General features: G+C 70.9%; 39 protein-coding genes and 4 pseudogenes (1 of these 43 only partly in view). 18 read left to right on the plus strand and 25 right to left on the minus strand.

The features are described from left to right. The 3 genes from FHS34_RS08875 to FHS34_RS08885 form a co-directional block, all read right to left on the minus strand. Positions 1–18,314, minus strand: the 5' portion of a protein-coding gene (locus FHS34_RS08875) for a non-ribosomal peptide synthase/polyketide synthase (RefSeq protein WP_184963048.1). Its footprint begins 5,740 nt before the window's first position; the window shows 18,314 of its 24,054 coding nt (coding positions 1–18,314); its start codon is at positions 18,312–18,314; its stop codon lies off the left edge, out of view. A gap of 102 nt (positions 18,315–18,416) precedes the next feature. Continuing rightward, positions 18,417–20,714, minus strand: a complete 2,298-nt coding sequence (locus FHS34_RS08880) for an ABC transporter ATP-binding protein/permease (RefSeq protein WP_221508751.1) — start codon at positions 20,712–20,714, stop codon at positions 18,417–18,419. Positions 20,715–20,929: 215 nt separating this feature from the next. Continuing rightward, complete coding sequence (locus tag FHS34_RS08885; RefSeq protein ID WP_184963050.1) at positions 20,930–21,241, minus strand: DUF5132 domain-containing protein; 312 nt, start codon at positions 21,239–21,241, stop codon at positions 20,930–20,932. A gap of 458 nt (positions 21,242–21,699) precedes the next feature. Here FHS34_RS08885 and FHS34_RS08890 point away from each other — a divergent pair, with 458 nt between their 5' ends. Further along, a complete protein-coding gene (locus FHS34_RS08890) occupies positions 21,700–23,040 on the plus strand; it encodes a type I glutamate--ammonia ligase (RefSeq protein ID WP_184963052.1) in 1,341 nt (446 codons plus the stop codon). 367 nt (positions 23,041–23,407) lie between these two features. On the opposite strand, the gene FHS34_RS08895 is transcribed toward FHS34_RS08890, so the two are convergent. From FHS34_RS08895 to FHS34_RS08905, 3 genes are all read right to left on the minus strand, one after another. Next, positions 23,408–23,965: a GNAT family N-acetyltransferase gene (locus FHS34_RS08895; RefSeq protein WP_184963054.1), complete on the minus strand. Its 558-nt coding sequence runs from the start codon at positions 23,963–23,965 to the stop codon at positions 23,408–23,410. Then, positions 23,962–25,194 (minus strand): type III PLP-dependent enzyme, encoded by a 1,233-nt coding sequence (locus tag FHS34_RS08900; protein ID WP_184964201.1) that lies wholly within the window; start codon positions 25,192–25,194, stop codon positions 23,962–23,964. The genes FHS34_RS08895 and FHS34_RS08900 overlap by 4 nt, the downstream gene beginning before the upstream one ends. A gap of 380 nt (positions 25,195–25,574) precedes the next feature. Next, positions 25,575–25,784, minus strand: a complete 210-nt coding sequence (locus tag FHS34_RS08905) for a hypothetical protein (protein ID WP_184963057.1) — start codon at positions 25,782–25,784, stop codon at positions 25,575–25,577. Positions 25,785–26,413: 629 nt separating this feature from the next. Between FHS34_RS08905 and FHS34_RS08910 the strand changes: the two genes are divergently transcribed. The 5 genes from FHS34_RS08910 (at position 26,414) to FHS34_RS08930 (ending at position 30,107) form a co-directional block, all read left to right on the plus strand. Beyond that, on the plus strand, positions 26,414–26,617 hold the full coding sequence (locus FHS34_RS08910) for a hypothetical protein (protein ID WP_184963058.1): 204 nt from the start codon (positions 26,414–26,416) through the stop codon (positions 26,615–26,617). Further along, positions 26,614–27,795, plus strand: a complete 1,182-nt coding sequence (locus FHS34_RS08915; protein ID WP_184963060.1) for an acyl-CoA dehydrogenase family protein — start codon at positions 26,614–26,616, stop codon at positions 27,793–27,795. Before FHS34_RS08910 ends, FHS34_RS08915 begins: the two co-directional genes overlap by 4 nt. Positions 27,796–28,723: 928 nt before the next feature. Beyond that, complete coding sequence (locus tag FHS34_RS08920) at positions 28,724–29,398, plus strand: ANTAR domain-containing protein (RefSeq protein ID WP_225817296.1); 675 nt, start codon at positions 28,724–28,726, stop codon at positions 29,396–29,398. Next, entirely contained in the window at positions 29,350–29,625 is a 276-nt protein-coding gene (locus FHS34_RS08925) for a hypothetical protein (protein ID WP_184963062.1), read from the plus strand. The genes FHS34_RS08920 and FHS34_RS08925 overlap by 49 nt, the downstream gene beginning before the upstream one ends. A 152-nt stretch (positions 29,626–29,777) precedes the next feature. Next, on the plus strand, positions 29,778–30,107 hold the full coding sequence (locus FHS34_RS08930; RefSeq protein WP_184963064.1) for a hypothetical protein: 330 nt from the start codon (positions 29,778–29,780) through the stop codon (positions 30,105–30,107). On the opposite strand, the pseudogene FHS34_RS08935 reads toward FHS34_RS08930, so the two are convergent. From FHS34_RS08935 to FHS34_RS43745, 9 genes and pseudogenes are all read right to left on the minus strand, one after another. Then, positions 30,088–30,402, minus strand: a pseudogene (locus FHS34_RS08935) (transposase); the annotation flags it as partial. The gene FHS34_RS08930 and the pseudogene FHS34_RS08935 overlap by 20 nt on opposite strands. Next, a pseudogene (locus FHS34_RS08940) lies at positions 30,366–30,759 on the minus strand (transposase); the annotation flags it as partial. The pseudogenes FHS34_RS08940 and FHS34_RS08935, both read right to left, overlap by 37 nt. Before the next feature lie 301 nt (positions 30,760–31,060). After that, the gene (locus FHS34_RS08945; RefSeq protein WP_313148960.1) at positions 31,061–32,671 is read right to left on the minus strand and encodes a Na+/H+ antiporter; all 1,611 of its coding nucleotides are present in this window, start codon (positions 32,669–32,671) and stop codon (positions 31,061–31,063) included. 68 nt (positions 32,672–32,739) lie between these two features. Further along, positions 32,740–33,606: an NAD-dependent epimerase/dehydratase family protein gene (locus FHS34_RS08950; RefSeq protein WP_184963068.1), complete on the minus strand. Its 867-nt coding sequence runs from the start codon at positions 33,604–33,606 to the stop codon at positions 32,740–32,742. A gap of 119 nt (positions 33,607–33,725) precedes the next feature. Continuing rightward, positions 33,726–34,586, minus strand: coding sequence for a LysR family transcriptional regulator (locus FHS34_RS08955; protein ID WP_184963070.1), 861 nt, complete (start codon positions 34,584–34,586; stop codon positions 33,726–33,728). A gap of 285 nt (positions 34,587–34,871) precedes the next feature. After that, entirely contained in the window at positions 34,872–34,994 is a 123-nt protein-coding gene (locus FHS34_RS43360) for a hypothetical protein (protein ID WP_263978347.1), read from the minus strand. A 70-nt stretch (positions 34,995–35,064) separates the two neighbouring features. After that, positions 35,065–35,923, minus strand: a pseudogene (locus FHS34_RS08960) (IS5 family transposase). Positions 35,924–36,523: 600 nt separating this feature from the next. Next, entirely contained in the window at positions 36,524–38,644 is a 2,121-nt protein-coding gene (locus tag FHS34_RS08965; protein ID WP_184963072.1) for an NACHT domain-containing protein, read from the minus strand. A 393-nt stretch (positions 38,645–39,037) separates the two neighbouring features. Then, entirely contained in the window at positions 39,038–39,283 is a 246-nt protein-coding gene (locus tag FHS34_RS43745) for a hypothetical protein (protein ID WP_184963074.1), read from the minus strand. A 124-nt stretch (positions 39,284–39,407) separates the two neighbouring features. Between FHS34_RS43745 and FHS34_RS08975 the strand changes: the two genes are divergently transcribed. Next, positions 39,408–39,707, plus strand: coding sequence for a DUF6207 family protein (locus FHS34_RS08975; RefSeq protein ID WP_225817396.1), 300 nt, complete (start codon positions 39,408–39,410; stop codon positions 39,705–39,707). Positions 39,708–40,541: 834 nt separating this feature from the next. Here the strand turns inward: FHS34_RS08975 and FHS34_RS08980 are convergent. Further along, positions 40,542–40,907, minus strand: a complete 366-nt coding sequence (locus tag FHS34_RS08980) for a hypothetical protein (RefSeq protein WP_225817297.1) — start codon at positions 40,905–40,907, stop codon at positions 40,542–40,544. Between the two features lie 632 nt (positions 40,908–41,539). Between FHS34_RS08980 and FHS34_RS42370 the strand changes: the two are divergent. From FHS34_RS42370 to FHS34_RS08990, 3 genes and pseudogenes are all read left to right on the plus strand, one after another. Continuing rightward, positions 41,540–41,797: pseudogene (locus FHS34_RS42370) on the plus strand (hypothetical protein); the annotation flags it as partial. Between the two features lie 457 nt (positions 41,798–42,254). Next, positions 42,255–42,719: a hypothetical protein gene (locus tag FHS34_RS08985; protein WP_221508753.1), complete on the plus strand. Its 465-nt coding sequence runs from the start codon at positions 42,255–42,257 to the stop codon at positions 42,717–42,719. A 924-nt stretch (positions 42,720–43,643) separates the two neighbouring features. Next, positions 43,644–43,871 carry a hypothetical protein gene (locus tag FHS34_RS08990; protein ID WP_184964351.1) on the plus strand — a complete coding sequence of 76 codons (228 nt, stop codon included), beginning with the start codon at positions 43,644–43,646 and terminating at the stop codon, positions 43,869–43,871. A 59-nt stretch (positions 43,872–43,930) separates the two neighbouring features. Here the strand turns inward: FHS34_RS08990 and FHS34_RS08995 are convergent, their stop codons facing one another. Together FHS34_RS08995 and FHS34_RS09000 are read right to left on the minus strand one after the other, a co-directional pair. Beyond that, complete coding sequence (locus FHS34_RS08995) at positions 43,931–44,530, minus strand: hypothetical protein (RefSeq protein ID WP_184963075.1); 600 nt, start codon at positions 44,528–44,530, stop codon at positions 43,931–43,933. A 609-nt stretch (positions 44,531–45,139) separates the two neighbouring features. Next, positions 45,140–46,138 (minus strand): ArsR/SmtB family transcription factor, encoded by a 999-nt coding sequence (locus tag FHS34_RS09000; protein WP_225817298.1) that lies wholly within the window; start codon positions 46,136–46,138, stop codon positions 45,140–45,142. Between the two features lie 67 nt (positions 46,139–46,205). On the opposite strand from FHS34_RS09000, the gene FHS34_RS09005 reads away from it, so the two are divergent. Both FHS34_RS09005 and FHS34_RS09010 read left to right on the plus strand, forming a co-directional pair. Next, the gene (locus FHS34_RS09005) at positions 46,206–47,114 is read left to right on the plus strand and encodes an aldo/keto reductase (RefSeq protein WP_184963077.1); all 909 of its coding nucleotides are present in this window, start codon (positions 46,206–46,208) and stop codon (positions 47,112–47,114) included. 52 nt (positions 47,115–47,166) lie between these two features. Further along, complete coding sequence (locus FHS34_RS09010; RefSeq protein WP_225817299.1) at positions 47,167–47,955, plus strand: IS630 family transposase; 789 nt, start codon at positions 47,167–47,169, stop codon at positions 47,953–47,955. Positions 47,956–48,118: 163 nt separating this feature from the next. Here FHS34_RS09010 and FHS34_RS09015 read toward each other — a convergent pair whose 3' ends face one another. The 5 genes from FHS34_RS09015 to FHS34_RS09035 form a co-directional block, all read right to left on the minus strand. Beyond that, positions 48,119–48,487, minus strand: coding sequence for a hypothetical protein (locus tag FHS34_RS09015; RefSeq protein WP_184964354.1), 369 nt, complete (start codon positions 48,485–48,487; stop codon positions 48,119–48,121). A 672-nt stretch (positions 48,488–49,159) separates the two neighbouring features. Then, positions 49,160–49,990 carry an MBL fold metallo-hydrolase gene (locus tag FHS34_RS09020; RefSeq protein ID WP_184963079.1) on the minus strand — a complete coding sequence of 277 codons (831 nt, stop codon included), beginning with the start codon at positions 49,988–49,990 and terminating at the stop codon, positions 49,160–49,162. Continuing rightward, positions 49,983–50,855, minus strand: coding sequence for an NAD-dependent epimerase/dehydratase family protein (locus FHS34_RS09025; RefSeq protein ID WP_184963081.1), 873 nt, complete (start codon positions 50,853–50,855; stop codon positions 49,983–49,985). Before FHS34_RS09025 ends, FHS34_RS09020 begins: the two co-directional genes overlap by 8 nt. Before the next feature lie 44 nt (positions 50,856–50,899). Then, positions 50,900–51,295, minus strand: a complete 396-nt coding sequence (locus FHS34_RS09030; RefSeq protein ID WP_184963083.1) for a nuclear transport factor 2 family protein — start codon at positions 51,293–51,295, stop codon at positions 50,900–50,902. A 34-nt stretch (positions 51,296–51,329) separates the two neighbouring features. After that, positions 51,330–52,229, minus strand: a complete 900-nt coding sequence (locus FHS34_RS09035; protein ID WP_184963085.1) for an SDR family NAD(P)-dependent oxidoreductase — start codon at positions 52,227–52,229, stop codon at positions 51,330–51,332. Between the two features lie 290 nt (positions 52,230–52,519). Between FHS34_RS09035 and FHS34_RS09040 the strand changes: the two genes are divergently transcribed. The 5 genes from FHS34_RS09040 to FHS34_RS09055 all read left to right on the plus strand — a co-directional run bounded on the left by FHS34_RS09040 (position 52,520) and on the right by FHS34_RS09055 (position 56,253). After that, positions 52,520–53,410: a LysR family transcriptional regulator gene (locus tag FHS34_RS09040; protein ID WP_184963087.1), complete on the plus strand. Its 891-nt coding sequence runs from the start codon at positions 52,520–52,522 to the stop codon at positions 53,408–53,410. A gap of 82 nt (positions 53,411–53,492) precedes the next feature. Then, positions 53,493–54,359, plus strand: a complete 867-nt coding sequence (locus tag FHS34_RS43370; RefSeq protein ID WP_225817301.1) for an SOS response-associated peptidase family protein — start codon at positions 53,493–53,495, stop codon at positions 54,357–54,359. 43 nt (positions 54,360–54,402) lie between these two features. After that, a complete protein-coding gene (locus FHS34_RS43375; RefSeq protein WP_221508869.1) occupies positions 54,403–54,534 on the plus strand; it encodes an ANTAR domain-containing protein in 132 nt (43 codons plus the stop codon). Between the two features lie 516 nt (positions 54,535–55,050). Further along, positions 55,051–55,515 carry a hypothetical protein gene (locus tag FHS34_RS09050; RefSeq protein WP_184963090.1) on the plus strand — a complete coding sequence of 155 codons (465 nt, stop codon included), beginning with the start codon at positions 55,051–55,053 and terminating at the stop codon, positions 55,513–55,515. Positions 55,516–55,905: 390 nt separating this feature from the next. Then, a complete protein-coding gene (locus tag FHS34_RS09055; protein ID WP_184963092.1) occupies positions 55,906–56,253 on the plus strand; it encodes an ANTAR domain-containing protein in 348 nt (115 codons plus the stop codon). On the opposite strand, the gene FHS34_RS09060 is transcribed toward FHS34_RS09055, so the two are convergent. Further along, positions 56,218–56,751, minus strand: a complete 534-nt coding sequence (locus FHS34_RS09060; RefSeq protein ID WP_225817302.1) for an ATP-binding protein — start codon at positions 56,749–56,751, stop codon at positions 56,218–56,220. The genes FHS34_RS09055 and FHS34_RS09060 overlap by 36 nt on opposite strands. On the opposite strand from FHS34_RS09060, the gene FHS34_RS42390 reads away from it, so the two are divergent. Continuing rightward, positions 56,713–57,066, plus strand: a complete 354-nt coding sequence (locus FHS34_RS42390) for a helicase associated domain-containing protein (protein ID WP_376773080.1) — start codon at positions 56,713–56,715, stop codon at positions 57,064–57,066. The two genes, FHS34_RS09060 and FHS34_RS42390, sit on opposite strands and share 39 nt — an antisense overlap. A 44-nt stretch (positions 57,067–57,110) precedes the next feature. Here FHS34_RS42390 and FHS34_RS09070 read toward each other — a convergent pair whose 3' ends face one another. Next, the gene (locus FHS34_RS09070; RefSeq protein ID WP_184963096.1) at positions 57,111–57,575 is read right to left on the minus strand and encodes a hypothetical protein; all 465 of its coding nucleotides are present in this window, start codon (positions 57,573–57,575) and stop codon (positions 57,111–57,113) included. Positions 57,576–57,671 lie beyond the last annotated feature (96 nt).

Raw genomic sequence — 57,671 nt, forward strand, 5'->3', positions numbered from 1 at the left:
CGCCCTCCCCCATCCTCGGGCCGGGGGTGCCCCCGGCCCAGCCAGCGCACCAGGTCTCCGGTGCGGTACATGCGCTCACCGGTCCCGAACGGGCAGGCGACGAACCGTCCGGCCGTCAGGCCCGGCCGGTTCAGGTAGCCGCGCGCCAGTCCCGCGCCCGCGACGTACAGCTCCCCCGCCACGCCCGTCGGCACCGGCCGCAGCCGCTCGTCCAGCACGTACACCCGGGCGCCCACGATCGGACGGCCGATCGGCGGCACGCCCGCTCCCGGGGTCAGCGGGTCGCTCATGGTCGCGCACACCGTGGTCTCGGTCGGGCCGTACGCGTTGACCATGCGGCGCCCGGACGCCCAGCGGTCCACCAGCTCCGGCGGGCACGCCTCACCCGCCACCACCAGGGTCGACACCTGTACGGAGCCGTCCGGCACGGCGGCGAGGACGGACGGGGGCACGGTCACGTGGGTGACCGCGAGGTCGCGGTCGGTCAGCGCGGCGACCGGGTCCGCCGTCGGGGGCAGCACCAGGGCCGCGCCGCGCAGCAGGGCGGTGAAGATCTCCGACACCGAGGCGTCGAAGCTGGGCGAGGCGAACTGGAGGACCCGGCTGTCGGGTTCGATCGCGAACCGCTCGATCTGTGCGGCGACCAGGCTCGCGACGCCGCCGTGGCCGACCACGACGCCCTTGGGGCGGCCGGTCGAGCCCGAGGTGTAGATCACGTAGGCCGGATGCCGGACGTCGAGCGTGACCACGGGGTCGGTCTCCGACCACGCGGACACCTCGGTCACCAGCGCCGGGTCGTCGACCATCAGTGCCGGCCGGGCGTCCGCCAGCATGTACGCGATCCTCGCCTGCGGGTAGGCCGGATCCACGGGCAGGTACGCGGCCCCGGCCTTCAGCACGCCCAGGACGGCCACCACGGACTCCACCGAGCGCGGCAGGGCCACGGCCACGGTCTGCTCCGGGCCGATGCCCCGTGCGATCAGTGCATGCGCGAACCGGTTCGCGCGGGCATTCAGCTGTCGGTACGTCACCTCGGCATCGCCACACACCAGCGCGACCGCATCCGGGGTCACCGCCACCTGCGCCGCGAAAGCCTGCGGTACCGGGACGGCCTCCACCTCGCGGGCGGTCGCGTCGCCCCGCTCCAGCAAACGGTGCCGCTCGTCGGCGTCGAGGAGGTCGATCACTCCGATCGACCGGTCCGGGTCGGCGGTGACCGCCTCCAGGAGGCGCGTCCAGCGCCTAGTGAGCGCCGCGACCGTCGAGCGGTCGAACAGGTCGGTGGCGTACTCCACCGCGCCGACGATCCCCGCCGGGCTGCCGTCCGGGCCGAACTGTTCGACGAGGCTCACACCGAGGTCGAACTTGGCGGTCCCGGTGGCCACCGCGTAGGTGGTGACGTCAAGGCCGGGCAGGGAGAACCGGCCCATCGGGGCGTTCTGCACGGCCAGGATGGTCTGGAACAGGGGGTGGTGCGACAGCGAGCGGGACGGGTTCAGCACCTCCACCAGGTGCTCGAACGGCACGTCCTGGTGCGCGTACGCCGACAGCGCGGTCTCCCGTACCCGCTCCAGCAACTCGGCGAAGCTCGGGTCGCCGCTCGTGTCGGTGCGCAGCACCAGCGTGTTCACGAAGAACCCGACCAGTTCGTCCAGCGCCTCGTCGGTACGCCCCGCGATCGGACTCCCGATCGCGATGTCCGTGCCCGCACCCAGCCGCGTGTACAGCGCGGCGAGCGCGCCCTGGAGCACCATGAACAGGCTCGCGCCCGACTTCCGGGCCAACTCCGCCAGCGCAGCGTGCAGTTCAGGGCTCAGCTCCAGGCCGAGATGGTCCCCGCGCCAGCCGGCGACGGCCGGCCTCGGCCGGTCGGTGGGCAGCTGGAGCAGCTCCGGCAGGTCGGACAGCTGACGCTTCCAGTAGTCGAGTTGTTCGGCGAACCGGCTCCGGCGGTCGGCGGCGTCGCCGAGCAGGTCGCGCTGCCACAGTGTGTAGTCCGCGTACTGCACCGGCAGGGCCGGCCAGTGCGGCGCGCGCCCCTCGCACCGGGCGGCGTACGCCTCGGCCAGGTCGCGTGCCAGCGGGCCGGTGGACCAGCCGTCGCCGGCGATGTGGTGCATCACCAGCAGCAGTACGTGCTCGTCCGGTGCGAGGGCGAACAGCTCCGCCCGCAGTGGCGCTTCGGCCTCCAGGTCGAAGGGCCGTCGGGCGAACTCGGCGAGCCGCTCGGACAGTTCGGCCTCCGACACCTCGGTCAGCCGCGCCCGGGGCCGGGCCTCGGCCGGGTCCAGGACGAGCTGGCAGGGTACGCCGTCGACCTCCGGGAAGACCGTCCGCAGGCTCTCGTGCCGGGCCACCACGTCGGCCAGCGCCTCGTCCAGCGCCGCCCGGTCGAGCGTCCCGGTCAGCTGGAGTGCCAGCGGGATGTGGTATGTCGCGGCGGCGCCGTCCATGCGGTGCAGGAACCAGAGGCGGCGCTGGGCGAAGGACAGCGGCACCGCCTCCGGCCGCTCGCGCGTGGTCAGCGCCGGGCGAGCGCGGCCTGCCTCGGCCAGCGCCTCGGCCAGCCCCGCCACGGTGGGCGCCTGGAAGAGCGCGCGCAGCGCCACCTCCACTCCGAGCACCGACCGCACCCGTGCGACCAGCCGGGTGGCGAGCAGGGAGTGCCCGCCCAGGTCGAAGAAGTCGTCGTCGAGCCCGACCCGCGGCACGCCCAGCACCTCGGCGAACAGCTCGCACAGGATCTGCTCCTGCGGGGTGCGCGGCGCCCGGCCCGTGGCTGTGGCCACCGGCTCGGGCGCGGGCAACGCCGCCCGGTCCAGCTTCCCGTTCGGCGTCAGCGGCAGCGCGTCCAGCAGCACGAACGCCGACGGCACCAGATAGTCGGGCAGACGGTCGCGCAGATAGGCCGTCAGCTCCGCCGGATCCACGACCGTGCCGGGACGCACCGCCACGTAGCCGACGAGCCGGTCGTGCCGGGCGAGGACGGCGGCCTGGGCGACCGCGGGGTGCTCGGTCAGGGACGCCTCGATCTCGCCGGGTTCGACGCGGAAGCCGCGCATCTTCACCTGGTCGTCGGCGCGGCCGATGTACTCCAGCTCTCCCCCAGCCTCCGGGGTGCGTCGGCGGACCAGGTCACCGGTGCGGTACATCCGCGCGCCCGCCGGGCCGAACGGGCAGGCGACGAACCGCCCGGCCGTCAGAGCGGGCCGGTTCAGGTACCCGCGCGCCAGGCCGGGGCCGGCGATGTACAACTCCCCCGCCACCTCCGGCGGCACGATGCGCAGCCGCTCGTCGAGGACGTACGCCCGGAAGCCCGCGACCGTTCGGCCGATCGGCGGTACACCGCGCCCCGGGGACAGCGGATCGCTCATGGTCGCGCACACCGTCGTCTCCGTCGGACCGTACGCGTTGATCATCCGTCGGCCCGGCGCCCACCGGACCACCAGCTCCGGTGGGCAGGCCTCGCCCGCGACCACCAGGGTGGTGGCCGTGAGGTCGGCGCTCTCCAGCGCGGTCAGGGCCGAGGGCGGAAGCGTCACGTGGGTGACGTCGAGCCGGCGGTCCGTCAGTGCCTCCAGCGGGGCCTCGGACGGGGCCAGGACGAGGGCGGCTCCGGTGATGACGGCACTGCACAGGTCCCAGAAGGACGCGTCGAAGCTTGGCGAGGCGAACTGGAGGACCCGGCTGCCCGGCGCCACACCGAGCCTCTCGACCTGTGCCGCCACCAGGCCCGACACGCCGGTGTGGCTCACCACGACGCCCTTGGGCCGGCCCGTCGAACCCGAGGTGTAGATGACGTATGCCGGGTGCCGGACGTCGAGCGCGGTCTGCGGGTCGGTGTCCGGCCAGTTCCCTTCGGTCACTGTCGCCGGGTCGTCGATCACCACCATGGGCCGGGCGTCGTCCAGCATGAACGCGATCCGTGCCGCCGGGTAAGCCGGATCCACCGGCAGGTACGCGGCCCCGGCCTTCAGCACACCCAGGACCGCCACCACCGACTCCACCGACCGCGGCAACGCCACCGCAACTACCTGCTCCGGACCCACACCCCGAGCCATCAGCGCGTGCGCGAACCGGTTCGCCCGGGCGTTCAGCTGCCGATACGTCAACTCGGCATCGCCACACACCAGCGCAACCGCGTCCGGCGTCGCCGTCACCTGCGCCGCGAACAGCTCCGTCAGGCTCGCCCCGGCCGCCTCGCCCTCGGCGGTGGGCAGCAGCTCGCAGCGCTCCTCGGCGGACAGCAGGTCGATCCCGCCGACCGGCCGGCCGGGCGCGGCGGCGACCGCGGCCAGCAGCCTGGTCCATCGGGCGACCAGGGCCTCGACCGTCGAGCGGTCGAACAGGTCGGTGCTGTACTCGACCGCGCCGCTGAGCCCGGCCGGCGCGCCGTCGGGCCCGTGCTCCTCCGCGAACCCGAAGGTCAGGTCGAGCCGCGCCGTCCCGGTGAGCACGGTCACCGCGGAGACCCGGAGACCCGGCAGCTCGAAGTCGCCGCCCGGTGCGTTCTGCACGACCAGCCCGGTCTGGAACAACGGGTGGTGGGACAGCGCGCGGGACGGGTTCAGCACCTCCACCAGGTGCTCGAACGGCACGTCCTGGTGCGCGTACGCCGACAGCGCCGTCTCCCGCACCCGCCCGAGCAACTCGGTGAACGTCGGGTCGCCGCTCGTGTCGGTGCGCAGCACGAGCGTGTTGATGAAGAACCCGACCAGTTCGTCCAGCGCCTCGTCGGTACGCCCCGCGATCGGACTCCCGATCGCGATGTCCGTGCCCGCACCCAGCCGCGTGTACAGCGCGGCGAGCGCGGCCTGGAGCACCATGAACAGGGTCGCACCCGACCTCCGGGCCAACTCCACCAGCGCCGCGTGCAGTTCGGCGTCGATCCGGAGTTGGAGCAGGTCGCCGCCGTACGACATGGTGGCCGGGCGCGGCCGGTCGGCCGGCAGCCGCAGCTGCTCGGGCAGCCCGGCCAGTGCCTGGGTCCAGTAGGTGACCTGGCGGGCGAACGCGCTGTCCGCGTCGTGCTCGTCGCCGAGGATCTCGTGCTGCCACAGGGTGTAGTCGCCGTACGTCACCGGCAGCGGCGGCCATGCCGGTGCCCCGCCGCCCTGACGGGCGGTGTAGGCCGCGGCGAGGTCGCGGGCCAGCGGGCCCATGGACCAGCCGTCCCCTGCGATGTGGTGCATCACCAGCAGCAGCACATGCTCGTCCGGCGCGACCGCGAACAGCTCCGCCCGCAGCGGTACTTCCGAGGTCAGGTCGAACGCCCGCACCGCCGCCTCGCGCAGCAGTTCGGGCAGCTCCGCCTCGCCGGCCGCGCGTACGGTCAGCCGGACGGCGGCCTCGGCGGTGTCCAGCACCCGCTGGTACGGGACTCCGGCGGTGTGCGGGAAGACCGTGCGCAGGGTCTCGTGCCGGGCCACCACGTCCGCGAGCGCGGCGCTCAGCGCGTCCCGGTCGAGGTCGCCGGACAGCCGCAGGGCGAGCGGCATGTGGTACGTGGCGCTCGGCGCCCCGAACTGCTGGAGGAACCAGAGCCGGCGCTGGGCGAACGACAGCGGCATCGGTTCGCGGCGGGGCTGGGGTACCAGGGCCTGCCGCGCGGTGCCGGCGTCATGCAGACCGGCCGCCAGCCCGGCGGGCGTCGGCGCCCGGAACAGGCTGCGCAGTTCCAGCTCGACCCCGAGGGTCGCCCGGACCCGCGAGACCAGCCGGGTGGCGAGCAGGGAGTGCCCGCCCAGGTCGAAGAAGCCGTCGTCGACCCCGACCCGCGGCACGCCCAGCACCTCGGCGAACAACTCGCACAGAATCTGCTCCTGCGGCGTGCGCGGCGCCCGGCCGCCGGCGGTCGTGCCCGGCTCGGGCGCGGGCAGCGCCGCCCGGTCCAGCTTCCCGTTCGGCGTCAGCGGCAGCGCGTCCAGCAGCACGAACGCGGACGGCACGAGGTGGTCCGGCACCTGGTCGCGCAGGTACGCCGCCAGCGCCGCCGCGGTCGCCCCGGTCCCGGCCAGGGGCACGACGTACGCGACGATCCGGTCCTCCCGGGCGAGCACCGCGACCTGGGCGACACCCGGGTGCGCGGCCAGCTCGGCCTCGATCTCGCCCGGCTCGACCCGGAACCCGCGGACCTTCACCTGGTGGTCCACCCGGCCCGCGAACTCCAGCTCTCCCCCAGCCTCCGGCCCGGGGGATCCCGAGGCGCGCCAGCGGACGAGGTCACCGGTGCGGTACATCAGCGTGCCGGCCGGACCGTAGGGGTTGGCGACGAACCGCGTGGCGGTGAGCCCGGGCCGGTTCAGGTAGCCGCGGGCGAGTCCCGCTCCGGCGAGATACAGCTCACCCAGCACGCCGGGGGCGACCGGTCGCAGCGCCGAGTCCAGAACGTATGCCTGGCAGTTGGCGATGGGTCGGCCGATCGGTACCGGCAGTGGGCAGTCGGCGGGGTCGGCCGGCAGCGGGTAGGCGGTGATCACATGGGTCTCGGCGGGGCCGTAGTGGTTGTGCAGCTCCCGGCCCGGCCGCCTGGCCTGGAAGCGGCGTACGACACCGCCGAGGCGCATCGCTTCGCCGGCCTGCGCGATCAGCCTCAGCTTCGGCAGCTCCAGTCCGGCCTCCTCGGCGGCCTCGGCCAGCGCCTCGACCACCAGGTTGGGCGCGAACAGCTCCTCGACCCCGTGCCGGTCCAGCCAGCGGGCGAACAGTTCGGCACTGCGGCGCTGCTCCTCGGTCGGCACCACCAGGGTCTTGCCGTACAGCAGCGCGGAGAGCGTCTCCTGCACCGAGACGTCGAAGCTGATCGCGGTGAACTGCGCGGTACGCGTGCCGGGTTCGCCACCGACGGACTTGTGGTGCCACGCCAGCAGGTTCAGCAGCCCGGCGGCGGGCATCACCACGGCCTTGGGCCGGCCGGTGGAACCCGAGGTGTAGATGACGTAAGCCGGGTGTCGCGCGTCCACGGCGACGGCCGGATCGTGCTCCGGCAGATCCCCGTCCGGTGTGACGGCCGCGAGGTCGTCGAGGACCACGGCCGGCCTCGCGTCCTGAAGCATGTACGCGATGCGGGCGGCCGGGTAGTCCGGGTCGACCGGCAGGTACGCCGCGCCCGTCTTGAGCACCGCGAGTACGGCGACCACCAGCTCGGCGGAGCGCGGCAGCCGCAGGGCGACGACCTGCTCCGGTCCCGCCCCGCGCGCGATCAGCCCGTGCGCCAGGCGATTGGCCCTGCGGTTCAGCTCCCGGTAGGTCAGCACGGTGTCCTCGAACACCACCGCCGGGGCCTGGGGGGTCGCCCGGACCTGTGCCTCGAACAGAGCGGGCAGGCCGGCATCAGGGGCCGGGCACGCGGTGTCGTTGCGTACGACCAGCAGCTCGTGCCGCTCCTCGGCGGTGAGGACGTCGATCCGGCTCAGCGGCCGGTCCGGCTCGGCGACCACCGACGCCAGCAGACGCAGCCACCGGGCGACGAGTGCCTCCACCGTGGCGGGGTCGAACAGATCGGTGCTGTACTCGACCCGCCCGACGATGCCCTCGGCCGGTCCGCCGGTGCCGCCGCGCTCCAGCAGGTGGAAGCCGAGATCGAACATCGCCGTCGGTGTCCGCACCAGGACGATCTCGGCGGCCAGACCGCTCAGCGCGAACTCGGTGCGGGGCACGTTCTGCAGCGCGAGCAGCACCTGGAACAGCGGCTGACGGGCGAGCGACCGGGACGGGTTGAGAGCCTCGACGACGTGTTCGAACGGCAGGTCCTGGTGCGCGTACGCGGCCAGTGCGCCCTCGCGGACCCGGCCCAGCAGCTCGGCGAAGGTCGGGTCGCCGCTGGTGTCCGTGCGGAGCACCAGGGTGTTGACGAAGAATCCGACGAGGTCGTCCAGGGCCTGGTCGGTCCGGCCGGCGATCAGGCTTCCGACCGGGATGTCCGTGCCCGCGCCGAGCTTGTCGAGCAGCGCCGCCAGCGCGGCCTGCAGCACCATGTACACGCTGGCGCCGTGTTCCCGGCCCAGCCGGAGCAGCCCGGCGTGCAGTTCGGCGTCCAGTTCGATCGCGAGATGGCCGCCGGAGTAGGAGGGGGTCGCGGGTCGCGGGCGGTCGGCGGGGAGCCGGATCTGCTCCGGCAGGTTCGCCAACTGCTCGCTCCAGTAGGTCTGCTGGCGAGCGAACAGGCTTTCCGGGTCGGCCGGGTCGCCGAGCAGCTCCCGCTGCCACAGGGTGTAGTCGGCGTACTGCACGGGCAGTGGCGCCCACTGCGGCTCCTCGCCCCGGCGGCGTGCCGCGTACGCGGTGGCCAGGTCGGCGGCCAGCGGGCCCAGCGACCAGCCGTCACCGGCGATGTGGTGCATCACGAGGAGCAGCACATGGTCGTCCGCCGAAATCCCGAACACCTCGGCGCGCAGCGGAGTTTCGGCCGCGAGGTCGAATCCGCGCCCTGCGGCCCCCGCCAGCAGTTCCGGCAGGTCCCTCTCGTCGGCCGCGGTGACCGACAGCCTCGGGCGCGCCTCGCCGGAGGCCAGTACCTGCTGGTGGGGCACACCGTCCGCGGCCGGGTAGATCGTGCGCAGGGTTTCGTGCCGGTCGACGACGTCGCCCAGCGCCGCCTCCAGCGCCGCCGGGTCCAGTGGTCCCGACAGCCGCCACGCGAGCGGCATGTTGTAGACCGAGCCGGCGCTTTCCAGCTGGCGAAGGAACCACAGCCTCCGCTGGGCGGACGACAGCGGCACCAGGTCGGGCCGCTCCACCGGCTCCAGGGCGAGCCTGGCCCCGTCCGCGCCGCCCAGACCGGCGGCCAGGCCGGCCACCGTCGGGGCCTGGAACAGGGTGCGCAGCGGGAGTTCCACGCCCAGGGTCGCCCTGACCCGGGCCACCAGCCGGGTGGCCAGCAGGGAGTGCCCGCCAAGGTCGAAGAAGTCGTCGTCGACCCCGACCTGAGGCAGGCCCAGCACCTCGGCGAACAGCCCGGCCAGCACGTGTTCCTGGGGAGTGTGCGGAGCCCGGCCGGACCGCCTCGCGGTGACCTCGGGCTCGGGCAGGGCGCGCCGGTCCAGCTTGCCGCTGGCGTTCAGCGGCAGGGCGTCGAGGGAGACGAACGCGGCCGGCACCATGTAGTCCGGCAGCCGCTCGCGCAGGTGTGCCCGCAGGTCCTCCGGCCGGAGCTCCGCCCCGGTGGCGGGCACCAGGTAGGCGACCAGGCGGGTGTCCTCCGCCCGGTCCTGCCGGACGATCACGGCGGCCCGCGCGACCTGCGGGTGTTCCGCCAATGCCGCCTCGATCTCGCCGAGTTCGATCCGGAATCCCCGGACCTTGACCTGGTCGTCGGTACGACCGAGGAACTCCAGGTTTCCGTCCGGGCCCCACCGCACCAGGTCACCGGTGCGGTACATCCTCCCTCCTTGCCCGCCATCGGGCAGGAGGGCCCCACCGCTCGGCCCGAACGGGTCCGCCACGAACCGTCCCGCGGTCAGGCCCGGCCGGTTCAGGTAGCCGCGCGCCAGCCCGGCACCGGCGATGTACAGCTCACCCGGCACACCCACGGGGACCGGCTGCAGCGCGGTGTCGAGCACATGCAGCCGGAAACCGTCGAGCGGCCGGCCGATCACTTGGCGCGGGCTCGACCCCAGCGGCGCGCAGACCGAGTCCACCGTGCACTCGGACGGCCCGTAGTAGTTCAGGGAGAACACCCCCTCGGCCGCCCGCAGCCGCTCCCACAGCTGTTCCGGAACGACCTCCCCGCCCAACCCGACCACGGAGGGACGCCACCGCGGGTGGTCCAACAGGCCATGTTCGACGAGGACTTGCAGGTAGGACGGGGTCCCGCCGACCGTGTCCAGCCCGGCCCGCACGGCGTACTCGAGGTAGGCCTCCGGGTCGGACCAGGTGGCCTCGTCCAGGACGTGCAGCTCGTGGCCCGCGAAGAGGGCGATCAGCTGGTCGCAGGAAGCGTCGAACGACACGGACGTGGTCAGCCCCATCCGCAGCCGCTGCCCTGTCCGGAGGATCAGCGGGCACTGGTTGGCGAAGAGGTTGGACAGGCCGCCGTGCGTCACCACCACGCCCTTGGGCCTGCCGGTGGAGCCGGAAGTGTAGATGACGTAGACGGGGAGGCCCGGGTCGATGGCCACCGCGGGGTCCGTCGACGGGCACCCCGCCACCAGCGCGGCCGTCTCCGGGTCGTCGGCCACCAGCCATCCGGTGGGACCGGTCCGGGGCAGTCGGCCCCGGGTGCGGGTGTCGGTCACGGTCAGGACCGGCCGGGCGTCGTCGAGCATGTACTCGATCCGGGCGGGCGGGTACTGCGGATCGACCGGGAGGTACGCCGCGCCGGTCTTCATCACCGCGAGGATCGCCACCACCAGCTCGGCCGACCTCGGCAGGGCCACCGCTACCAGCCGTTCCGGGCCCGCGCCCCGGGCGATCAGCGCATGGGCCAGCCGGTTCGCCCTCGCGTCCAGCTCGGCGTACGTCAGCGTTGCTTCCGGCCCCACCACCGCGACGGCGTCCGGAGTCGCACGCACCTGAGAGCGGAACAGCTCCGGCAGGCTCTCGGTGAAGGCCTGGGCCGCCGGGCCGGTGCCCAGCGCCGTCAGCTCACCGCGCTCCTCGAGGGTGAGCAGGCCGATTCGGCTGAGCCGCCGCCGGGGGTCGGCGATCGCGGCGCGGAGCAGCCGGACCCACCGCCCGAACATCGTCTCGACGGTGGCCGGGTCGTACAGGTCGCTGGAGTACTCGACGAACCCGTCGATCCCGTCCGGGGAACCGTCCTCCGCATGCCGCTCGGACATCGTGAAGATCAGGTCGAGCTTGGCGGTGGTGGACGTCGACGGCATGTCGCCGACCCGCAGCCCGGGCGGCGCGAAGTCGGCCCGGGGTGCGTTCTGCAGCACCAGCATGACCTGGAACAGCGGGTGGTGCGCCAGCGACCGGACCGGGTTGAGGGCCTCGACGAGGTACTCGAACGGAAGGTCCTGGTGCGCGTACGCGGCCAGCGCGGTCTCCCGGACCCGGCCCAGCAGTTCGGCGAACGTCGGGTCGCCCGAGGTGTCGGTACGGAACACCAGGGTGTTGACGAAGTAGCCGACCATCTCGTCCTGCGCCTGGTCGGTCCGGCCCGCGACCGGGCTCCCGACCGGGATGTCGTCGCCGGCGCCGAGCTTGCTGAGCAACACGGCGAGCCCGGCCTGGAGCACCATGAACAGGCTGGTGCCGTGGGCGCGGGCGAGTTCGCGCAGCCCGCGGTGCAGCTCGGCGTCCAGTTCGGCACGCACGGAACCGCCCCGGTGCGTGGCGACCGCCGGGCGGGGCCGGTCGCCGGGCAGCTGGATCTGCTCGGGCAGACCGGCCAGCCGGCGGGTCCAGTAGGCCGCCTGCCGGGCGAACAGGCTGTCCCCGTCGGCGGCGTCGCCGAGCAGCTCGTGCTGCCACAGGGTGTAGTCGGCGTACTGGACCGGCAGCTCCTTCCACTGCGGCTCCTCGCCGCGGCACCGCGCCGCGTACGCGGTGGTCAGGTCCTGCGCGAGAGGGCCCAGCGACCAGCCGTCAGCCGCGATGTGGTGGAGTACCACCTGGAACCCGTGCTCGTCCGCCGCCAGCTCGAACAGCCCGGCACGCAGCGGCACATCAACAGCCAGGTCGAACCGGCGGGTCTTCGCTTGCGCCATGGCGGCCGGCAGCTCGGCCTCGGTGGTCCGGCTCACGAGCAGCCGCGGGCGGGCTGCCGCGACATCCAGCACCTGCTGGTACGGCACGCCGTCCACCGCCGGGAAGACGGTGCGCAGGCTCTCGTGCCGGGCCACCACGTCCGCCACGGCGGCCTCCAGGGCCCGCCGGTCCAGATCCCCGGACAGCCGCCAGGCCAGGCAGATGTGGTAGTTCGCGCTGGCTCCCTCCAGCTGGTGCAGGAACCACAGCCGCCGCTGCGCGAACGACAGCGGGATCGCCCCGGGCCGCTCGCGCCGTACCAGGGCGGCCTGCGCCGGTCCGGCCGCCACCAGGGCCGATGCCAGGCCGGCCGGTGTGGGCGCCTCGAACAGGGTGCGCAGCGGCATTTCCACGCCGAGCGTCGCGCGGATCCGGGCGGCCAGGCGGGTGGCCAGCAGCGAGTGCCCGCCCAGGTCGAAGAAGCCGTCCTCGACGCCGGCCGACGGCACGCCCAGGACCTCGGCGAACAGCTCGCAGAGGATCTGCTCCTGCGCGCTGCGCGGCGCGCGGGCGGTGGCCGCCGGGGCGAGGTCGGGGACGGGCAGGGCCCTGTGGTCCAGCTTGCCGTTGGCGGTCAGCGGCAGCGTGTCCAGCACGACGAAGGCCGACGGCACCATGTACTCCGGCAACCGCTCGCTCAGGTGCGCGCGCAGTTCGGCCGGACTCGGTGCGGTACCTGCGGCCGGCACCAGGTACGCGACCAGCCGGGTGTCGTCGGCCCGGTCCTGCCGGGCCAGGACGGCGATCTGGGCGACACCGGGGTGCGCGGCCAGGGCCGCCTCGATCTCGCCGAGCTCGATCCGGAAGCCGCGCACCTTCACCTGCTGGTCGGCCCGGCCGACGTAGCGCAGGCTTCCTCCCCCGGCCTCCGGCCGGGGGGACCCCCACTCCGCGCGGCGCACCACGTCGCCGCTGCGGTACATCCGCGATCCCGGCGGTCCGAACGGGTCGGCCACGAACCGCCCGGCGGTCAGGCCGGGCCGGTTCAGGTAGCCGCGCGCCAGGCCTGCGCCCGCGACGTACAGCTCGCCGGGCACGCCCGGGGCCACCGGCCGCAGGTGGGCGTCCAGCACGTACGTCCGCAGGTCCGGAAGCGCCGCGCCGATCTGGCCGGCGGCTGTTTCGGCCCGGTCGAGCGCCGCGTACGTGACGTGCACCGTGGTCTCGGTGATGCCGTACATGTTGACCAGCCGCGGCGCGTCGTCCGGGTGCCGCTCGTACCAGCTCGCGAGCCGGGCGTGCTCCAGCGCCTCACCGCCGAACACCACCGTGCGCAGTGCGAGCGAGCGGCCGGTCTCCGGGGCCTCCTCGTCCGCCTGCATCAGCTGGTAGAACGCGGACGGCGTCTGGTTGAGCACGGTCACCCGTTCGCGGGCGAGCAGTTCCAGGAAGCGGCCGGGCGAGCGGCTGGTCTCGTGGTCCACGATCACCAGACGGCCGCCGTACAACAGCGGACCCCACAGCTCCCACACCGAGAAGTCGAAGGCATAGGAGTGGAAGAGCGTCCAGACGTCCTCGGCGGAGAAGCCGAACTGCTTCTCGGTGGTGCCGAACAGCCGCACCACGTTTTGGTGCGGGACCACCACGCCCTTGGGGTCGCCGGTGGAGCCGGAGGTGTAGATGACGTAGGCGGCGTGGCCCGGGTGGAGGGGGACCTCCGGGTCCGTCTCCGGCAGCCCGTCCAGGTCGGCCGTGTCCAGCAGCAGCCGGTCCACCTGGTCCGCGCCCGGCAGGTCGCCGATGCGGCTCGTGGTCACGAGGAGCGCGGGCCGGGCGTCCTGGAGCAGGTAGGTGATCCGGGCGGCCGGGTACCGCGGGTCCACCGGGAGGTAGGCGCCGCCCGCCTTCAGCACGGCGAGCACCGCCACGACCTGCTCCGCCGAGCGCGGCAGGGCCAGGGCCACGCGCTGCTCCGGGCCCACTCCCCGGTCGATCAGGGCGTGCGCGAGCCGGTTCGCGCGGGCGTTCAACTCGCCGTAGGTCACATTGACTTCGCCGTCCGTGACGGCGACGGCGGCCGGGTTCGCCCGTACCTGTCGCTCGAACAGCGCGGTCAGGCCGCTCTCCGACGGCCCCTCGTCCCGGTCGGTACGAGCCGGGAGCAGCGCGCGGAGCTCGTCGGCGGACAGCAGGTCCACCTGGCCGATCCTCCGGCTCGGGTCGGCGACGACGGCACGCAGCAGCCGCAGCCACCGCTCGACGATCCCGGTCACGGTGGCCTCGTCGAACAGGTCGGTGCTGTACTCCACCACGCCCGACAGGCCGTCCTCACCGGGCTCTTCGGCCAGGATGAAAGTCAGGTCGCACTTGGCCGTCCCGGTGTGGACCAGGTCGGTCGCCACCCGCAGCCGGGGCAGGTCGAACGTGCCGAGGGGTGCGTTCTGCAACGCGAGCATGGTCTGGAACAGCGGGTGGTGCGCCAGCGACCGAGCCGGGTTCAGCGCCTCCACCAGGTGCTCGAAAGGCACGTCCTGGTGCGCGTACGCGGCCAGCGCGTCGGCCCGCACCCGGCCCAGCAGTTCGGTGAAGGAGGGGTCGCCGGAGAGGTCGGTGCGCAGCACCAGGGTGTTGACGAAGAAGCCGACCAATTCGTCCGCGGCCTCGTCGGTGCGTCCGGCGATCGGCGTGCCTACGGGTACGTCGGTACCCGCGCCCAGCTTGCCCAGCAGGGCGGCCAGCCCGGCCTGGAGCACCATGAAGAGGCTGGCCCCGCCGTCCCGGGCGAGCGTGCGCAGGCCCTGGTGCAGCTCTGCGTCGATCCGCACCGGCAGATGGGCGCCCCGGTAGGACATCGCGGCCGGCCGGGGCCGGTCGAACGGCAGCTCCACCTGCTCCGGAAGGCCCGCCAACCGCGCCCTCCAGTAGTCGAGCTGACTGTTCAGCAGGCTGTTCCGGTCCGAGCCGTCACCGAGCAGCTCCCGCTGCCACAGGGCGTAGTCCGCGTACTGGACCGGCAGCGGCGACCACTCCGGTTTCGCGCCCTCGGCGCGGGCCAGGTAGGCAGCCGTGAGGTCCCGTGAGAGGGGCCCCATCGACCAGCCGTCGCCGGCGATGTGGTGCACCACCAGCAGCAGCACGTGCTCCTCGGCCGCCAGCTGGAACAGTTCGGCGTGCAGCGGCGGCTCCTCGGCGAGGTCGAAGCCGTACCGGGCCGCCTGCGCCAGCCGCTCCGGCAGCTCGCATTCGCCGAGCTCGGTCATCCGCAGCCGCGGCCGGGCCTCCTCCGGGTCCAGCACCCGCTGGCACGGCACGCCGTCGATCGTCGGGAAGACGGTGCGCAGGCTCTCGTGCCGCTCGACCACGTCCGCCAGGGCGGCTTCCAGGGCCCGCCGGTCCAGGTCCCCGGACAGGCGCAGGGTCAGCGGGATGTTGTAGGTGGCGCTCGGGCCCTCCATGCGGTGCAGGAACCACAGCCGGCGCTGCGCGAAGGACAGCGGGATCGCGTCGGGCCGCTCGCGCCGCCCCAGTGCGGGGCGGGCCCGGCCCGCGACATCCACGGCCGCCGCCAGTGCCGCCACCGTCGGCGCGTCGAACAGGTCGCCGAGCCGCAGCTCCACGCCGAGGAGCGAGCGGGCCCGGGCGATCAGCCGGGTGGCCAGCAGGGAGTGCCCGCCGAGGTCGAAGAAGCTGTCGTCCGGCCCGGGTTCGGCCACCCCCAGCACCTCGGCGAACAGCCCGACGAGCAGGTGCTCGGTGGCGGTGCGCGGTGCGCGGCCCGGCGCGGCGGGCTGTCGCTCGGGCGCCGGGAGGGCCCGCCGGTCGAGCTTGCCGTTCGGAGTCAGCGGCAACGCGCCCAGCAGCACGTACGCGGACGGCACCATGTGCCGGGGCAGCCGGTCCCGCAGGTGGTCGCGCAGCGCGGTCTCGGTCACGGTGGCGCCGTGACCGGGCACCGCGTAGGCGACCAGCCGGGGTTCCTCCTCGGTGCGCACCGTCACGGCGGCCCGGGCGACCTGCGGGTGCTCGGCGAGCACGGCCTCGATCTCGCCGAGCTCGACCCGGAAGCCGTGGATCTTGACCTGGTCGTCGGTACGGCCGAGAAACTCCAGGTTCCCGGCCGCGTCCCAGCGCACCAGATCCCCGGTGCGGTACATACGCGACCCTCCCGGCCCGAACGGGTCCGCGACGAACCGCCCGGCGGTCAGCCCCGGCCGGTCGAGGTAGCCGCGGGCCAGCCCCGCGCCCGCGATGTACAGCTCACCCGCCGCACCGGTCGGCAGCGGCCGCAGGGCGCCGTCGAGCACGTACAGCCGGGCGTTGGTGACCGGTCGGCCGATCACCGGGCGTGGGCTCGACTCCAGCGGTGCGGTCACCGAGTTGACGGTGCATTCGGACGGTCCGTAGAGGTTGAGGCAGGACACGCCCTCCGCCGCCCGCAGCTGCTCCCACAGCCGCTCCGGGACGGCCTCGCCGCCCGCCGCGACCAGTGCCGGGCGCCACCTTGGGTCGCTCAGCAGCCCGTGCGACAAGAGCACCTGAAGGTAGGACGGGGTGGCTTCGAGGTAGTCCAGTCCGCAGCGCGCCGCGTATCCGACGAGGGCGTCGGGGTCGGTCCAGGTCTCGTGCTCCAGGACATGCAGCTCGTGCCCCCCGAACAGAGCGAGCAGCTGGTTCCAGGAGGCGTCGAAGGACACCGAGGTGGTCAGCGCCACCCGCAGCCGCTGCCGCTCCTTCAGCAGCGGCGCGAACTGCACCTGTTGGAGGTCGGTGAGCAGGTCGAGCAGGCCGCCGTGGGTCGGCAGCACGCCCTTGGGCCTGCCCGTGGAACCGGAGGTGTAGATGACGTACGCCGGGTGACTCGGGTCGACGGCCACCATCGGGTCGTCCGCTGGGCAGCCCGCCACCAGGACGGCCGTGTCGGGGTCGTCGAGCACCAGCCGGTCGACGGGGCCGGCCTCGGGCAGCCGCCCCTCGCTGCGGGAGTCCGTGACCAGCAGGGCCGGCCGGGCGTCGTCGAGCAGGTACGCGATCCGGGCGGCGGGGTACTCGGGGTCGACCGGGACGTACGCCGCGCCGGTCTTCAGCACCGCGAGGATCGCCACCACCAGCTCCGCCGAGCGCGGCAGGGCGACCGCCACCAGCCGCTCCGGGCCCGCTCCCCGGGCGATCAGGGCGTGCGCCAGCCGGTTGGCCCGCGCGTCCAGTTCCGCGTACGTCAGCGAGACGTCGCCGCACACCAGCGCGACCAGCTCCGGAGCCTGCCGGACGTGCTCCCGGAACACCTCCGGCAGGCTCGTGGCCGGGGTCGGCACCTCCGGTCCGGAGCCGAGCACCGCCAGCTCACGCCGCTCCTCGGCGGTGAGCAGTTCGATCCGGCCCACCGGTTCGTCCTGGTCGCAGTCCGCGAGGGTGTCCAGCAGCGTGAGCAGCCGCTGCTGGTGGTCGGCGAGGTCGTCGGGGCCGTACGCCTCCGGTGAGCCGTGCAGCCGGAGCAGCGGCGGGTTGCCGTCCCGGTAGTCGAAGACCCAGACGGCGAGGTCGGTGGTCGACCCGGACACGAAGTGGTGGACGGAGGCCGGGTGCCCGGCGAAGTCCGGCCGGGAGTTGAAGGCCATGATGTTGACGATCAGCGGGAACGCCGTCCCGATGCCGCCGGGGGCGCCGAGGTCCCGAAGCAGGTCCTCGCTGCGGTAGCGCTCGTGCGCGACGGCCGTCTCGACCTCCCGCGCCGCCTGGGCGACGAGTTCGCGCCACGGCATGTCAGGCCGCACCGTCAGCCGCAGCGGCACCACGTTGGACATCGTGCCCGGCACCGCCGTCAGGTCGCGGTCGGCGCCCCGGCGGGCGGTGACGGGCAGGGCGAGCACCACGTCCTGGTCGCCGGTCAGCCGGTGGGCGTAGAGCGCCGTCGCCGCGACCAGCAGCCGGGACCACCGGACGCCGCAACGTCCCGCCGCCGCCCGCAGGGCGTCCGGGCGGCGCAGTTCCCGCTCCTCGGCCAGCCGGAGGGCGCGGTGCGGATCGGTCGCGGGGGTGTCGGTGAGCCGGGTCGGGGCGGGCAGGTCGGCGAAGCGCTCGGTCCAGTAGGCACGGTCGGCGGCGAAGTCGGTGGAGGCGCGGTAGGCGGCGTCGCTGGCGACCAGGTCCCGCAGCGAGCCGAACGGGCAGGGCGGCACGGTGGCGCCCTCGGCCAGCGCCGAGTACACCTCGCCGACCCGCTGTCGGAGCATGGAGCTGCTGATCGCGTCCAGCACCACGTGGTGGTAGTTCAGGTACCAGAGGTACTCCGTCGGCGACGCCTTGATCAGCGCGTGGCCGAACAGCGGGTCGCGGGCGAGGTCCAGCGGGCGCAGCAGGTCCCGCTCCATCCATTCCACGGCCGCCGCCCGGGGGTCGGGCTCCCCGCTGAGGTCGAGGTGGGCCGGGGCCCAGTCCCAGCTCTCCCGGAGGACCTGGCGCGGGCCCTCCCCGTCGTCGACGAAGGTCACGTGCAGGGCGTCGACCTCGTCGACCACCCGGCGCAGCGCGCTCTCGAACAGCTGCCGGTCCACCGGACCGTGGATCTCCAGGCACTCGCCCACGCGGTAACCCGGGATCGGCGTGCGGGAGCGCTGCTCGGCGAGCCAGATCTCGCGCTGGGCCGCTGTCAGGGGAAGGGCGTCACCATCGCGACGGGACATGGGGGTACCTCCGAGGGTGTGGGCAGGCGTGATGGCGGGGCACGCCGGACCGCGCCGACCGTGGGGTCGTCACACGGTCGGCCGGCCGGGGGGCTGCTGCGGTCAGGCGGCGGGATCGCCCGCCTGGAGTTGCCACAGGGATGCGTAGAGGCCGTGCTGGGCGAGGAGTTCGTCGTGGGTGCCCCGCTCGGCGACGACGCCGCCCTTGTCCATGACATAGATCCGGTCGGCGTGGCGGACCGTGGAGAGCCGGTGGGCGATGATCAGCATCGTCCGGTCGGCCGCGAAGACGCGGAGCGTGCGCTGGATGGCGGCCTCGGTCTCGTTGTCCACGGCGGAGGTGGCTTCGTCGAGGATCACGACCGGCGCGTCCTTGAGGATGGCGCGCGCCAGCGCGATCCGCTGTCGCTGGCCGCCGGAGAGGGCGGCACCGCGTTCACCGATCACCGTCTCGTAGCCGTCCGGCAGAGACGCGACGAAGGTGTGTGCCTCGGCCTTCATGGCCGCCTGGACCACGGCCTCGTCGGTGGCTGCGAAGCTGCCGTAACGGATGTTGTCGGCGACGGTGCCGTCGAAGAGGAAGGGGTCCTGGGCGACGAACCCGATCGCGTGGCGCAGGTCGTGCCGCGACAGCTCGCGCACGTCCCGCCCGTCGAGCAGCACGCTGCCGGCGTCCGCGTTCTGGAATCGCATCAGCAGCTTGGCGATCGTGGTCTTGCCGGAGCCGGTGGCGCCGACGAGGGCGGTGACCTGCCCGGCGTGGATGTCCAGCGAGAGGTCCTCCAGCGCCGGTGGCCGATCGGGGTAGGCGAAGGTCACGTTGTCGAGGACGATCTCCCCGCGCACCTTCTCCGCGTCGAGCGGTCCGCCGGTGCCGTCGGTCTCGGCGGGGAGGGCGCGCAGCCGCTGGATCCGGTCGTAGGCGGTGAGCGTGCGCTGGTACTGGTCGACGATGCCGCCGAGCCGGTTCATCCGCAGCAGTACCATCTGGGGAAGCCCGATCAACGGGCTGAACACCTCGAACGGCAGGCTGCCGTCGAGCACCGCCCGCCCGCCGATCAGCAGGGTTCCGGCCATCGAGCTGGTAGTGCAGACCCGCACGGTCTCGGCGTGGCGGATCGTGCTCCGGTCGGTCCGCCGGCTGCTGTCCTGGACCTCCCCGCTCAGCCGGTCGATGCGCTCGGCCTCGTAGTCCTCGGTGCAGAAGCTCTTGACGGTGGCACCGGCTTCCAGCGTGTTCACCAGCTGGCTGTGCAGCTTGGCCCGGTGCTCGCCGGAGACGGCGTAGTCGGCGGTGACTTTGTCCTGGTATTGGAACGACAGCCAAGCGATGACCGGGATGGGCAGGAACGCGATCCAGGCGATCTGGGGTGCCAGCAACAGGAACAGCGGCACCAGGAGGGCCAGGCTGGTGCCGAGGTGCAGCAGGTCGCCCGCCGAGGTGGCGAAGAAAGCGCCCAGCTGACGGACGTCGTCGGTGAGTGCGCCGGCGATTCGGCTGGTCCGCTCGCCTTCCAGGTGCCGTAGTTCGAGGTGCTGCACATGGGCGTACGTCCGGTTGCGCCAGTCGTGCTCGATGTCCTGGCCGAGTCGGCGCCACTGGAGGTTCGAGGCGTACGACAGGCCCGCCACGGCGGCACAGGCTGCCGCCATCAGCCCCGCCAGACCGCAGAGTTGAGCGGACGCGGTGCTCAGGCCGAGGCGGACCAGCGGAGCTGCCTCGCCCTTGATGAGGACCAGTCCGGTCCAGCCGAGGAAGGTACCGAGCGCCATCTCCGAGACCTGGCAGGCGACGGACAGGGCAGCGGCCCCATAGAGACGGCGTCGGTGCGGTCCGACGATCTCCAGCAGGGGATGGTGTTCGACGCGGGGCCCGGCCGCTTCCTGGGACGTATCGACCGTTCCGCGCCAGGCCTTCCGGAGGACGGCCGCGGTCACCGCGCCCACCCCGCCTACCGCCACCAGCTGCCTGCTCAGCGCCGATCCCTTGATCAGTGCGATCCCGGCCGCGGCCCCGCCGCCGACGGCGAGTACCGGTCGCACGACCAGGCCGCGGTCCGCCCGCGGGGCCGGCGCGGCGACCGGTCGGGCCGGTGCCGGGCGTCCCGCTCCGGTCGGATCCTCCGCGACCAGGGTGACGGCTCTGCGGACGATCCGGCCGACGTCCGTGGCGCGCACCCGCGCATCGTGCCGGACGAGCACCCCGCCGGTGACCGGGTTGGCCCGGGCCTCGGTGATCCCGGGAATGCGGCGCAGCGCGGCAGCGAGGACCTCAGCCGTGCGTGGCCGGCCGAGCACCAGCTTGACTTCCCAGCGCTGGCGGCCCGGAATGACCGAGCGCGGACGCGCGTCCCATTCCACGGAGCGGAATCCGGCTGCGGCACCCGGTAGCGATGACATGCGTACGATCACCTGTTTTACGGAGGTCGCGAGTAGTCCGCCGACGGGCGCAGCGAAATTCTACGCACAGCGGATTACTGCGACGGTGCGGAAAGTCCGAAAAGGGGCGGAGGTGCGGCCGAAAGAGGCTCATGGCCGAGCGCCGCGGGGGCCCGTCTTCCGGGATCGGCAGGAAGACGCGCCCCAGGCGGCGGGGCGGGCCGGGTATCAGGGCGTCACTGCGTCTTCGCGGCGCCGGCGGTCGCACGGATCTTCGGACTCTTGGCCTCGTCCTTCTCGCCGTCCGAGGCCGCACCCTCGGCGGGCCGGTGGCCGTCACCGGAGGCGATCTGCGCCGCCACCATGTCGGCGGCCACCTCGACCGCGAGGTCGTGGATGTTCTCTCCGGCCTCATGGGCCGCCTTCTTCACCTCCATGACAAGACCGACGGACGTCGTGACGACACCGCGCACCAGCGGCTTGATGAGACGCTTGGCCAGTGGCGCGGCGATGAGACCGATCAGAAACGGCGGAACGACGGGCGGCATGATGCTCCAACTTCTCTACGCAGGTGTAAGACAGGGGACCCAGGGCACTGTGAACCCCGGAGCACGCACAGCGGGGAAGGCGGAAGCACCCATTTCCGGAATTCTCGATGACCCCGTGCCGGACTCCCTGCCGGGTCGAATTCCTCGTCGATGGGGTAAACCGTCCGCTCGTCGATCACCGTAGTCCAGTCCTGACCACCGAGGCCAAACGGTCACGGCGGGTTTCACTCATGCGAGTGCTATCCATGATCGAACCGCCACGGAATGCAGTAGGCGCACCGTCAAGAAGCGCTTTTCTAATTTACCTATTACTGGTGATCGCCTTCATGATGACTGCCGAGTCCGGTCCGGCCCCACCTGATCGACGGCCGTCTCGCCGCCACCGAGCTGTTCACGGACGGGTGAACTCCCAGCCGGCCGCTGGCGCACCGGCTGCTCCGAACGCCAGCATGGCCGGCATGGCCACCACGTACTCCCGAGCCGAGCGGGCCGCACGGGCCCGGGCGGCCGCAACCCAGCTCGCCGCCGACGGAATCGACGGGGTGGTGTTCGGCTGGGTCGACAACGCCGGGCTCACCCGGGTGAAGTCCGTCCCGCTCGGCCAGCTCGAACACGCCGCCGAGTACGGCGTCGGCGCCGTGCCCTGCTTCGACGTCTCCCTGGTGGACGACTCCTTCACCACTGCGCCTTCGAGCACCGGCCCGGTGGGCGACCTGCGGCTCGTCCCCGACCTCGACCGGCTCACCCCGCTCGCCGCCCAGCCGGGCTGGGCCTGGGCCCCGGCCGACCGCTATACCCAGGGCGGCGCCCCGCACCCCGGCTGCCAGCGCCGATTCGCCCGCCAGGTCACCGAGACCGTCGAGCGGCGCGGGCTCTCGATGCGAGCCGGGATCGAGGTCGAGTGGGTGGTGGCCGACACCACCGGGGCCCCCGCGACATTCGGGCCCGGGTACGGCATGACCCGCTTCGTCGAGCACTCCGACTACCTGCGGGAGGTGCTGCGCGCCCTCACCGCCCAGGGGCTGGCCGTGCTCCAGCTCCACCCCGAGTACGCCGCCGGGCAGTTCGAGGTCTCGGTCGCCGCCGAGGGGCCGGTCGAGGCGGCCGACACCACGATGCTGGTGCGCCACACCATCCGGGCCGTCTCCGCCCGGCACGGCCTGCGGGTCTCGTACGCGCCCGTCTTCACCGAGGGCTCGGTCGGCAACGGCGCCCACCTGCACCTCAGCCTCTGGCGCCAGGGCCGCAACCTCGGGCACGGCGGGCCCGGCCCCCACGGGCTGCACCCCGACGCCGAGCAGTTCTTCGCGGGCGTACTGGCCGAGCTGCCCGCCCTGCTCGCCCTCGGCGCGCCCAGCGCCGCCTCCTACCTGCGGCTGGTCCCCTCCCGCTTCGCCGGGGCCTACCGCTGCTGGGGCCTGGAGAACCGTGAGGCGGCGCTGCGCCTGATCACCGGCTCCACCGCCGGTCAGGCAAACGCCGAACTCAAGTGCTTCGACGCCGCCGCCAACCCGTACCTGGTGGTCGGCGGCGTGCTGGCCGCCGGACTCGCCGGCCTGGAGTGCGGCCTGCCCCTCCCGCCCGAGACCCCGAGCGACCCAGTCGCCCTCTTCGCCGCCGAGCGCCTCCCGGCGAGCCTGCCGGAGGCGGTCGACGCGTTCGAGAAGTCCGCACTGCTGCGGCAGGCGCTCGGTTCCGAGTTGTACGAGGCCGTGCTGGCCGTCCGGCGGGCGGAGGCCGAGCTGTTCGCGGGGCGCACGGATGCGGACGTCGTCGAGGCCGTCCGCTGGCGCTACTGACAGGTTGCACGGAGCTCGGCAGGATGCGGCCCGGAGAGCGTGAGGAGCAGTTCCTCGGCCGTGCCCGCGCCTGCGGCCGAAGCGGTCGCGGGCATGGCGTCGTCCGCGGTGAGGGAGCGGGCCCGGCCCCGTTGCCGTCCTGCATGAGACGCCTGGAAAGTGCCTCGATGGCGTGGCCGGCGGATCGTGGCGGCCTCGTGCGGCCGGGTGACACACGTGGAGTTGCAGGTCGAGAGGAACTCGTCGACACCGCTGAGCACCACGACGCCCGGATCGCGCAGGTGCTCCGCAGCCCACGTCGGCAGACGAACGGCGCCTCATGTCCAGCCGGGAGCGGGGGAACTCGCCGAGCGGGGGGACGTGTGCATCAGCCCCGTTCGGCTCCGGGGGAGGACCCGAGAGTCGATTCGGTGACAGCGGGTTCCAGCGGCTTGGCCATGTAGACCGCCTCGGTGCCGTAGCTCGCGGGCAGCCCGATCTCGGGCCGGGCGCGGTAGCCCAGCCGGGACCACAGCACCTCGGAGCCGCGTACGGCGACCAGAGAGAGGGTCCGGTAGCGGGCCGCCCGCCCGGTCTCCTCCAGATGCCGCTGTATCCGGCGGGCCAGGCCCAGGCCCCGCGCCCGCTCGACGATCGCCAGGTCGTGGGTGTGCAGGTTGCTCCCCCCGTTGCTCTGCTGTGCCGCGCCGTCCCCGGTCAGGCTCAGGTCCGGGCAGTGGAACAGCGGGTACGGCAATGCGAGCAGGTAGCCTCCGAAGCCACCCGCGTGCTCCAGCACGAAGCAGGTCGAGGGCGAGGCGCGGTGCCGGGAGCGCAGCGCCTCCCGCCCCTCGGACAGGCCGCTCGCGGCGTAGGCGCGTTCCTCCAGCGCGACCACCTCGTCCCAGTCCTCCTCCCGAAGCAGCCGGATCCGGGTGTCGGTCACGCGCCTCCTCCGTCCGGAGCCGGGCCGCCGACGCAGGTGTACGGCAGCGGCGCGAAGCCGTTGAAGCCGCGGGTGGCGTAGGCGGCGGCGTACGCGCCGCAGGAGTGGACCCACACCGCGTCGCCGGAGGCGATCGCGCGCGGGACCCGCACCAAGCCGCCCTCCTGGGCGTACGCGTCGTCGCTGTCGCAGGTCGGTCCGGCCACCACTGCGTCGACGAACTGCCCGCCGGGATGGGTGGGGAACTCGAGGCGGTACTGTAACTGATCCATTTCGTACAGGCCGTTGAACTTGCCGCAGCTCAGGTAGAGCCAGTCCTCACGGGTGCCGTCGAGCCGGTGCCGGGAGGTGAGCCGCGTCACGTGGGCGCGGATCGCGCCATGGTCGGCAACCAGGTGGCGGCCGGGCTCCACCAGGAAGTCCGACGGGGCGGCGTTGACGGCGCGCAGCCGTTCCATGCCCTCGCGGATCACCACGAACATCTTGTCCAGCGGCGGTACCAGCGGCCGGCCGCGGCGGTCGAGGACGCCGAGGGCGGGCAGTCCGCCGCCGAGGTTGATCCGGTCCGGGGTGATGCCGCGCCGGCCGAGTCCCTCCAGGACCGCCGCCAACGGGTCGATCGCCGAGACCCAGGCTTCGGCGGTCATCTGCTGGGAGCCGACGTGCACCGACAGGCCGGAGGGCACCAGCCCGGCGCTCCGGGCGGCGGCGAGCACCCGCAGGGCGTCCTCGGGCGAGCAGCCGAACTTGTGGCTGAGGCCCCACAGCGCGCCCTCGCCGGTGGTCGCGAGCCGGCAGAAAACCCTGGAGCCGGGGGCGTGTTCGGCGATCGCGCCGACGTCCTCCGGGCAGTCGGTGGCGTAGTCGCGCACACCCAGCCGGTAGGCCTCGGCGATGTTGCGGTCGGACTTGACGGTGTTGCCGTAGTGGATCAGTCCGGGGGCCGCCCCGGTGCGCAGCGCCTGGGCGATCTCCTGCGGGCTCGCCGCGTCGAAGCCGGAGCCGAGCCGGGCAAGGTGGCCGAGCACCTCGTCCACCGGGCAGGCCTTCATCGCGAACCGGACGGCGACGCCGGGCAGTTCGGCGCACAGGGCGGCGTACTGACGGCCGATGCCATCCAGGTCGTAGATGACGGTGTCCTCGACGGCAGCGGCGAGCGCGGCGCGCAGAACGGGGTGGTCGTGCCGGTCGGGGAAGGGCGCGGTGGATGCGTGCACAGCGGCCGGCATGGTCGGTGCGCGGTGGCCGGTTCTGCCAGAGTCGGCCGTCCGGTGTGGTTCGGCGATCTGGCACACGTCGGTGGTCTGAGGCCTCACGTTTGAACTCCCGATCCGACTGGATGAATGACGCCAAGGGCCTGCTGGCACACATGAGATGAAGCGAGGGAGCCTGAAGGTCGGCTGTGACGCCTGACCTGGACTCCCCCACGCTGCACTCTAAGCACTTCGGGGACCCGCTCCTGCGCCTGCTGTGCACCTGCACGGCCTGCCCGCCGCCCTCGCGCTGACCGACTCGAATCCGGTGAGCGCGAGACCCCGCTCGGCGTGTTCCATGCCGAACCCCACTCGCCGCCCCGCCCCGGGCAGACCCTGATCAGCGACCGGCTGGACTACGGCAGGAGCCCCAGCAAGGTGGAGGACATGTGCCCGAATGAGCCGCGCCACATCTTGTCCTGGCCGTACACGATCGCGGCCATTGAGCCACCGCTCGACATACAGACCACCCGAACGGCGTCGGTGTGAGCCTCCACGACCTTGACGATCAGGTACCACCGGATGACCTTGGTACGCCTCGCCTCGCGGCCTACCTGGACGAACACGGTTCAGGTGCGGAGAGATCCCGCGGCTGCCGGACGGACGTCGGAAGCACGAACGAGGCCTGGCGCATGGCCCGTTCAGCGGGCTTGGCCGGCCAGACCGCACCCTGGTCGGCGGTTTCTGGCCGACCAAGGACGTTCATCTCCTCGGGTGCGTTTGTCCTTGAGTGAGGTCAGCGGGGTCGCCCGTGTCCGGTGTGGTGCCCGTCTCGTTGCGGTAGCTGGTTGATCAGCTGGCGTGAGAGGTCGGTCGGATGAGCTGTAACGAGGTGCTGCGGCTGCCGCGGGAGCGGGACGCGGCCTGTACCGGCGAAGCGGAGCGGCTTCGGGCCGGCGCTGAGCGGAGCATGGTCCTGCCGGCGATGTGCGAGCAGGAGCTGGGCCGCATCTCAACGGCGTGCGAGGTCGTCGGTGAACTGACCTCTGCTTGCGGTACCGGCCCGATACGCCGTTCCGTTGCACTGTCGACAGGTGGTGGAGGACCTTGGTCTGGGGATGGTGCCCAGCCGGGTCGAAGTGACCTGACACCGGTGGCAGAAGGGCGCCGCCGGGAGGTGACCGGCGCGGACGGGCGGGTCCGCATGCGAGCGGAGCGTGAGCATGTGCGGCAGCCGGCCACCACCGTCGGACGCGTGGACATCTCCGGGATCGCGTACCGCTCGCCGGTGCCGAACCTGCACGTCGCGGACGCCGAGCCGGCGCTTACCGCCGCCTTGTACTCCCGGCCGTTGCAGATCCGTGCGCGGTCCGCCGCGGACGGCGACGCGCCTTGCGGTGCCTTGGCCCGTAGATGTCTCTGCACGATGTTCCGCCCCGACAGCTGGAAGGTGCCATGAGCGCGCGTCGTCTGTTACCGGACGAGGAGTCCCTTGATCTGATCAGGCTGGTCCGGAAGCTGGCGGCCGATGAACTCGCGCCGCGGGTGGATGCCGAGGAAGCGAACGAGGCGTTCCCTCGTGAGGTCTTCCGACTCCTCGGACGCGTCGGCCTGCTCGGTTTGCCGTACTCCGAGACGTACGGCGGCAGCGGTCTGCCCTACGAGGTGTACCTACAGGTTGTCGAAGAGATCGCGTCCGTATGGGTTTCGGTCGGTGTAGGTGTCTCCGTGCACATCCTGTCGTGCTTCGGTCTGGCGACGATGGGTACCGAGGAGCAGAAGCAGGAGTGGCTGCCAGCGATGCTCGGTGGCGAGCTGCTGGGTGCCTACTGCCTCTCGGAGCCGCACGCCGGCTCGGACCCGGCCGCGATGCAGACCCGGGCCCGCCTGGACGGCGATCACTATGTCCTGAACGGGGCGAAAGCCTGGACGACCCATGGCGGCCATGCTGACTACTACAAGGTCATGGCCCGCACCTCGGAAGATCGCACGGGTATCTCGTGCTTCATGATCCCGGCTGACACCGAGGGCCTCACCGCTGATGTGCCCGAACGGAAGATGGGCCTGACCGGGTCCACGACGGCGACCATGGTGCTCCGGGACGTCCGTGTCCCCGTCGAGCGGCGTATCGGTGCTGAGGGTGACGGCCTGCGTATCGCTCTCGCGAGCCTGGATTCCGGCCGTCTCGGTATCGCGGCCGTCGCGGTCGGCCTCGCCCAGGGCGCTCTCGACCACGCGATCGCCTATGCGCGCGATCGGGAGACGTTCGGATCTCGCATCATCGATCACCAGGGAGTCGCGTTCCTGCTCGCTGACATGGAGGCCGCGGTGTTTTCAGCGCGTGCTGCGACCCTCCATGCAGCCAGATTGAAGGACGCGGGACTGCCGTTCAGCCGTGAGGCGTCGGTCGCGAAGCTCGTCGCGAGCGACAACGCGATGCGTGTCACCACCGATGCGGTGCAAGTGCTCGGTGGGGTCGGCTACACGCGCGAGTTCCCGGTCGAGCGGTACATGCGTGAGGCCAAGGTGACTCAGATCTTCGAAGGCACGAACCAGATTCAGCGCATGGTCATCGGGCGGTCACTCGCCAAGTCCAACGACGGCGAACTCACCTTGGCCCCCTGGGCTCGACTCTGACGTTGATCGGAAAATCGATGTCCACAAGGGCAGGCGGCAGCATCCGGTCCGGGTGCGGACCGGATGACGGTGAGAAGGGTGGGTCAGGCTGATGCCGCACCCCCTACTACTGGGAGGAGGAGTATCTGCCGTTCCAGACGCCGCAGGGCCGCCGGATCGAACGCAGCAGGAGCATCACCCATAGCGACCACCTGATCCACTTGGTCAGCACCGGCGAGCTCGTGCACACATTCCCGAGCCACGTCACCCGACACTGGGCCATGTCGCACATCCGCTGGCTGCCCATCCGAGACATGCCGGCCCTAACCTTTGTCCTGGTATGGCGTACCGAATCCGACAACGAGCCCATCCGAGCGCTCGCCGAAGTCGTGAAGGACCTCGGGCCACTGCACTTCGACTTCAGATGATCGCGTGGTTTTCTGCGTCGTCGCCGCACCCGGCGCCGCTCGTCGGCGTGGGCTTCGCACAGGCGATGTGCGCCGAAGGAGACGCCGTCTATGGCTGGGAGTGTGGGTGCCACCTGCCGGAAGATGGACACGGCCACACGAATCGACCCGACCGGAAGGAAGTTACTCCCACTGACGGTCAAGAACACAGGTCCGACGCAGCCGTGAGCGGTCACACCCACTGACGTGGGCGAGGCACTCGATCGGGTGCTTGAGGCGCTGGCGCGGGTGAGCGAGGACGAGGAGCAGCGCCCGCCCGGCCGTGGCATCAGTGAGTGAAGCCATCAGCTGGGGTGCCGTGCGCTGCGGCATGAACAGTGTCGGAGCGGGCTACCCACGAAGGCAGGGTTCGCAATCAAGCCCCCCGTGTGGGTCCTCTGGGCAGCCGTCCGAAGGACCCACGTCGTGCCGGGCTACGGCCGGATGGATGCTGAAGGAGAATGCTGGGCAGGCGCACAGCATGGCCGCGCCCCTTCACCTTCGTGAATGAGTTCATGACTTCTCCCGCGCACGACGCAACACCCGCCACGGCAGAAGGCCGTCTGCGGGCCGAGGTCGAGCGGCTGGGCAACGAGAACAGGCTGCTCCACCAGGAGCCCACCTCGCATGCCGTCGTCGACCAGGCGATCGGCGTGCTGGCGGCTCCGGGCCAGATCGCACCGCAGGACGGCTTCAGCGTGCTGCGAGAGGTCTACCAGCACACCAACACCAGACTGACCGCCATCGCCGACCAGATCCTCAAAAACGCCCAGGGCCCGACACTGCCCGAGGTACAGCGGCTACACCTGCGTGCGGCGCTGGCCCGCCACGTCGGCCCGCGGTCCGGCGGCCCCCGCTCGGAAAGTGGACAGACCTGCTCGCTCAAGTTCCCCAACCCACGTGCGACGGCTCGCGGACAGGCCTCTTGGAGGTGTCCGACGGTCGCCGCTCCCCCGCCGCAATGGACCGCTCAGCGGCCTGGACACGATTTCGCCACAGTGCTCGCGCATGAACTCCACCGCATGATCGAGGCCCTCGTCCGGGGTCCCATGCAAGCGCAACGGCTACGCCACACGAGCGGGAGCAAAAACTCCTGTGAACGGGGACGGGCTCTGAGAGAATCCCGGACATGCCGAGCCGCACCGCCGAAGAACTCCTTGCCGACGTTCAAGGACTGACTCTTGAACGCGCGCAACAGATTGCCGATCAGATCGATGAATGCAGAAGGCTGCTGGCCACGAACGTCGGCATGGACGCCGTCCAGCAACATCTGAAAGACGAAGGCATCAGCATCATCCAAGCGATCCTGATCACTACCAGACTGCTTGAGGACCACCCGAACAGACTGGGTGCAGCACGAGAGATCGTGGAGTGCAGCCCAGCCCGAGCCCGCAGCGCCGCTTGAGTACCCACGCCCCCGCAACTACCTGGGCGTGAGCCGATGGCACCTCTTGACTGGACCTGACCGCGCTGGCCGATGCAGCCGACACCGATCCCCGGCTGCGTGAGGCCACCAAGCACGCCCGAGGTGGTCAGATCACCCAGTACCTGGCCGGGGTGCCGGCTCTGCTGGACCGCTATCAGGACGCCCCGTCTGCGACCAGGGCGCTGATCCACGCAGCCATGGACACCCGCCGCCTCGGCGACCGCCATGTCGTGGAGGTGACCCAGCGTCCGGACGGCGGCCCGCTGGCCGTCCTGAACTGGGCCACCGCTGAGCTCGACCCCGGCGTCACGATGGCAAGACTGCATCTGGGCGCCCCGGAGACGGGAGCCGTCCAGGACCTGGGCCAAGTCGGAGTCGGGGCCCAGTCCCCGGTCTGGTGGAATCACGACGGTGAATGGCATCTAGGTTCTGTCTCTTTGGTCAGCTTCGAATCCAGATGAGGATGCCCGCGAGGTGGAGTGCGGCCTGGTAGGCGATTGCGAGCTTGTCAGTTCGTGTGGCCAGGCCGCGCCACTGCTTGAGGCGGTTGATGCACCGCTCGACGGTATTCCGCTGCTTGTACGCCTCGCTGTCGAAACTGGGCGGACGGCCACCGAGCCGGCCTCGCCTCAGGCGGTGGCCGACTTGGTCGGACGGCTGCGGGATGACCGCACGGATGCCCCGGCGCCGCAGGTTACTGCGGATGGCACGTGAGGAATACGCGCGGTCGGCCAAACATCGGGATGGCGGGCGTTGGCGCTCCGCCGGCGCAGGTAGGCGTGCGGGGCACGGGTCTGCGCGGTGTGGTTGGAGTCGGCGACGGTGAACTGCCCAGCGGTCCGGACCGGCCTCGATAGGATTGGCCCAGGGCGCGTAGGTCGGGGTGAAGCACAGCCCGTCACGACGCCTGGCCGCCCATCGGCGGATCTCGGAGGCTCTGTGGGCGGACAGGTTGTCCAGGGTGTCCGTGGGTGCGGTGGATGGTCGCGCAGTGCCGCTCGGGCCGCGGCCTTCTCGGACCAGCACGAACCGGCCACGGGTCGGATTCCACGCGGCCCGAACTCGTCCCGCGAAGGCATGGTCCGGGAAACGCTCCAGTTCTCCCTCGATACGGTGTGACGACGCCGAGCAGGGTGACGGCGCGCAGCTGATTATCGGTGGCGACGACGCGCGTGCTGGGGCCGGCGAGGATGTTGCCGGCTCGCTTGCTGCCGATCCCGACTTCCTTCGGGCCTCCCCACGCTGCGGCTGGCCGGCATCCAGTGCCGTCTGCGGGGTGCCAGGGCCGGACCTCCATGCGGGCCCAGTCGTAGAACCGCTGGCAGGGGCGCCGTTCTGTTGCGGCTGGTCGGGGAACGCCGCGACGCGGCTGCTTGCCGGCGGAAGACCACGTTCCAGGACTGGACGCGGCCGGTCACGCCCCGGGCGCCCTGCCGCTCGGAGCGGCCGTGCCGTCGGGTGGTGGGGGCGGTCGGTCGGAGAAGGCACGCAGGGCCAGCTCGATCCTGATTTCCTCGCTGTCCAGGACCGATTGCAGCCGGCGCAGGACGATGTCGTCAATGGTGCGCTGGTCGCGCAGGCGGATCAGGGCGCTGCGTTTGACGCCGATCAGGGTGTGGCGCAGTTCGAGCCCGGACCGCACGCCGGGTCCGGCATCGGGCGGTCCTGGGTCCTCGGCGGCGTACTGGCGCAGTTCGCTCCGGATGGCGTCGGTGGTCTCCGGCGGCGTATCCAGGCGGTCGGCGTGGTCGGGAAGGGCTTCCAGCGCGGCTGTGACGATCTGGCGATGGGCGCGGCGTTCCTCGGTGGTCTCGTCGGGGTCGCCGCGCAGTCCGGCCCATCGGATCACCGCGGGCATGGTCGTGCCCTGGACGACCAGGGTGAGCAGGATGACGGCCACGGCGGTGAAGACCAGCAGGCCGTGTCCTGCGAGCGGCCGGCCCGCGGCCGTGGTGGCGGGGACACTGAGGGCGGCCGCCAGTGACACGGCCCCGCGCACCCCGCTCCAGGCGAGGGGGAATCTTTCCCGGGCGCCGGAGCGCAGCGTGCGCTGGACCGGGCGCCGGTCGATGGCACGGAGAAGGTAGGGCACCGAGTACAGCCACAGCAGACGAACGGCGATCACCACGCCTCCGACCAGCAGTGCGGTGACCACGGCATGTCCCGGGGAGATGGAGCTGATCCCGCTCACGATGGCGGGTGTCTGGATGCCCACCATTACGAACAGGGCACTGTTGAGGATGAAGGTGCTCACCTCCCAGAAGCCGGTGATCTGCACTCTGGCGCCCGCGCTGATCACCTTGGGGCCTGCTTGACTGCCGATGAGACCGCAGGTGACCACCGCCACGACGCCGGAGACGCCCATGGTCTGCGCGGGCAAGTAGGTGGCGAACGGGGTGAGCACGGCCAGTGCGCTCTCCAGCACACGGTCATGCAACCGCCTGCGCAGTGCCACCACCACGGCGGCGCAGGCGGCGCCGATCGCGACCCCGCCCGCGTAGGCCAGCAGGAAGCGTGCGGCGGTCCCCGGCCAGGTGACGGCCTGTCCGTGAACCGCGACCCCGACGACCACCGCGTAGAGGGCGAGCGCGGTGCCGTCGTTGATCAGGCTCTCCGCCCGGAGGACGGTCCGGATCCTGCGGGGCAGGAGCCGGGCGACCGCCTGCACGGCGATGGCATCGGTGGGGGCCACGACGGCGCCCAGAGCGAAGGCGAGCGGCCAGGCGAGGCCCAGCGCGTGCCCCACCCCGGCCACGGCGGCAGCGGTGGCCAGCACCAGGCCGGTCGAGAGCAGCACGATGCCGCGCAGATTCGTCCGGATCTCGCGGAGCGAGGTGGTCAGCGACTCCCAGTAGAGCAAGGGTGGCAGGAACAGCAGCAGAACGACCGGGGACGGCAGGGCCAGCGTGCGGAACTGGGGGGTGAGACCGATCAGGCAGCCACCCGCCACCAGCAGGATCGGCTCGTTCCAGCGCAGGCGGTGCGCCAGCCAGGCCATGGCCAGCACGGCCACGAGAGTCACCACGATGACTTCCAGGCACCGCATGGGACGCAGCCTTCCCGATGGGGGCAGCCGCCCCTGCCCCTGGTGGTTCAGCCCTGGGCGAGTTCGGTCAGGGCATCGCGACGGGTGGGCATCCAGCCGAGCTCGCGGCGCGCCAGGGTGCCGCTGAACTGCTGGTCGAGGGCGAACGCCTCGGCGATCGGACCCATCCGTCGTACGGCCTCCTCGACGGTCAGCGGCTCGATCCGGTCCGGGCATCCTGCGGCGCGGCTGAGGGCTCGCGTGACATCCGCCAGGGGAAGGTTCTGACCGCCGACGCCGGCGTACACGGAGCCGGCCGGGGCGTTCAGGGCGAGGACGTACAGCTCGGCGATGTCGTCGACATGGACCAGCGCCCAGTGGTTGGTGCCGTCCCCGATGCAGGGCACGGCACCCGCGGTGCGCCCCGGCTCGACGAAGAACGACTGTGCAAGTCCGCCGGAGCGGCCGTAGACCAACCCTGGCATCACCACCACCGGGTGCTCTCCCGTGGCGGCCCGGGCGAGCACGCGCTTCTCGTTCTCCAGCCGCCAGGCGGTGATGCGCGGCGGGCTCAGCGGGGCGTCCTCGTCGACGACCCCGTCGGTGTCGCCGTACACCCACACCCCGCCCGTGTGCACATAAGGACCGCTCCCCACCCCGTCCTGCAGCGCCTCGGCCGCCGCGCGGTCGACGTCCGCCGTGCCCTCGGCGTAGTCCACCCCGAGGTGGATGGCCCCGTCGGCCCCGCGGGCCGCCTCATGGAGGACATCGGTGTCGGTGAGCGCCCCCGCAACCGGGGTGGCGCCGAGGTCCGCCACGATGCGCGCCGCGCGCTCGCTGCGCGCCAGCGCCGTCACGGCGATGCCGTGGCCGGTCAGTGCCCGGATCGTGGAGCGGCCGATGTAGCCGGAGCCACCTGTGATGAAGATCTGCATCGCTCTCAGGGTCCTTGTCGGTGGAGGAGCGGCGGGGAATGCCGCCGCTCCTCCACCCTGGCCGCGTGCCGCAGGCGACGTCCAAGACTTCTTCTGTCAGCGGTGAGGCCCTCAGGGCATCAGTGCTGGGCAGCGGCGATGTCGGCGAACTCCGGGAGCAGAGGGGAGCGACGGCCGGCGCTCCAGGCAAGGCAGACCTCGTTCGGGCCGATGTCGCCGATGGGCACATGCGCGACATCGGTGTGGGTGTAGTAGGTCGCGGTGGACAGCGGGAGGACGAGGACGCCACCGGACGTCGCGACGTGTTCCAGCTTCTCCTCGACGGTGGCGAACAACGGCCGCGGTCCGGCTTCCTCGTCGCCGGTCCGCTCGGGGAGGTCACGCCACTCGGGGACGGCGTCAGGGTCCTGCAGCAGCCGCTCGGGGGCCAGATCCGCGATGACGATGGACTCCTTGCCCGCCAGCCGGTGGCCCGCCGGCACTACGGCGACGCGGGGCTCCCGGAAGAGCGGGCGCAGCTCCAGGCCGCGATGGTCGACGGGCAGCCGTACGTAGCTCACGTCGAGAAGACCCTCGTGCACGCCTTGGACCTGGTCGCTCCAGGAAGTGCGCACCACCTGCACACTCAGCTCGGGATGCCTGGCGGAGAAGGCGCGCACCGCGCCGGTCACGGTGATACCGGGCATGAAGCCGACCGTGAACGCCGTAGATCCTTTGGCGGCCTGCTGGACCCGGCGGCACAGGGCCTGCGCGCCAGCCAGCAGAGGGCGGGCATCCTCCAGCAGTTGGCGGCCGGCGGCCGTCAGCTCGGTGGTCTGCCTGTTCCTGGTGAACAACTGCGCGCGCAGCTCCTTCTCCAGCGCGCGGATCTGCCGGGACAGAACCGGTTGTGTGATGTGCAGCCGCTCGGCGGCACGGCCGAAGTGCAATTCCTCGGCCACAACCGCGAAGTAGCGCACCTTGCGCAGATCGACATCCACGACATCTCCCACCGTGCCCAAGCTCTGCCCAGCCTAGTTCCTCCGGACCATGTCGTCGGGGAGATCAATTGAGAGGCTTGGTCAACCCTGAGCACCTGCCGCGCCGGCTACATCACCGGCGCGGTTCTCGAGGCACGCGGCGGACGCCTCGCGATCGGCTGGCACCGGGCTGGGCCTCCCACACCAGGAGCAGCGGCTCGATGCCCGAGAGCGGCCCGTTCGGGCACGAGGCGAAGGCCCCCGGGTGCGCGGTTCGGCGACGCCCGATCGCAGCCTCGCTGCGGCTCACCTGCGTGTTCTCGAACGCCCTTGTTTGAGGTCGCTGATCATCATGAACAGCGCGTCCTCGGAGGGGTCGTCGATGCGGTGGCCGTTGTCGCTGTCGGCGCCGTAGTACTGAGCCCCCATCGATGCCTTCTCCTCACCTGTTCACGTGGTCGCGGTCAGCACGGCATGAGGAACCGACAGCTCAGGCCGGTCACAGCCATTCACCGATCGCGGCGATCAGGACGGTGGCTTCGAAGCGGACGGCGAGTTCGTCGAACCGGGTGGCGACCGCGCGGTTGCGCTTGAGCCGGTTGATCCCGCACTCGACCGCGTGCCGGCCCTTGCAGTCCTCGCGATCGAAGGCCGGAGGCCGCCCGCCGGCCTTCCCCCCCCCGCTTGCGATTGGCGGCCTGGTCGGCAGGCTCGTGCACCGAATTCCGCGCTCTCGAAGGTAGGCCCGGTTGGCGCGGGAGAGTACGCCTTATCGCCCCGCACTCGCACCGGACGGACACGGGGACGGCCCGGTCCGGTGCGGGACACCCGGATGCCTTCCAGGACGGCCGCGAACTGAGGACTGTCACCGCGCTGACCTGCGGCGACCATTAAAGCCAGCGGCCGTTGGCCTTGCTGGCGGGCCAGGTGGATCTTGCTGGTGAAGCCTCCCCGCGACCGGCCCAGGCCGTGATCCTCGGGCCCGGTGCGGGTTCCGCCCGGCGGTTCCTTCTGGTCCTGGCCGTTGCGTCGGGCGCCTGCGGCGTGCTGATGGGCCCGGCAGATCGTGGAGTCAACGTTGACCTCCCACGTGATCAACCCGTCCGCGTCCGCCTGGGCCTACAGCCGGGTCAGCAGTTCGGGCCAGGTGCCGTCGCGTTGCCAGCGGCGAAGAGTCCGCAGACCGTCTGCCACGGCCCGTACTCCGACGGCAGATCTCTCCACGGAGCACCGGTCCGCACTCGCCACCGGATCCCGTCTCAGCTTCCGCCGGCCCAACGACGGCCGCCCCAACACGCGACCGGCAACAGCGGCTCCAACACAGCCCACTGCCCGTCAGAAAGATCCCCTCGCCCCACACCGAGATCATCGCGATGCGGGACGAGGAACAGAGCCGATTTTCAAAACACGGCCTACAGCCTGCCGGCCGCGGACATGCTGCGGCTGTGAACGTGCCGCAGCTCCCCCGTGCGGCACCAGGGCGGCGGTGTGCGCGCCGCTGCGGAGATCGTCCTCAACGAGGCCGAGCGGGGCGTGCTCGCCGAGCTCTGCGGGACCGGGCCAGAGGTGCCGGCGGGGCACTGCCAGGGCTCACCGTGGACGATCCGGAGATCAGCGTCGGCCGGGAGGCCGGTGCGCCGCAGGCGCGGTGGCGGGCGGCGGGCACGGAGGTGGGGCCGGCCGCGTTCGGGTGCCGGTTGCGCACCGCCCGGCGCACCGGGCAGGCATTGCGGGCGGTGCGGTACCTGAGGTACCTGCCGCGGTGGCGGCGGGTGTGCGTGCGGCACGCACGGTGGCTGCTGGACCCCGACGCTGACCAGCCGCTGGAGTACCTGGACTGCGCCGTGTCTCGGAAGTGGTCGCCGCGCAGCGCTCGCGGGGACGGAATGCGTCGGGTGACGAACTGAGTGGGTCCACGACGGCGGCGGAAGCGTGTGACGGTGTACAGCATCGACTGATCAAGGCTGATGTCCTGCGAGGTGATGCTGGAGGTCGATGTGGCGGAACTGGTACACCGCTCCCACCTGTCGTAGTACGCCTCGCCGCTCGTGGGCATCGGCGAGGAAACTCATGAAACGCCAGGGCAGGTGTCCCAACAGGGCCAGTCTTGTGCGTGCCACCAGGAACTCCATCCACACGGACCGAGCAAGTCCCATCAGGAGGCCGACCGGGATCCCAAGGACAAGCCCGACCAGGCACCCGCCTCCAAGCGCGGCCGGGTCTTGTCCAAACCCGAATCCCAGCAGGGACGCAAGGGCGATCGCGAGTGCGCCCGTGAGTCCGCCCGCGACCGTGAGGACCCAGAAGGTGCGGCGGTCCCTAGCCAGGATCGCGCCTGGCCCCACGGCCTTGTCCAGGTCCGGGTGTACCGACCTGAGTCCTCCCAGGACCACGAACGGGAGCCCGCCCGCGAGTCCGCTGATGATTCCGGCCCGGGACCCTTCCACGCCGCCGACCGACAACCCGAAAAAGAGCCCGAACATAAGTCCGAAGGTGAGCCCGACCGTGAACCAGGATTTCCCTTTCCAGCTCCAGCGGATCGCAGAACTTGGGGTTTTCCTTCCTGCGGACGCAAGCATTGTTGCCGGCACCATCCACAGCACCACAAAGGTGAGCCCCGCGGAAATTGTGGCCACGGGGTCTTCCATGAGCAGCCCGCCCAGGAGGCTGAATGGCAACCAGCTGAGGAGCCCGACCGTAAGCCCGACCGTGATGTCCTGAAAGTTCCGCAGGGCTCTGGGGAGTTGCCACCAGGCGAGGTTCGGCGTGCCGTGGAGGGTGTTTTGAAGGTGGCGCGCGAGGAAGACGAACGTGCGCTGGGCCTGTTGGGCGCTCCACCGTGCGGGGTGGTGGCGGTAGGCGGCGGGGATGAAGGCAGCGAACAGGTGGGTGTCGATGTCCTGGCGAGTGGGGAAGCGGGCCTGGTCGATGAGTTCGCTGGGGTCGGGGAGGGCGGCGATCTGTTCGTTGGGGCGGGGGTTGTAGATGGTGCGGGCCAGGAACAGGCCAAGTGGGGTGCTCAGTGCCTGGGAGACGGGGGTGTCGGTGCTCAGTGAAGCGGTGACTCGTCTCCAGCGGGTTGCAGCCTGGGTGCCGGAACCTCCGGCGTCGCGTTCCAGATAGGCGGCCACCTTCGCGGGATCCAGGGGAAGGAGGCGGATGCCTGCGGCTCCGTTCAGGAGAAGGGTGGTCCCGGCTGGTGTGGTCAGGGCGCTCCGATACTCGGCGGTGCGGCTCGAGAGCACCAGCGGCTGGCCGGCTGGTAGTACCTCATTGATGTGGTGAAGGGCCAGGGTGCGCACGGCTTGGGGGACTTCGTCCAAGCCGTCGAGGATGGGCAGGATCAGCCGCTGCGCAAGCAGAGCGCGTGCTTGGGTGCCGGTGCCGGCTTGCGAGAGGTCCGGGGGGACGAGGGCACGTAGGGCGGGGTGGTCTCGGATGAGCTCGTCGGCCATCCAGGTGTACAGGTCCTGCCGAGCTGGGTCCCACGCTGCGAGAGGGAACAGGACCGGGACAGGGCCGCCGGACGGCCGGTTTTTGAGCAGAGCCAGTAGGAGGCGAATGAACAGCACGGTCTTGCCGGAGCCTGGTTCGCCGAGGATGACCAGGCGACGGGTGGGGACACGTTCGAAAACCTGGGCGATCTCACCCCCACTGCCGGCCAGCCCTCTGGGGCTGACAGCCCACGTGGAGGTGGCTTCAGGGGATTGGCCTGGCCAGTCACCGGCCAGCTCCTTCAAGTGGGGCCACGATTCAACCAGGTCCGCTTCGGCTGCGACCCAGTCGACCGACAGCGGGAAAGGATCGTTGAGACGGCGTACCCGTGCCTCGGTCTCCCACTGTTGGAGTACCCCTCGGGCGAGTTGGTCGGCCACGTCCTCCAGCCGGACGGACGTCGGTCCGCTCCTGCCGGGTCGGAGCACAGCGAGCACCGCGGGCGGTAGCGCGAGCAGGCCAGTGATCGCGGTTACAGCAGCGACCAGACTGGCCACCCGATGACCGCGCGTGATGTACCACACCAAGAATGCGCCGACCATGAGTACAAACAGCGGTGCAACCCACTTTGGTACACGTCTCACCCGATGATCATGCGGGACCCCGAACGGCATTCCCGTGATTGACGTCGCTGCCTTTACCAACCGGGAAGGCAAGCTACGCGAGCCCAACGCTTGTGGGTAGGAGCAAGCGGCGTACCTCCCGGGGAATCCGGCGATCTGATTACGAGGATTACTACACGAGGGCAACCCGGTGAGACCCAGGCCCTCGGTAGTCCTCGGGCAGCTGGAAGGTGCAGGAGTCTGCACTGGCGACCGGGGTCTGAAGGCGGCACCCTGGGGCCCGCGTACGGCTCAACACCGTCTGACGGCAACGGTGTTGCGGTTACTGACCGGTTCGCCTGCGCGCCGTGGCCGGTATGACGTCGTGTGGAGTACGTGATCTTCGACAGTGAGCAGGCGGGTGCACCGGCCGACTTACCGGCCGGTGCAGGCGGCGGCCACCGGGTGCCGGAGCCCGACGCGGTGGAGGCGGAGTTCGCCGGGGCGGACGGCGCGCTGGTGCAATGCCGCTGGACTCAGGCCGCGGTCGCGGTGAAGTTCGAGCAGCTGGCGCCGGTGGCAGCGTTTCCCGCTGGTGCCGGAGCGCAGGTGGGGGCCGGGCCGGTGGTGGTCGGCCACGAGCGGCCGGCACGTGATGCCCGGGTCCCAGGCGATATGCATGCAAATGACGCTGCTACGGCCGCATCCCCCGGCGGCCGGGCATCAAGGCGCGGCTGTGTGCTGCAGTCGGGTGAACGTGCGGCCCGGGCCGAACAGGCTCGTGTGCGGGAGCATCGTGCTGTTCATGGAAGCGATTAGCGAGATGCACGTGTCGGAGCCGGGCCTGGTGGTCGCCGACGTCGCGGCGGACGATGACCGGACCGCCTTCGCCTTTCATACGGCGCTGGCTTCGATGTGGGCGACGACCGCCGTGGAGCGCACGACTCGCAACCCCGCCCAGCCCGGAGTCGGTCCGGCAGCGCTGCTATCTCGACATGCGTCAGAGCCCTCCTACATCCAAGTTCCTTCCATGTTCAGGACACACATCAAGCTGGAACGATCCGCCGAGGAAGAACGGTCCAAGCTCGCCGGCCACCGACGATGAGTACGACGCCCAGTGGCGCTGGTACCAGGCGCCGTCCTCACCACGCGAGCGGAGGTGGGCCGAGAGGGCGCTTCGTCGGGCTGTTGGCGGGTGCTGGGACGGGTTGCCGGGAACGAGCGCCTGTGCGCCGGTCACGCCCTCTGCCCGCACTCGGCCCAGGCGCCGCACGGTCGAACGCATGGGGCCTACTGGGGAAGTGTGCGTAGGGCGCGGGGACGGCACGGACTGCCCGAACGGGGAGGACGAGGTTCTGATCGACGGGATTCGGTGCGAGGAGTGCCTGCACTACTGGGAGCTGGACGCGGCGGAGCCAGAGCGCCGGCTGGTGACGGATGACGGGCTGACCCGCCCGCAGGGGGACCCGCGGGAAGCCGGGCCGGGGACCGCGGCATAGCCGGCGCGGGTGGTGCGACGACAGCCGCAATGTCACACGGAACCTGAGGGCCAACTCGGCACTCCAATCGGGGTCCGCCTGTTGTCTCGTCATGGAGGCGTGGGCATCTGCGTGAAGGTGCACGGTACCGTGAGCGGCTCTGTCGCGGTGCACGCCCTGGAATACGGTGCCGGTTGCCGTCAGCACGCTGACACAGCCTCGTTGGCGCTGCTCCCCGGCACCCGCGCTGCGGGCATCGAACAGGCGCGGTGCGTAGGCGGGCGGGAGACGGACGGCCAGGCGGCACAGCCGGCCGTCGTCGGTGGATCCGGGCGCGCCCCGGGGGGCCTCGTAGGCGTCGGCGTGGCGGGAACGGCGAAGCCGCAGCCGACCCGCGGGAGGCCGGCTGCGGCCTCAGCTCCGGCTCCGGCTCCGGCTCCGGCTCCGGCTTCGACGTGAGGTCAGGAAGTGCGCTTCAGGGTCCAGGTGTTGGGGTTGAAGCTGGGGACGGCGGAGTAGCGACAGCCGCTGGAGTAGTAGGTGCTGGTGATGGTCCAGCCGGCCGGCGGCCAGGCAGACGCGCAGGCGTTGACCTGCGTACCCACGGGATAGCCTCTCAGGTCCTTGATCTGCTTCATATTGGGCGTGAAGCCGGATCCGCACCCGGCGCTGTTCCACCACTGGACGTCGACCCAGCCGTCCGGCGTGAGAGCGCTGGCGCACATGTTGACCGTGTCACCGGGGGCCGCGGAGGCGGGACTCGCGGTGACGGCCAGGGCGGTGACGGCCATGGTGGCCAGTGTGACGGCGAAACGGGTGCGGATCACGAGACGTTCCTTCCTCGGCACACTGGGGATCACCGCCGACCGTCGGCGGGCCGTGCCAGGCGCCGCCCCATTGCTATCCGACCGGCCCATACTCCAGAAAGTCACCTTCTGGGCAGATCCCGGCGATCATTTAGAGCCGCCGTTGGCGGCGGGCAGAAAACAGCGGCTCAAAGCGATACGCCAGACACGATCCGGCCGCCGGCCGACACGGCACTCGTCCGCGGCAGGAACACTGAAAACCGCGGCACGCGCCGACGGGAACGGCTTCGCCGGCACGGGTCACCAGCACAGGAACAGCCCCGCCCCGCAGCCGGGCAGAGCGAACGGGCATGCACCAGGGCGGCGGGATCGAGGCGGTGCTCCGTGACCTGGTGAGGCAGGCGGTACAACAGCGGTGGACGGACACCGCCACAACCGTGGGCCTTCGCGGACTCGCCGCCGGTGCTGGCGTACCCGGCCGCGCCGGGGCGGCACCGGGAACCGGGCCCGTGATGGCCGGCGAGCCACCGGACGGCACGTGGCCGTGAGGTCGAACGCGATGCACGCCCAGCCGATAGTCCTCGACCGCAACCGGACGGAACGAGCCTGACAGAGCGGCCGGTACAGCTGCTGTGGCGTGATCCCCGCGGCCGGCATACCTGGTGCCCCTGCCGCTGAGGGTGTGGCTGTGGCTGGCCTCTCCCGAGCCGAACTTGCCGGTTCCCGCGTCGGGCCGCATAGCCCAAGACGTCCTCCGCGACGACCCGCTCCCGCTGCTCCCCACCCACCCGTTCCGGGCCGACCGGGGAACGTTCCAACACACCTTGGTCCGGCTGCCAGCCGTACGCAGTCCGTGGCTGCGCACGATCTTCGAGGACCTCACACAGAGCACCTCGGCCGGCCTCTTCTAGCCGTCCGGCAATCGAACAGCACCAGACTCTCGTGCCTCCCAAAGTGGTCGACATCTGCTGCCCCATCTCGGGCTCTGGTCCACTTCTCGTGGTGCGGTCACTCGCTGTCGGATCCGAAGCCGAGTTCCTGCGGCAGGTATTCCCAAGGCGATCCCGGCGTGCAGCACGAACAGACGAGAAATGCGCGGGTATCGGGATCAGCGACCGACGAATGACCAGCGCCGTTTCCTACGCGGCGTAGGTTCCGGCTCGATCTCTCGCGGCGCGGGGGCGATCCGGTCCGGCTCCAGCCCCACCTTGTCGGTGCGCAGAAGCGGGCGACGCGTTACTGCTCGTCGCCGCTAACCTGCTCGGTCTCGGCCTGGTCGGTGCCACCGTGGTCGAAGACGCCCAGGACCAGACCGTGACCGTGCCGGATACCGGGGCGGGCGACTGAACGAGCGGATACGGTTCCCCCATGACGAAAACTGCCCGGACCGTGAAACGTACGGGAGCCCTCGTCGCGGCAGCCGCCGCGGCCGCGCTCGCCTTCCCCGCCCAGGCCCACGCCGCTGCCGTCGCCTGCGGCGGCGGGGTCTCGACGCAGAACATCGGCGCCCGGGGCTGTATTTCCGCCGAACGCTGGAAGAACGGGGGAGTCTTCTGGCACGACATCACCGCCCACGCCCTCATCACCAACTCCCGCTCCCACGCCTCATGGGTCGAGTACGAGGCGTACCTCCAGGCGGGCAGCGGCGACTGGACGAAAATGGGCAGCGGCCGGACCATCGTGCAGCGGCGTTCCACGGTGGGCCCGATCGAGATCGCCTCCAAGTCCCGCGTCTGTGACACGGTCAAAGTCACGATCCGCGTCCACGTGAGGCCGGCGGGGGGCGCCTGGTCGAACTGGTCCAGCGCGGCGACCTCGCAGTGCCAGACCTGACGCTGCCGGACCTCGCACACCGCAGCGCCCCCGCCTCCGCGACCAGGAGGACGGGGGCTCTGGTGTTTTCTGCGGGGGAATTATGCGGCCACGGGACACCTGTGCAGAGGGTGGGTGCGGGGCGGTCGGTGAGTATGAACTGGTCGGGGCTGCCGGACAGGGGCAGGATGCGCTCGGGCACGTCGAGTCCTCGTCAGGGGCTGCGGACGGTGACGGGGTGCGGCGCGCGGGGCCGGTCCCGGCGCGGTTGGCCGGGGGTGCCCTGGAGGGCGGGGGCGGCCCGGCCGCCGGGGACTCGACCCACCCCCCGGGGGAGGAGGAGGCGGGGGTGGGAGCGCCTTCCGGCGGCTGACACTGCCTGAGGTGGGGGTAAGCCGCGCAATGCCAGGCAGCGGCCTGATGAGCCCCGGACCCGAGGCGGCGGGGACGGCCTCGGTCCGCAGGGCACAGGGCGGAGCTGGGTGGCAAGGGGAGGACATGCACGTGCGGCCTGCCCCCAGGGGTCCGGGGCAAACCGCACGGATGCTGAGCCCCGCAACACCCCCGGAGGCTGCGTCGCGAGACGCCGGTCGGGGGCTCGACCACACGCGGAGGGGGGTGGTGCGGGAGCATCCCTCCTGGCAAGACCGACACTGCCCCAGGCCGGGCCAAGCCGGGCAAGACCGGGCGGCCGGACGTGTAGCAGCCCCGAACCCCGGGACGGCGCCAGGGGTTCGAGGCCGGAGGGTGTGACGGCGGGCGGTCAGGTGACCGGATGGGCGTGTTCCCCCCGGATGCGTGGGGCGCTGACCACCCATTCAGCGCCGTCAATCCAAGGTCGTGGAACGATGTTGGTCCGTCGATATGTGCCGGAGTACGTGGCTGTTGATGTCAGACGTTGATGTCAGGTAGTCGTCCGATGTTGCTGGTCAAGCCGCCGTTTCGATGACGCTGCCGCCGAGGCGTTCAACTCGCTGGTCAAGGTCGAGTACGTCCGCCCGGCACCGCTTCGCGACCACCGCCGAGGCCCGGCTGAAGATCGCAACGTGGATCGCCGACTTCTACCACGCCAGGCGCCGCCACAGCCGGGCCGGCGGTCTCCCACCGGGAAAGTTCGAGCGGATCATCCGTCAGCAACGCGAAGCCGCCCGCGAGAAGCGCAAAGCGGCGTGAGACAGCGATCGACGCTCCCAGGGCATTGACAGTTCGCTTTACAGTCCCGCGGCGGCCGGTCAGGCTTTGGTGATGGTGTACTCGTAGGCGACGCCTGCGCACTTGTTGCTGGGGGCGGACCTTGTGACGACCCAGCCCGGAGGAATAGGCGAGAAAGAGCAGACGACCGCGCTGGCCTGCGTGGTGAGTTGGATGATGGTGTACTCGTAGGCGACGCCTGCGCACTTGTTGCTGGGGGCGGACCTTGTGACGACCCAGCCCGGAGGAATGGGCGAGAAAGAGCAGACGACCGCGCTGGCCTGCGTGGTGAGTTGGATGATGGTGTACTCGTAAGCGACGCCCGCGCACTTGTTGCTGGGGGCGGACCTTGTGACCACCCAACCCGGAGGAATGGGCGAGAAAGAGCAGACGACCGCGCTGGCCTGTGTAGTGAGCTCGGTGATGGTGTACTCGTAGCGGCCTCCGCAGCTGCCGCTGGGGGCGGACCTTGTGACGACCCAGCCCGGAGGGACGGGCGAGTAGGAGCATATGGTCATGCTGCCGGCGAGGCGCTGCGGGGCCGCCTGCGCTTGGGTAGTTGCGGCGGTCATCATCCCCAGTAGCAACAGCACGGCCGTCACCAGATGCGGGATGTGGCTCCGCAAGGTCTTCACTGCCATCCGGGGCTCCTCTCGATTGATACAGCTCAGGTCAGCCGTTCACGTACTTTTCGTGCGTGCCAGTTGTGATGGAACAGCTCAACTTCGCTTTCCGCGATGACCGTGTCTGGCATGCGCATGCCATCACAAGGTGATGGTTGCGTGAAGAACCATGCAGACCCTGAGCCGGTGGCACTCAGGGGCCCGTGACTGGTTCCTGCCGGTACGTCATGAGCGTCACGAAGGCCGCCACCTTGCACCTGCTGGCGAGCAGTAATGCCGCATGCCACAGCTCGGGACATGGTCCAGGCCTTTTAAAAGGGCCGAAAAGAGGCACCTGTGCAGGACGCTCGGGCCAGAAGCTGTATCTCCGTGGACAGCTGCGCACCGCCGACGGAACGGAGCCTTTTCACCAACCCACTCCCACCCGAGGGCGGGCTGGCGGGAGTTCCCGGCCCGCTTTGTCCAGTCCCTTGTGCAAGCGGTGCCAGCGGGCCAAGCCTGCAACAGCGCGGCCCGGCCCCGGGCAAGTGGGGAGGGACGGGCGTGGCGCGGCAGAGCCCCTGCCCGCATGGAGTCGGCGGAACCTAAGTGGTCGGCTCCGGAAGTCCTTCGGGGGTTGACGTGAGGTCAGGCGGAGGCCGCTTGGAGGAGAGTTTCGGCAGCGGTGGTGCGTGCGTAGAGGACGGAGCGGCCGGCGCGGTGGGCGCTGACCAGGCCCGCGTTGCGTAGCGCGGTGAGATATTGGGACACCCCGGCTGGGGAGAGTCCGGTGCGGTGGGCCAGTTGTGTGGTGGAGGCCGGGGTCTCCAACTCGGTCAGCAGCAGGGTGCGTGAGCGGCCCAGTACGGCGGAGAGGGTGTCGGCTCGTGTGACGGGCCGTGCCTGCCAGAGTGAGCCGACACCGCGTGCCTGATAGGCGAGTTGGGGTGGATCCGGCGGCGTTGTTCGGGTGCGCAGCCCTGGTCCGGTGAAGGCCGAGGGGATCAGCAGTAGTCCTGTGCCTGCCGTCGTGCGGGTCAGTGGCTGCTTGCGGTGGGCCATTCGTAGTGCGTTGTTGTCCCAGCTCAGCGACGTGTGCAGGTCGTTGAGGAGGTGGCCGGTGCCGTGCTCGGCGGCCAGGCGGGCCCGGTAGAGGATGTCTGCGTCCAGGACTGCCCGGATACGTGCCCAGTAGGGGGCGAGTGCCAGTTCCCAGTAGGTTTCGATTTCTTCTGTGACCTTGACCAGGAGGCCCTGTGGGTCGTTGTGCAGGGTCCGTAGCCGGGGGCCGAGGGTTCCCTGGTGGCGGGCCAGGTGGTCAAGGTCCAGGCGGACTCGGTCGGCGGGCGCGGCCCGGATTGCGTCCCGCTCTGCCGCCAAGGTGGGGTCCGGTCCGGTGGGGGCCGGGTTGAGGAAGTCGGGGACGTAGCCGCCGGTGGGCGGGATCAGCTCGCAGAGCCATCCCCGGTCCAGCCCGGAGGCAACCAGGCGCGGCCGTACCTGGTCGGCCCAGGTCCGGTGGACCGGATGCGTAGTGCCGGACCTCAGCAGCCGGAAGCTGGGCGCGACCTCCCACATCGGTGAGACGGCGAACCGTACCTGCGCCAGATCGCTCGTCGAGAAGACCAGCTCCGCCAGGACAACCACTCCTCAATAGATTCAGGCATATATGAATTAATGGCGGGCCAGCCTACCGTGCGGTGATCATCCCGCCATGACCTCACAGACGATCACCGCAGCGGCAGCGGGCACCTTCAAGCTCGGCGACCTGACGGTCAACCGGGTCGGTTTTGGCGCGATGCGCCTGCCGCAGCACGGCGAGGCGTTCGCGGACGATGCCGTCCCACGCGACCGTGACCAGGCGATCCGTGTGCTGCGCCGCGCGGTCGAGCTCGGCGTGAACCACATCGACACCGCTGCGTTCTATTTCTCGCCGCTGCGCTCGGCCAACGAGTTGATCAACCATGCGCTGGCCCCCTACCCGGACGACCTCGTCATCACCACCAAGGTCGGACCGGGCCGTGATCCCTCGGGCCAGTGGCTGGCGCACGCCACCCCCGAGCAACTACGCGGACAGGTCGAGGAGAATCTGCGCCAGCTCGGCCGCGACCACCTCGACGTGGTGAACCTGCGCATCGTCGGCACCGACTCGATCGCCGAACGCTTCGGCGCACTCGCCGAACTGCGCGAGGCCGGACTCATCCGTCACCTGGGCCTGTCCAACATCCGCCCTCACCACCTCGCCGAGGCCCAGAGCATCGCGCCGGTGGTCTGCGTCCAGAACATGTACGGCATCGGCGCATCGCCCGAGCAGAAGGAGTTCCTGGACCTCTGCGGTGAACGGCGCATCGCGTTCGTGCCGTTCTACTCAATCGCCGGCGCCGGACGCACCGCCGGCGCGACCACCGACGACAGCCCAGAGGTCCGCACCATCGCTCGCGCCCACGGCGTGAGCGCAGCCCAGATCCGACTGGCGTGGACACTGCACCAGGGTTCCCACGTGCTGGCCATCCCCGGCACCGGCGACCTCGACCACCTCGTCCAGAACGTCGCCGTCGGCTCTCTGCGCTTGTCGGAGGAAGAACTCATCGCCCTGGACCCCCTCCACCACGAGACGGCATGAGCAAGACCCCCCATGGCATTGTGATCCACTTCTGCTGATCGGGCTGTCTGCCTTGCCAGTTCCTGCCGGCCGCCCCATAACCCTGACGGTCGCCGAGCGGCGACGGCTGAAGAAGGCGGCCTACGGTCACAAGACTCCGCACCAGGCCAGGGTCCGGTCACAGATCGTGCTCATGGCGAGCCGGGGCAGGCCCAACGCGCGGATCGCCGCCGAGGTCGGAGTGCACGTGGACACCGTGCGCACCTGGCGGGGCCGGTTCGCCGAAGGCGGCCTGCCGACCCTGGCCGACCGCAAACGCAGCGGGCGCCCGGCCCGCTTCACCCCCGTGCAAGTCGCCGAGGCCAAGGCCCTGGCCTGCCAACTCCCGGCCGGGACCGGGGTGCCGCTGGCGCGCTGGTCGTGCCCGGAACTAGCCGCCGAACCGACCGCACGCGGCGTCACCGACACCGTCTCGGCGTCCACCGTGCGCCGCTGGCTTCGCCAGGACGCGCTCAAGCCCTGGCAGCACCAGTGCTGGATCTTCATCCGGGACCCGGACTTCCGTGCCAAGGCCCAGCGCGTCCTTGACCTATACGCCCGAACCTACGAAGGCGAACCCCTCGGCGCGGACGAATACGTCATCTCCAGCGACGAGAAGACCTCGATCCAGGCCCGCTGCCGCTGCCACCCGACCCTCGCCCCAGGCCGGGCCAGGGCGATGCGCGTCAACCACACCTACGGCCGCGGCGGCGCGCTGGCCTACCTGGCCGCCTACGACGTCCACCGGGCGAAAGTCTTCGGCCGCTGCGAGGCCACCACAACGGCTCCCCTCACCGGGGAAAGAAGGCCGCTGACCGTCTGACCAAGGCGTTTCCGAACGCGGTCATGGTCCACACCCCTGTCCACGCCTCCTGGACAAACCAGATCGGGATCTTCTTCTCGATCGTCCAGCGCAAGGTCGTCTCACCCAATGACTTCACGGACCTGACCCAGGTCCGGGACCGGCTCCGAGCATTTGAAGACCGCTACAACACCGCGGCACAGCCGTTCCAGTGGAGGTTCACCACCTCCGACCTGGACGATCTGCTGGCCCGGCTCGACCGACACCAAGAATCCTCCATTGCCCTGGCGGCCTGATCAACCCCCGAAGGACTTCCGGAGCCGACCACTAAGGCCGGCAGCGCGTGGTAGGCGTGGCGGGAGGTGAGGTCGGCGACGAGCGTGGTGGCGTTGTCGACGTAGCGGTGCTCGCCGGCGGGGAGCTTCGCGCGGGCCGTGTCGACGGCGAGGTCGACGAAGCTCCGCACTGCGCCGCTCAGCGGCTCGTCGCCGAGTTCGGTGAACAGGTCGTACCCAGCCTCCTCATGCGGCTCATACGCGCCGTCCGACGCCATGTAGCGGCGCAGGTAGGGTTCCTGGCGGTCCGGGTCGGCCGCGAATTGCTCGTAGAGGGTGCGCGGGCCGGCCTTCGCGTTGCTGCGGCGGGCGGCGGTGCGGGCCGGGCGCGCTGCGGTCCGCCGGGTCCAGTTCCGTACGTCCTCGGTGGAGCCGATCCCGTCGAGCAGGACGAAGGCGCGGTTGCCGGTGGGGGCGATACGGACGGCAGTCGCATCGCACTGGGTGATGCGGCCCCCGATGTTCTGCGCGGTGGCGTAGGTGACGCATGGATGCGGCTCCGTTCTGACGGCAGGCAGCCGGGGGGATGGGTGATGACAGGCCGAGGAAGTGGGGTGGATGGCACCTCGCTCCCCGGCCCGGTAGGCCGCACTGTGGCTGCGCGCGGCGCAACCCCCGCAACCCGGCAGGGCATGGCCACAGGGCGGCGGGCGGATTCGGCGGAAAAGCCGGTGCCCGGCAACGGGTGTTGCCGGGCGAGGGCATATGGGGCGGCCCCGCCCCGGGTGCCTGCGCGGGGGCGGGGCCAGCAGGTGGGTCAGCGGCCTCGGTCAGTCAGGGCCCCGCGCGCCCGGGGCACCGCCCTGAGCGGAGGTCAGCGGCCCGCGCACCGTCCGTCCCCGACGCCGTGTCACCGACGCCGGCTCATCCTCCCGTCCGGCATCACCCGGTCAGGAGCCATCCTTCATCGGCGGGGCCTGCTCCTGTCGCAGGTAACGCTCGACCGAGCGGGTCAGCACCTCGTTGCCGCCGGCGGTGACCACGCGGTCCCACCAGGCACCGTAGATGTGGTCAAAGCGGTAGCCGGCGAGCAGTTCGCCGGCGGCTCGGACGGCGTCGGGGCGCTCGGGGACGTGGTTGGCGTAGCTGTACATGATGCTGACCCACCGGGGGTCGGGGCCGACGTTGACGATGTCGCCGGTGAAAAGTGCGCCGCGGCCGGCGTTCCAGTGCATCACCGCGCTGCCCGCAAAGTGGACGCCCGGGTTGATCAGCGTCAGTTCGTCGGTCAGCCGGTGAGTCTGCCCGCTCCAGAAGTGCAGGGCAGGGTCGGGGCGGCCGACCCACTGCCGGTCGGCCTCGTGCAGGTACACGGGCGCGTCGAAAGCGTGCGCCCAGTCGACCATGGCGGAGTAGAAGTGCGGGTGGCTGATGGCGATCGCGGTGATGCCGCCGAGTTGCCGCACTTTGCGGATCACGGCGTCGTCGAGGTAGGGCACGCAGTCCCACAGCACGTTGCCGGCGGCCGTGCGCACCAGCAGCGCGCGCTGGCCGATGGCGAACTCGGGGGTGCTCCCGATGCCGAGCACGTCCGGTCCCTGTTCCTCTACGCGGCCCCGGTGGCCGTCGGCGCGCAGCTCGGCCAGGCTGGTCCACTGCTGTCCGCCGCGTCCGACGTACTGGCGCTCGTCCAGGCAGACTGGGCAGTCGGGGCGCGGGACGGCGTACTGGGTGCCGCAGGTGCGGCAGACGGGCAGCGTCGTGCCGGTGTGTTCAGCCACGGTCGCCTCCGGCCAGCTCGGTGAGTACGTACGGGCGGCTGGGCCGCCAGCCGAGTTCGGCGACGGCGCGCTGCCCGGACACCACCTGGTTCAGACCCAGGGCCTCGGCGAACGGGCCGCCCAGGGCCTGGGCGGCCTGCTCCAGCGGCCAGGGCTCGGCCCGGCCGGTGCCGCCCGCAGCGAGGTCGGCGGCCGCGGCGAGCGCCGCGACCGGCACCGCTTCGTGCGCCACGCCGTGCAGCACGCTGCCCGCGCCGGCCTTGGTCACCGCCAGCACGAAGAGTTCAGCAAGGTCGTCCACGTGCACCATCGGCCAGCGGGTCGCCGCCGAGCCGACGTACCGCCCGGTTCCGTGCTCACGCGCCCAGTCGGTCATCAGGCCGGGAATGCCGCCGCCGTGGCCGTACACGATGCCGGGCCGCACGACGACGGCGCGCACGTCGTCCCGGCCGGCGTCCAGCACGCGCTGCTCGATCCGCGGGCGGTAGCCGACGATGGCGATGGCGTCGGTCGGCGCGTCCTCGTCGAGGGCCGCGTCGCCGGTGGCGCCGAGCACCCAGATGCCGCTGGTGTAGACGAAGGCCCGTCCAGTGCCGCGCAGCCGCTCGGTCAGCGCGTCCACGGCCGCCGCGTCCAACGCCTCGTCGCCGGTCGGTGTGGCGAGGTTGACCACGGCGTCGATGTCGTCGGTGACGGCCGCCCGCAGCGCGGCGGGGTCGGCCAGGTCGCCCTTGAGTGCCGTCGCCCCGGCGGGCAGCCGGCTTGCGTCCTTCACGAGATGGACCACCTGGTGGCCCTCCGCCTCGAGCCGCCGCACCACGGCCGATCCGATGTAGCCGGTCGAACCCAGCACGAGTGTTTTCATACCTGATCTCCCTGTATTGTTGGCGAGTTGGGGGGTTGCGCGCCTCACGGACGTGCACGGAATTCGGGCGACGGGACGTCGCCCGTGGTCTTGCCATAGCCGAGGGATTCGACGATCCGGCCGTCCCGCACCAGCACGAGGCTCACGCCGCGGACGGAGTCGGCCGGTCCGTCACCGAAGCGGTACCGCCAGCGGACCGTGGCCCGTTCACCGGTGACGACGACGGCCTCCGGCTCGAAGCGGCCCGCGCGGTCCTCGGCGAGGGCCATGCAGAACTCCAGGCATGCGGCGAGCCCTTCGTAGCGGGCCCCGTCGGGTGCCGGGCCCCTCGCCTCCATCACGCAGTCCTCGGCGATCAGCTCGGCGAGCGATGAGGTGTCACCCTCGAGGAAGACCCGGTTGAAGCGGTGGACAACCTCGGCCGTGGTACGGAACGACATGCCGCGCCCTCTCAGCCGCGCCCCGACATGTCGGTCACGGGTTCCCCTGGCCGAGCTCGGCCGCCGCCTCTTCGACCGCGGTGGCGGGGCCGGGGATCGCGTGTTCGGCGGCGCGGCTGACCTGCTCCCACGCCTCCCAGGTGGCCATGCGAGTGCGGGCGATGTCGAACGCGAGGTCGTAGACCATGCTCCCGAGGAGGAGGCGCAGCGGCGGCTCCTCGCTGTCGACCAGGGTGAGCAGCGCGGCCGCGGCGAGCTTCGGGTCGCTGTCGACCGAACCTTCGGCGAACTGCTCGGCCAGCTTCTTGCGCAACGGCGCGTACGCCTCCAGGGGGCTGGTGCTGTGCATGGCGGTGTAAAGGTCCGTCCAGTAGCCGCCGGGCTGCAGGATGCTCACCTTGGCTCCAAATGTGACGGCCTCCGCGGCGAGGGCCTCGCTGAGGCCTTCCAGGGCGAACTTGCTGGCGCTGTAGAGGCCGGTGCTGGGGAAGCCGCCCAGGGCGGCGATGCTGGACACCTGCACGAGGTGGCCGGAGCCCTGCGCGCGCAGGACGGGCATGACGGCCTGGCAGACCCACAGGGCACCGAAGAAGTTGACGTCCAGTTGGGCGCGGGCCTCGGCCTCGGTGAACTCCTCGACCATGCCCATCGACAGCGTGCCCGCATTGTTGACGACGACGTCGAGCCGGCCGAAGCGGCCGACCGCCTCGGCGACGGCGGCGAACACCGCTTCGCGGTCGGTCACGTCCACCCCGAGGGGCAGCACCCGCCCGGGGTGGGCGGCCGCCAACTCCTCCAGCGGGGCTACGGTGCGGGCGGCGACGGCGACCCGGTCGCCGGCGCTCAGCGCGGCCTCGGCGAAGGCGCGGCCGAGGCCCCGGCTGGCGCCGGTGATGAACCAGACACGGCCGGTGGCGTCGGCTGAGGTGCGCATGTGCAGTACTCCTGTCCGAGAAATGAGGTACCCGTGCTGGGCGTGCTCGATCGGGGCGACGAGCCCGTACTACGTCTTGGGCAACGGCTTGTCTCCCGTCCGGCACGCTCCGGCGGCCGCAGGCAGTCCGCTGGGCGGTGTCGTGTCACCGGTACGGGTGCCGCACCGCTCGAAGATCGCCGAGCAGCGGTTCCGGCCTGCTGTCGATCTTTCAGCGTCCTCCCATGCCCATCAACATCGAAGATCAGTAGGATCCGATAACTCAGGCTTATGACGGGGGTCGGCAGCAGGTGGAAGTACGCGACATCGAGATCTTCTTGACGCTGGCCGAGGAACTGCACTTCGGCAGGGCCGCCGCCCGGCTGCACCTCACGCAGGCGCGCGTCAGCCAGGTGATCGGACGTCAGGAACGACACCTCGGCGGCCTCCTGTTCGACCGCTCCAACCGCCGCCAGATCCGCCTTACCCCGCTCGGCCGGCAACTGCGTGCCGACCTGCGGCCGGTCTACGCGAGCCTGCGCGAGAGCCTCGAACGCGCCCGGATGGCCACCCGCGGCAAGACCGCACGGCTGCGCGTCGGCATGATGCCGTTCAACGTGCCCGACATGTACCGCTACTGGGACACCTTCCGCTCCCGTCACCCTCAGTGGGAACTACAGCTGCGCCGGGCGCCCTACGTCGACCCGTTCGCCAGACTGCGCGAGGGCGACATGGATGTCTTCCTCACCTGGCTACCGGTGGACGAACCCGATCTCACCGTCGGCCCGGTCCTCTTCCGCGACCCCCGCGTCCTGGCCGTCGCCGCCGACCACGAACTCGCCGAACGGCTCGTCGTCCCGTTCGAGGCGCTGGCAGACTTCGGCCATGCCATGCCACCCGACATGCCCGACTACTGGGAGGACGGCTACCTGTCGTTCCACACATGCCGGGGGAAGCCGATCGAACGCATCGAGCAGGTCACCAACGCCGATGAGCTGATCCACCTCGTCGGCACCGGCGAGATCGTTCACCCCTTCCCCTCCCACGTCACCCGCTACTGGTCCATGTCCTACGTCCGCTTCGTTCCCGTCCCCGACATGGGGACGATTCCCTACGCCCTGGTGTGGCGCAGGGACGCCGAGAACGACCTCATCCGCGCCCTCGCCCAGACCGTCCGCGACATCGGAGTCCTGCACTTCTGACGATCCCGCGCACAAGCCGCCTGGAAGCAGAGGCGGCTTTCCCAGGGCGGCCAGAAGGTCGTGGGCGAGACCGTCTCCGCTGGTGGTGCCGCGGCGGAACGGGAGCGGGCGCGGTCTTGAGCAGGTCCGGACCCAGCTCTTCACCGACGCTCTCGCCCAGGCGCACCGGTATGCCGAGCGGTTCGGGCACCTGGCCGTCCCCCACACCGACAGCTCACGCGGTCAGGGGTTCGTTCTGGGGCGGTGGCTGGCCAACCGGCGTGCAGATCCCGCAGGTCTGACCGCCCAGCAGACGGCCCTGCTGCGGCCGCTGCGCTGGGGTCTGGTGCCGTCCTGGGCGAGGGAGGAGAAGATCGGCGCGCGGATGATCTACGCCCGGGTGGAGACCGTGCATGAGAAGCCGGCCTTCCGCCGTGCGTTCCTCACGCGGCGCTGCCTGCTTCCGGCGGACGGCTTCTTCGAGTGGCAGCCGGGCGTTCGGGACCTGCTCGCGCAGTCCTCGGTCGAGGACACGCTGCAGTGCATCACCTCGGCGGCGACCGGCCTGGTCGAGGGCTGCGACGCGGCCGGCATCCTGATCCTGCACGGACGCCAGGTGAAGACCCTGGCCCCGACCGACCAGCTGATCATCGACAGCTACCAGCTGCAAGAGCGCCTGGGCGAGGGCCCCTGCTTCGACGCCGCCCGCAGCAAGCAGGGCGAGCGCATCTTCCGCATCGCCGACTTCACCCAGCAGGAACCCCGCTGGCCCGCGTACGCACCCCAGGCCCACGACCTCGGAGTGGGCAGCATGATGGGCTTCCTGCTCTACACCGAGGAAGAAGAACTCGGCGCGCTGAACCTCTACTCCCGCAAGCCCGGCGCGTTCACCGACGACAGTGAGACAGCCGGCTGGCTGCTGGCCTCCCACGCCACGGTCGCCTTCTCCAGCGCCCGCACCCATGCATAGCTCGAGCAGGCCATCGCCACCCGCCACCTCATCGGCGAAGCCCATGGGCATCCTCATGAGCGAACGCCGCCTCACCGAACACCAGGCCTTCGACGTCCTGCGCCGCCACTCCCAGGACAACAACATCAAACTGCGCGACGTCGCACGCCGCGTGTGTGAGCGCGGCAGTTTGTAGCCCCCGCGCAGCCAAGGCCCCGGGGGTCCCCGGCACGCTGCCGTACCGAGGGGCCCGGACCAGGCCCGGCACCAGTCGCCGTGAAACACGAGTTCCCCCACTGCCCGACAGACGACACGGATTGCTCATGGCCGTCGACCAGCGTCTTCGGCCATCTGCACCCATGACATCGTCACTCGCAGACGGCGGTGGTCACACTCTCAGCGGGGATCACAAGCCAGCACCTGTGCCACCGATAAGCCCCGGGGCGGATTTCCGCCTCCCTCTGGGAAGGCTTTGAAGAAGCCCCCATGACCGGCCAGCCAAGCAAGCTCCAAAAGCCCCGCAAGAAAGATGCCGTCGTGGTCACCTGGGAGCATGGCGCGGGCCACGACCCAGGGCACCGACACCGGGCACCATGAAGGAGTGCGCTCAGCCATGCGCTGACCGTGATCCTCGCCCACCCGCCGCATCACGAACTGATCAGTGCGGGCCAGGCCACCCACGCGGCGGACGCATATATTTAGAGTAATCCGCATGGACATGCGGAGGATTGTCGCTGTGCTGGCTGAGGAAGCTGAACAGCAGATCCAGGACCAGGTGTGGAAACTGACGCCGAGCGACCGCACACTCGCCCTCGAGACCGAGGCCGGCATGCGCGACGCTGTCGGTCCACCGGACGTCCAGGAATCCTTACCGCAGATCAAGCGACTCGAACACCTGCGGGAGACTCTCGCCGTCCTGGCCATCTCCCTCGCACGCACTCACGGCCGCATGGCCTGGTTTCTCTCCGGCGCTCTCAACGCGCTCGAACCGGTCCTGCGCTGGCGTGCCTTGACCTCTGACCGAGGCGGCACCTTCGGCACTGTCCTCGCGAGTCTCGAGCAATACACCGAGGCGGAGGACGCCGTACGCCGCCTCCAGGATGCGCTGGCACAGATCACCACCGAGACAGTTGCCCCCGGCAGTGTCCACCCCGATCAGCAAGCAGATGAGGCCTGAGCGCTCTCTCCTGGCAGAGTCCTTACCGCGTCCGTCCTCCGTCACGCGAGCCAGTGCGCAGCTGGTGAGGGTGCCCGTTCGGAACGTCAGCGTGGTCATGCTGCCGGCATTCGTTCAGCCCGCAACCGGTGATCCGACCGGCCTGTTCTCGTTGAGTGAGAAGTCAGGCTATGAACCATCCGACCTGGCGGGCGGACCACCTCACGATCATCTGCGCGGCCGGACACCTGTGATTCACCTGAGTGCTCCGGAATGACCTGCGGTCCCCTGGCAACCCGGAACGCGGAGGTTGGGAAGCGAGCTTCCCGTGCAAGTCCCCCAGGAACGGCTATGGGGACGGGCCGCGATCGGGTGGCTGCTGAACAGGGACCGGCTGTTGTGGTGATGGCCATGTCCCCCTCGTCCCCCGATCCTCATACGCAGTCCCCAGCCGTCTCGGTCGATGAACTGGTGGCGGAACTGGAACGGGTGCGGGCAGAGAACAGACAGCTGCGTCAGGCGCTCGCCTCGCACGCGGTCATCGACCAGGCCATCGGCGTCCTGACCGTACTGGGCCGGATCAGCCCTGACGACGGATTCACGGTGCTGCGAGAGATCTCCCAGCACACCAACATCAAACTGTCCGCCGTCGCAGAACACGTTCTCAAATACGCCCAGGGCGCCGCGCTGCCCGACGTCCTGCTGGAGGAAGTGCGCTCGGCCTTAACCCGCCACACGGGCGGCGACCGGCCCCTCTGAGCGGCGGGCGGTCGTTGCCCGAAGTCGGTGTCCCAGAGGTGGACGTCCGGGGATGGCACCGCCGGGGTCGTCGGCCAGGGCGAGGCGGGCGGTGATGCGTTTGCCGACCGGCTCACGGTGGGCCTCGAAGCCCTGAGCGACAGCCATGACGATCTCCAGGCCGTGCTGGCCGACCCGGCCGGCATCCGCGGCCCGGGCGATCGGCAATACCGGGTCGGAGTCCCACACCACGATCTCCACCAGGCCGCCCAGGACGCGCAGATCGAGCAGAACCGGTCCGGGAGCGTACTTGCGGGCGTTGCTGACCAGCTCATTGACCACCAACTGCGTCAGGTCCATCGCGCGCTGCGAGAGGGGACATGCCTGGTGCCGCGTGCGTGTGCGTGCGTGCACGGCGTCGGTGGACCAGGCGACGGCGCAGCGCGGTGGCGTCGGGACGGCCGCAGAGGCGTCCCCGCCGTGACGGACACGGGCCCGCGGGCACGTCGACCAGGACATCGGCCACGGCGGCGAGACCAGCGAGCAGCGGGAGGAACAAAGATCAAGCTCGGGGCATGGGTGAGCAACCAGCGTTCCCGAGCCGCGTCCCTCTCCCCCGACCACATCGAACAACTCTCCAACATCGGCATGCGATGGACCCGAGGAGCTGTATCAGTGCGCGAAGATCATGAAGAGGATGGCGGTCGCTACCGCGCTGATGAGCAGGGAACCAAGACAGCCAATCCGGTTGCTGAAGAAGATCATGGTGCCCGTGTACCCGAAAAGCGCCATGGCCGCATCGACAAGTTCGATGGTGGAAGGCTGCCTGGCTGATGGCGGCCGAGGTGCAGTGAGCGTGCCGGTTCCTGCGGGAGGGGTCAGTCAGTGCCGATGGCGAAGGTTTGCTTGCTGCCGTAGTTGTAGGTGTTGAACACGCCGCTGGTAGCACCGACGATCAGGTCGACACTGTCACCGGCGGAGCGGCTACCCTCAATGTTGATCTTCACGGGCGCGTCGGTGCACCAGTAGCTCTTGTACTGCCGGCCGTTCTTCGAAGGCCCATAGCCGAACGTGAGGGACTGACCGGTGATCGTGCTGTCGTGGCAGTAGGCGTCCAGCACCCCCTGAATCACATACCGGGTCGGACCGTCGGACCGGACCGTGCCGTTGAAGCGCACGTCGTACTTAATATTCCCCCAGCCATCCCGCTCGATGTACGAGACGTGCGCCTCCTGAGTCGTGGCGCCGGCGGGAGCAGCCGACACCACGGGCAGGACAGCAGCCGCGACGGCGACCCCGACACAAGCCACAGGCCGTACACCACGAACCGAAGGAACAGCCATCGAGCGTTTCCCTTAGAAGAGGCAGCACTTGCTTCGTCCAGACGGAGTGCTACCAGCCCACGGCCTCCCACCAGCCGGTTCGGCCTCCCGGAACAC

Origin of the sequence: Streptomyces echinatus, from assembly GCF_014203595.1 — a bacterium.
In the GTDB taxonomy this organism is placed as follows: Bacteria; Actinomycetota; Actinomycetes; order Streptomycetales; family Streptomycetaceae; genus Streptomyces; species Streptomyces echinatus.

Excerpts from the sequence above, each read along its gene's own strand:
- FHS34_RS08880 (WP_221508751.1), bottom strand. The coding sequence starts at position 20,714 with ATGTCATCGCTACCGGGTGCCGCAGCCGGATTCCGCTCCGTGGAATGG.
- FHS34_RS08885 (WP_184963050.1), bottom strand. The coding sequence starts at position 21,241 with ATGCCGCCCGTCGTTCCGCCGTTTCTGATCGGTCTCATCGCCGCGCCA.
- FHS34_RS08890 (WP_184963052.1), top strand. The coding sequence starts at position 21,700 with ATGGCCACCACGTACTCCCGAGCCGAGCGGGCCGCACGGGCCCGGGCG.
- FHS34_RS08900 (WP_184964201.1), bottom strand. The coding sequence starts at position 25,194 with ATGCCGGCCGCTGTGCACGCATCCACCGCGCCCTTCCCCGACCGGCAC.
- FHS34_RS08915 (WP_184963060.1), top strand. The coding sequence starts at position 26,614 with ATGAGCGCGCGTCGTCTGTTACCGGACGAGGAGTCCCTTGATCTGATC.
- FHS34_RS08925 (WP_184963062.1), top strand. The coding sequence starts at position 29,350 with ATGCCGAGCCGCACCGCCGAAGAACTCCTTGCCGACGTTCAAGGACTG.
- FHS34_RS08950 (WP_184963068.1), bottom strand. The coding sequence starts at position 33,606 with ATGCAGATCTTCATCACAGGTGGCTCCGGCTACATCGGCCGCTCCACG.
- FHS34_RS43360 (WP_263978347.1), bottom strand. The coding sequence starts at position 34,994 with ATGGGGGCTCAGTACTACGGCGCCGACAGCGACAACGGCCACCGCATC.
- FHS34_RS43745 (WP_184963074.1), bottom strand. The coding sequence starts at position 39,283 with ATGCATATCGCCTGGGACCCGGGCATCACGTGCCGGCCGCTCGTGGCC.
- FHS34_RS08975 (WP_225817396.1), top strand. The coding sequence starts at position 39,408 with ATGGAAGCGATTAGCGAGATGCACGTGTCGGAGCCGGGCCTGGTGGTC.
- FHS34_RS08985 (WP_221508753.1), top strand. The coding sequence starts at position 42,255 with ATGACGAAAACTGCCCGGACCGTGAAACGTACGGGAGCCCTCGTCGCG.
- FHS34_RS08990 (WP_184964351.1), top strand. The coding sequence starts at position 43,644 with ATGACGCTGCCGCCGAGGCGTTCAACTCGCTGGTCAAGGTCGAGTACG.
- FHS34_RS08995 (WP_184963075.1), bottom strand. The coding sequence starts at position 44,530 with ATGGCAGTGAAGACCTTGCGGAGCCACATCCCGCATCTGGTGACGGCC.
- FHS34_RS09005 (WP_184963077.1), top strand. The coding sequence starts at position 46,206 with ATGACCTCACAGACGATCACCGCAGCGGCAGCGGGCACCTTCAAGCTC.
- FHS34_RS09015 (WP_184964354.1), bottom strand. The coding sequence starts at position 48,487 with ATGGCGTCGGACGGCGCGTATGAGCCGCATGAGGAGGCTGGGTACGAC.
- FHS34_RS09025 (WP_184963081.1), bottom strand. The coding sequence starts at position 50,855 with ATGAAAACACTCGTGCTGGGTTCGACCGGCTACATCGGATCGGCCGTG.
- FHS34_RS09030 (WP_184963083.1), bottom strand. The coding sequence starts at position 51,295 with ATGTCGTTCCGTACCACGGCCGAGGTTGTCCACCGCTTCAACCGGGTC.
- FHS34_RS09035 (WP_184963085.1), bottom strand. The coding sequence starts at position 52,229 with ATGCGCACCTCAGCCGACGCCACCGGCCGTGTCTGGTTCATCACCGGC.
- FHS34_RS43375 (WP_221508869.1), top strand. The coding sequence starts at position 54,403 with ATGGGCATCCTCATGAGCGAACGCCGCCTCACCGAACACCAGGCCTTC.
- FHS34_RS09050 (WP_184963090.1), top strand. The coding sequence starts at position 55,051 with ATGGACATGCGGAGGATTGTCGCTGTGCTGGCTGAGGAAGCTGAACAG.
- FHS34_RS09055 (WP_184963092.1), top strand. The coding sequence starts at position 55,906 with ATGTCCCCCTCGTCCCCCGATCCTCATACGCAGTCCCCAGCCGTCTCG.
- FHS34_RS09060 (WP_225817302.1), bottom strand. The coding sequence starts at position 56,751 with ATGTCCTGGTCGACGTGCCCGCGGGCCCGTGTCCGTCACGGCGGGGAC.
- FHS34_RS09070 (WP_184963096.1), bottom strand. The coding sequence starts at position 57,575 with ATGGCTGTTCCTTCGGTTCGTGGTGTACGGCCTGTGGCTTGTGTCGGG.